This window comes from Sporosarcina sp. NCCP-2222 (assembly GCF_023168145.1).
In the GTDB taxonomy this organism is placed as follows: domain Bacteria; phylum Bacillota; class Bacilli; order Bacillales_A; family Planococcaceae; genus Sporosarcina.
In genome coordinates this window covers 11447-69117 of record NZ_BQYK01000006.1, presented here as the reverse complement: position 1 = coordinate 69117, position 57671 = coordinate 11447, and the positions used below count along the sequence as shown (strand labels likewise).

Below are 57671 nucleotides of genomic sequence, written 5' to 3'. Positions count from 1 at the left end.
TCCTTGTCTTAGGTGCCTGCAGCAAAGATGAGGGTAAGCAGACAAGCCAAGGCTCTGTCGATGATGGAGAGGCGGCAGGAGGATATGGATCGATCGATCATGGCGTCGATGAAAAAGGTGTAGGGTTCAATTTGGCAGGGGGCGCAATCGAAGAAGCACAAAATGTCCCGGCTGAAGAAAAAGCGGCGATTGTGGACACTTTCCAGGCGTACATCGACGCATTTAATCAAAAGGACATCGATACTTATCTATCTGTCCTTTCTCCAAACTCGGAAAGCTTTACTCTAGAGGATGAACGGGCTCTTTTGCAAGAGACGTTCAAAGATTATGATGTCACACGGGAAGCGAACGATGTAACAATCGTCAAGTACGAGGAGAACGAAGCGCAATTATTCGCCAAGTTGAAAACGACATTCAAGCAGATTGAATCAGGTTTGGAAACCAAGCCGTCAGGGCGACAGGTCACAGTTTTCAAAAAAGAAGATGGCCAGTGGAAAGTGGACTCGATCTATTATATAGGGGACGAGGAAAAGAAATAAGATTGTGTATGGCTGCTTGCCGAATCAACAGATTTGTTGATTGGCAGGCGGTCTTTTTTTGATTTGAATCGGACATACTGTCAAGAGAGAGCAAAATTTCCTGTGGATTGCTAGTTGTATTTGCCTGGATATTGGCATATACTAAAGAGTATAGAACGTACGTTCCTTTTGTTGAAAGGAGGAAGTTGTGATGCCTTTAATCCCAGCAAAGGCATTGCCGCATTTTGAGAACATGATATATCTACCGATGCTGCTGACCATTTTAGAACGGGATCGCCAAACGATTGAAAAAGGCCCCTTTAAATTGAAGGGCCCTTATTTAAAAATGATTGAAAATGCGCTGCTAAGCGTCCAAAACGAATTAACAGACACCTCGATGTACTTGCGACGCCATAATATGAAGGTGATCCGCAGTAAAATGGATGACACGTTTACCGAATATATCTTCATGAATGGCGGCTATGAGGATCATCGGCGTTATTTGAATGTCCGTTTACGAAACCGAACGGAAGAGTTGCTGCAATTTTATATTACAATGGCGGGAAACCGGACGAATCAATCGGGTCTGAACAAGTAGGCTGATTTATTCAGGAGATGCTGTTTTTTTAAAAAATCTTTCTCCAAAAATCTGGCGAAACAATATTGCCGCCACATTGTATTGGCTGAGACCGCTAGTTTAATTTTCCGGCCATTTTCTAATGAGACAACGCATCCCAAAGGATCCGGCTCGATGAAGTCAATGGCTAAACAGTTGATCCATACGTTTTGATCGGAAGAAGACGATAGTGTAGGAATGAAGATACATGGTGTGTCGTATGCGTGCGCAAGGAGTATCGGGGTTTTGTGGACATTACCTAAAACAATCTTAGCGGTTTTCGTCAACACTTGAAAAGAGCTGCCATAAAAAGCGGCGGAGCTTTTCATAATATGTATCGGTTTCTTTGGAACGTCCAACTCTCTGTCCCGCTCAATCACATATGTGAGAATCCGATTTCCGAACCGAACGGGTTGCAGAACAAAGGTGCTAAACGATACTACATAATTGCCCATTTGTTTTTCCATTTCCAATTACACCCTTTCCTTATAAAAGTTACTTTCGTAGCCTATTGTAATCCAGTTGAAATATAAAGCAACCAAAAAGATGAATAATTTTGACTAATTTTAAAAATGAATCTTTTTAGCTATGAAGTTTTAGGCTGAGAATGGATTGTATATAGATGTTTATACCTAAACATATCCATTTAAAGGCTATTGAATAAAAGTAAACACTTATAAAATGGATGCTATTAACACTGAGAATAATAGAAATAGAAAGACGTTAATAGGTAATTTATAATGAGATGAACAATTGGCATTCATTCAACAGGAATTAATTATGCAAGTAAACTGTGTAAGACTCCAATTAAAAAGACCTCCCAGTTGGAAGGTCTCCTAGCTTTATTGATTTTGATATTCAATCGCTGCTGCACCAAGTGTTTTCGCAGCGATGAGCATGGAACGCTCGTCGATGTCAAAGCGCGGATGGTGATGCGGGTACGCATCGGTAGGCATGGCACCTGTAAAGAAGAACGTGCCCGGTACTTTCTCAAGATAGTAGGCAAAGTCTTCGCCGCCCATTTGCGGTTTTGTTTCGACAAGCGCCTGAATATCGGGAATTTGCTTGGCAACGTTTTTCAAAAATTCGGTTTCTGCCACATGATTTACGACAGCCGGGTAGCCCCGGAAATAATCGAATTTGATCTCACAATTGTTGGCAATTGCGGTGCCTTCGACGACACGGGCCATTTCTTGTTCCATCAGATCACGTGTATCTGGATTGAATGTGCGCACTGTGCCGCCGAGCTTTGCAGTATCTGCAATAACATTGAAGGCATTATCCGCGACGAATGAACCGACGGAGAGAACAGCTGAATCGATCGGGTCAACCCGGCGGGAGACAAGTTGCTGAAGATTCATGACAAGCTGCGACCCAATGACGACTGCGTCTTTCGTTTGATGCGGCGAAGCGCCATGTCCGCCGGCGCCTTGGATGGTGATTTCAAAACGGTCTGCGGCCGCCATGACAGGACCGGCTAAGTATTCGACAGCACCATACGGGATAAGGGACCAAAGATGGGTTCCGAAAATGACGTCAACACCGTCCAGGCAGCCATCTTCGATCATGGAAATGGCACCGCCTGGAGCAAATTCTTCCGCATGCTGATGAATAAAGACATATTCACCGCTCAAGTTCTCACGGAGTTCATGAATTGCTTTCGCAAGCTGGAGCAGGGTTGCGGTATGTCCATCGTGTCCGCACGCATGCATGACACCTGGGACAGTCGATTTGTAGGGCACGTCCTTTTCATCGTTGATTGGCAAGGCATCGAAATCGGCACGAAGTGCTACCGTTTTTCCTGGGCGCGCACCCTTGACGCGGGCTACCACCCCATTGCCGCCAACACCGCTGCGAACCTCCACTCCAAGATCCGCATAGAAATCATGGATATATTGCGCCGTCTTCACTTCCTTGAAGGAAAGCTCCGGATGCATATGCAAGTGGCGGCGGATGACCACCATATCCTCATACGCCTGGTCCAATTTTTCAAACAGCTGCTCATTCATTTTCAAAACCCCTCTCCCGAAACATTTTCATTTTTCATATTATATCATATGTTTCGAGTCCCGCAATAAGTAGAAAGATAGGGGATTATGCCTCATCTTCCCGTTTTGCTGTGTACGTTGTAATATAGGAAGCACTTGTGAAAATATGTGTCGTATTGTCTACAAATTCACGGGCTGCCTCAGGATCATGCGCTTCTTTGAAAGCGGAGGAGTTTTTCCAACGGTCAAAATCCGCCGGCCCATTCCATTCTGTCATTACAATGTACGTCTCAGAATCGAGCGGGCGTAATAACCGGAAGGCTACGAAACCGGGCTGGGATTCAATGGTGCCGGCCTGCGTGGAAAAGCGGTGTTCGAATACCGGGCGGCCTTCATCTGAAACTGGAATATTATTGCAAACGAAGTAGCCCTCATCTTGCAGATTTCCTGCCGAACTGATCACTTCATAACGACGAGGTGTCTGGAACACGGATTTCCCTTCTGTCTCATGAAGGAGAAGGGAGGCGCCGCTGCCATGCATCAGAATCATCTGCTTGGAAGCATGCTTCTCTTTAATTTTTTCCATAAAATCTCTTGTACCTGTTGTCATATAGATATACATTGACAAACCCTCCTTAACTAAGTGCACTAATCATATTTTCCCCGAAACGGCCGAATCAAACAAGCGATGGCAAAATGATGGCGCCTGTCCCGCACAAATTTATGACAAACGGGTTCATTTGCTATACAATCCGGCCGTAGTCGTCTATATTGGAAGTCGGATAACGATATACATGATAATCATTATAAAAAGAAAGTGGGAATCGATTGATGACGACATTTAACGATACACTGCTTCGCGCCGCGAAAGGCGAAAAAATTGACCATACACCAGTCTGGTATATGCGCCAGGCGGGACGTTCGCAGCCCGAATACAGAAAAATCAAAGAGAAATATTCGCTGGAAGAGATTACGCATCAGCCAGAATTATGTGCATACGTTACGAAATTGCCGGTAGACCAATACAATGTGGATGCGGCAATTCTCTATAAAGATATTGTAACACCGCTTCCGGGCATCGGTGTTGATGTGAAAATTAAGCCGGGTGTGGGACCGGTAATCTCCAATCCGATCCGGACTGTCCAAGATGTACATAATCTCGGGGACTTCTCTGCTGAGGAGCACATCCCATTCGTAACGGATACCATTAAATTGCTGACGCAGGAACAGTTGAATGTTCCTCTTATCGGTTTTGCCGGTGCACCGTTCACTTTAGCAAGCTACATGATTGAAGGCGGGCCGTCACGCAGCTATAATTTAACAAAATCCTTTATGGTGTCTGAACCGGAAACATGGTTCGCTTTAATGGACAAGCTTGCAGAAACGACGATTGCCTATATTGAGGCACAAGTGAATGCCGGCGCGAAGGCAATTCAAATTTTCGATTCTTGGGTAGGGGCGCTAAATGTCTCGGATTACCGGATCTTTATCAAACCGGTCATGACGCGCATCTTCTCGGAACTCCGGAAATTAAATGTGCCGCTCATCACTTTTGGCGTTGGGGCAAGCCACTTGGCGAATGAATGGCATGACCTTCCTGTCGATGTGGTCGGTCTTGACTGGCGTTTGTCGATCAAAGAAGCGGGAGAACGTGGATTGACGAAGCCGCTTCAAGGAAATCTTGATCCGTCTCTGTTGCTTGCGGATTGGTCTGTCATTGAAGAACGGGCAAAAGCAATTATTGAACAAGGTGTTGAGCACGGCAGCCATATTTTCAATCTTGGCCATGGTGTTTTCCCTGAAGTACAGCCGGCCACATTGAAAAAGCTGACCGAATTGATTCATGAATACAGTGCGCAATTGAGAAAATAATTCCATAGATGAGGTGAATGAAATGACGAAAAAGAAGATGGGCCTATTGGTGATGGCTTATGGCACACCGTACAAAGAAGAAGATATCGAGCCGTACTACACGCATATCCGGCACGGCCGTCCACCGGCTCCTGAACAATTGGAGGATTTGCGTTCTCGTTATGAAGCGATCGGCGGCATTTCCCCGCTGGCTAAAATCACTGACGATCAGGCGAGCGCGCTTTGTAATCGTTTGAACGAAATGCAGGATGATGTCGAATTCCAATTGTACATTGGATTAAAGCATATTACACCGTTTGTGGAAGAAGCAGTGGAGCAGATGGCGAAAGATGGCATAAAAGAAGCGGTTTCGATCGTCCTCGCGCCGCATTATTCTTCCTTCTCCGTCAAATCCTATAACACGCGTGCAAAAGAGGAAGCGGAGAAATACGGCATTTCAATCACCTCGGTGGAAAGCTGGTATCAGCAGCCGAAGTTCATCAAATATTGGGCTGACAAAATCCGTGGCACTTTCGATCGGATGGGTGCAGAAGAACGAGAGAAGGCATGCTTGGTCGTTTCTGCACACTCTCTGCCAGAGAAGATCAAACAATTTGGCGATCCTTACCCGGATCAATTGGCGGAAACAGCTGATTTGATTGCAAAAGCGGCTGATGTAACACAATACGCTGTCGGCTGGCAAAGTGAAGGGCAGACAGGAGAGCCATGGCTTGGGCCGGATGTCCAGGATTTGACACGTGATTTACACGAACAACATGGGTATACATCATTTGTCTACACGCCTGTCGGCTTTATTTCCGATCATTTGGAAGTACTCTATGACAATGACCATGAGTGCAAGGTAGTTTGTGATGAAATCGGCGCGGCCTACCACCGTCCTGCAATGCCAAATACGGATCCGTTATTTATTGAAGCAATGGCGGACGCAGTACTTGGTCAGATCAAATCAGCCTGATGACAGGAAGTGATGATGAGATGGAGAAGCAAAACAAAAAGGTCGTCATCGTCGGAGGCGGCATAACAGGTTTAACAGCCGCCTTCTACCTTCAAAAAGAAGCGGAAGAAAAAGAGTTGGATGTGGAAATTCTTCTAATTGAGGCCTCCAATCGTCTTGGCGGCAAAATACAGACGGTCCGCCGGGATGGTTTCATTATAGAACGGGGACCGGATTCGTTTTTGATTCGGAAGAAAAGCATGGACATCTTGGCTAAAGATCTTGGCGTCGATGATCAGCTTGTACGCAATGCGACGGGACAGGCATATGTCCTCGTAAATGATAAATTGCATCCGATTCCACCTGGTTCCGTCATGGGGATTCCGACGCAAATGGGACCGTTTTTCAAATCAGATCTCTTTTCCATCGCTGGCAAGCTGCGGGCAGCAGGGGACATGGTCTTATCCCGTTCGGGCATTGAAGGCGACCAATCGCTCGGTTCTTTTTTCCGGAGACGTTTTGGAGGGGAACTTGTCGAGAACTTAATTGAGCCGCTGTTATCCGGCGTGTATTCCGGCGACATCGACCAGATGAGCCTCGAAGCGACCTATCCTCAATTTTATGCAGTTGAGAAAAAGCATAGAAGTTTGATCCTTGGAATGAAAAAGACGACACCTAAACAAGTTCCACAAAAGAATGGGCATGGCGCTGCGAAAGAAGGAGCGTTCCATTCTCTCCGCAACGGACTCGAGACGATTGTAGAGGCGGCGGAGCGTGCATTGAAGCCAGAGACAGTTCTGAAGGGCGTACGAGTGGAGCGGATTGAGCAAATCGATAACCAATCCGTGCTTCACTTGAATAACGGCAAAAAAGTGAAGGCGGATGCGGTCATTTTGACTACAGACCATGTGACGACCAGTCAATTATTTGCCCCATATGGCCTGCTGCAAGAGCTTGGGGAGATACCGACAACTTCCGTTGCGACGGTCGCCCTGGCGTTTCCGGCGGATGCGGTTGTTCAAGATATGGAAGGCACTGGATTCCTCGTTTCCAGACGAAGTGACTATTCCATCACGGCTTGTACGTGGGTTCATCGAAAATGGCCGACAACTACGCCGGATGGAAAGGTATTGCTGCGTGCGTTCGTAGGGAAGGTCGGGGACGAAACAATTGTCGATTTGCCCGACGAAGAAATCGAAAAGATTGTGCTAGCCGATCTAAGCCGGATTATTACTATCAAAGGGAAACCGGATTTCTCTGTGATTACCCGATTCAAAGAAGATCGCCCGCAATATCGGGTCGGCCATAAAAATAGGGTTCGGACTGCCCGGGAAGAGCTGAAACAAAAGTTTCCGAACATTAAACTAGCAGGGGCTTCATATGATGGCGTCGGCCTGCCAGATTGCATCGATCAAGGCAAAGCGGCTGTCGAGGAAGTATTAACTGATCTGTTTTAAAAGTAGAAGCGTTCCCCTACGGTCCAGAGGGCTGCCCCGTGCAGCCCTTTCTTTTATTCATGCGGAAAGGGGAATTTGATGAAGAGGATAGTACTGATAAGTTTAGTTGTTTTAATGATAGCAGGTTGCTCGATTAGCAAAGAGAAATCAGTATTCTTTCCAGAAGATGAATTTTTTCTCATTGGTCATCGAGGAGCTTCTGCCTATGTCCCTGAAAATACACTGGCTTCCTTTGCATTGGCAGAAGACCTGGGTGCCGATTATATTGAGCTGGACATTCATGAAACAAAGGATGGGAAGCTCGTAGTCATGCATGACAAGGATGTCTCCCGTACAACAGAGGGGGATGGCAAGATTGAAACATATACGCTCGATGAGTTGAAATCCTTATCTATTGTTGAACGGAAGAAAGACAAAAAAACCGTTCTAGGGCCATCCGAAAATATGGCAGTGCCTACGTTACAAGAAGTATTTGACCAATTCGGGGACTCCTTGAATTATGTAATTGAATTAAAAAATCCGAGTCGCTATCCAAATATCGAAAAAAAGCTTGTTCAGAAATTGGAACAGAACGATTTAATTCAAAAGGATAAGAAAGGCAGGCCACGAGCGGTTATCCACTCATTCAGCGAGAAGTCGCTCCAGCGTGTCCATAAAATAAATCCAGATATTCCGCTCTTGCAGTTAATTTCCTTCGATGAAGGGGAAGAAGCTGAGTTGTCGAAGAAAAAAATTGCTAAGTTGCTAACTTATGCAGATGGTATTGGGGTCAGTTATGAAGCGCTAACACCGCCCTTCGTGAATTATATGCACGAAAAAGGGCTGGCTGTTTTCGCTTATACTGTTAACGATCCGGAAGTTGCGTTGAGATTACAAGCAATGGGTCTCAATGGCATCCATACCGATAAACCTGATTTGGTGGAGCGAGAAAAATAGAAGGGGCTGTCCTTATGGGACAACCCCTTCTTTATGCGAATGGCTATAAGCCTGTCCGCAACTTGTCCATTAAAGGACAGGCGTCAATTCTGAATTCAACACACGTTGTGCTGCAATAATGACGCCTGAAGCGGTCCGGCCATATGCTGTATAAATTCCGCCAGCTTGGTTCGGAACGATTTCCGTTTCATATTGATGCGCACCGCCGATCAGATTTAATGTGACAAATCCAGAAGAATTAGCGCCCACATTAAAGTTAGAGGAGTTAATTAGCTGTCTTGTCCCATTCAGCCTGAACACTCGGACGACACCGGTCAAAGGACCACCTGTACGGTTCAAAATTTTCACCCGCACTGTAGTAGCATTAGCCGGTTGGTTCCCCATGTTCTCAATAGGTCCAGTTGTCAATGGCATGTACAATCACCTCCTGTGACTTTATTGAATCTGCAGATTCTGTTCTCATACTATGTAAGGGGGAGAGGCTGTGCTGGGGAGCTTGTACCAGTTTAGGTAGAAAATCCAGAAAAAAACGACCTCCTACAATGATGGGAAGTCGTTTACTACTGCTCATTCGGCAGCATTTTAATAGAAATGGCAATCATGTTGCTCCTCCGTGTTCTTTTTACAAATAAACCGTACAGCTTATTAAAGAGAAAAAAATGTGTAAGCCGGCTTATTGTATTTTGCATCCTCCTGACACATGGTCCAACCCTTCAGGGCATGCAATGTCTAGGGGTAATAAGTTAGCTGACTCTGCTCGCGTTACAAAGCCTTGCATTCCTCGCATGTATTGCTGTAGCATTCGTGCTGCTCCTCCATCTCTTTCCCACAAGTAACACAAGTTTTAGGCGGCAGGTTTTTATAAAATTCCACTACGTTTTCTAGCATTGCTTTCATCTCCTTTGTGTTATAACTATAATTAAGTTATAAATTTGTTTTATAACAGAGTAGGTAAAAAAATACACCACGTTGCCGTTAATAATTCTATCTGCTTTAGTCTATTACAAACATGAACCCTTTCTGTGTTACTACAATGTGCTTATGTCATATAACAGAATGGTTAAAAAAATTATAGCACGTTACACTCATCGCATTTATTGCTATAGCATTCGTGCTGCTCGTCAATTTCCTTGCCGCACTGCTCACATTGCTTAGCTGGCAGGTTCTTAAAAAACTCTACAATGTTTTCAAGCATCGAGTTCATCTCCTCTCAATGTGTTATAACGAAATGGTAAATTGGATGATTGTAATATAACAGATAGGATAAAAAAATATAGCTAGCTCATCTACCAAACTCCTTTTATTTGTTATACAACTAGAATTTATTAAAATGTAGTGTATTATAACAAGAATCTTTTGTCAACACTTTTGGATGCCGTTCGGCTAAAATAAAATTGGATCATAGTCATAGGGAGCGATTAGCATGTATTTCATTGATAATAAAGGAATCACCGATCCGCGGATCAACTTGGCGATAGAAGAGTATGCGTTAAAAACGATGGATGTCGACAAAGACTCCTATTTGCTGTTCTATATTAACGAGCCGTCCATCATAATTGGACGCAATCAAAACACCGTAGAAGAGATTAATACGGAATATGTTGATGCGAATGGTATCCATGTCGTCCGCCGATTGTCAGGGGGCGGAGCAGTTTATCATGATTTGGGGAATTTGAATTACAGCTTTATTACAAAAGACGATGGTGAGTCCTTCCGGAATTTTAAGAAGTTCACAGAACCTGTTATTAAAGCGTTGGCTGAAATGGGCGTGAAGGCAGAGCTGCTGGGCCGGAATGATATTCTAGTGGAAGGACGGAAAGTGTCCGGAAACGCGCAATTTGCGACACAAGGACGTTTGTACACCCACGGAACGCTCATGTTTGATACGGAAATTGAACGGGTCGTGTCCGCCTTGAAGGTAAAGAAGGATAAAATTGAGTCAAAAGGCATCAAGTCCATCCGCAGCCGAGTCGCCAATATATCGGAATTCATCGAAGAGCCGATGACCATTGAGCAATTCCGCCAGCGAATTTTGAATTCCATCTTTAACGGGGAAGAAAATATTCAGTACGTGGAACTGACAAATGACGACTGGGACAAGATCCACCAACTTTCTGCAGAACGTTACGGCAACTGGGATTGGAATTACGGAAAATCCCCGAAATGCAATATGCAGCATTCGCATCGCTTCCCGGTTGGAGGCATTGACGTTCGATTGCAAGTTAATAAAGGCAAAATCGAAGAAGTCCACATCTTCGGAGATTTCTTTGGTGTCGGTGAAGTGGCTGTGATCGAGGAGAGCTTGAAGAATGTCCAATACGATCGCGAATCCATCACCAAAGCATTGGATTCACTCGATATCCCGACCATCCTTGGCGGCATAACGAAAGACGAATTCGTCAATCTAATATACTAAACCCGGCGCATGCCGGGTTTTTTTATGCTCTTCTCCCTTCTATCATACGTAAAAAAGGGAGGGGTGAAGTAGGCGAAAGTCACGGGGAAAGAGGAAAAGCCGCCACAGGCTTTGCTTGCGTGCCTTCATCATGTAAATCAAGTAATCCACATGAAGAAAGACTAGATTGGTAAAGACATTCAGCGCGAAATGGGGTGCTTCGTGACCTTCTGAGTGCCGCGCGGACGCGTAGAGCAGCCGTTTTTTATCTCGTCACCCGTACCCCGCGCATAAGCCAGAGTCACCCGCGCATACCGGGTTCGCAACCGCGCATAAGCCAGAGCTACTCGCGCATACCGGGTTCGCAGCCGCGCATAAGTCGTGCCACCCGCGCATACCGGGTTCGCAACCGCGCAAAAGCCTATGCCACCCGCGCATAAGCCATGTCTACCCGTCTATACATAGGAGCCACTCATCTCCACTCACACCTCCATCAATTCCCACGCATAAAAGTCCAGCGCCTTACAGAGACAACGGGCGGAATTTCCACTTTTGAGGTATAATCAACAGAGAATGAGAGGGGGAGGAGCGATGGAAAATCACCGTATTTTCATCGTGGAAGATGATAAAAAGATTGCGGGGCTGCTCGCGGAGACGCTTCGCAAGTATCAGTACGATGTAGCGATTGTTGAGGATTTTGATAATATTGTCGAGGAGTGCGGCGCCTTTGAACCGCATCTCATTTTATTGGATATTAATTTGCCGTCGTATGATGGATATTATTGGTGCCGCCAGTTGAGGCAGCATACGACATGCCCGATTATTTTCATTTCTGCGAGGTCGGGGGATATGGACCAGGTGTTTGCGCTGGAGAATGGCGGCGATGATTTTATTACGAAGCCGTTCCATTATGAGATTGTGCTGGCTAAAATCAGGAGCCATCTGCGCAGGTCTTTTGGAGAATACGCGCCGAATCAATCGGAGCGGACGGTGAAGACAGGTCTGTTGACGTTGTACGTGGAACGCATGGAGTTGCATGTGCGTGATTTGGTCATTCCTTTGCAGAAGAAAGAGTGTGTCATTCTCGAGTTGCTGCTGGATGCGTCACCGAAGGTTGTGTCACGTGAAACGCTGCTCGAGGAGCTATGGGATGACCAGTCGTTTGTGGATGAGAACACATTGAATGTCAATATGACACGGGTTCGGAAAAAGCTTGGGGATTATGATGTGAAATCCACCATTGAAACGGTGCGGGGCTCGGGATATCGGCTGCTCGTCGCGCCGGAGGAAGCATGAGACAAGTATCGTTATTCCTTCGGGAGCATCTGCCGCTTCTCGTCTTTCAGCTGCTGCTCGTATTGTTCATCTTGCTGCTTTATTACTTAGACGGATTTCGTGGACTCAATACGGCTATTTACTCAATCATTATGAGCTTTTTGCTGACGGCCGGTTATTTAGGCGGGAAGTACGTCATGCGGCGTTCTTTTTACGCATCAATCACTCGGAAGCCGGAAAAGATGGAGGACGCTTTAATGCGCTACGTCCCGTCTCCGGAGCAGCGCCAAACGATACGTTATATGCGCAATCTATACAGCCTGTATCAAAATGAAGTACAGTCGTTGTACGCCTCCCAGCATCGGCAAATCCATTTCATGAATCAATGGGTCCATCAGATGAAGACGCCGATTTCGGTCATCGGACTGTTGCTTCAAGAAGAGGGGGAGTTGGACAAGCGGAGTGTGGCGGAGGAGATTGACAAGATTCGCCTCGGCTTGGATGCCGTGTTGATGAATGCCCGGCTGGAAACATTTGAAGAGGATATGCGCATTGAACAGGTTGGCCTCAAATCGCTCGTTCAAAAAGTTGTGAATGAACATAAGAGGCTCTTTATTACGAACGGGGTGTTCCCGGTCATTCGCATTGACGACCGGTTTACAGTGGCAACCGATGCCAAATGGATGCATACAATCGTTTCGCAATTCATTACCAATGCTGTTAAATATACGTTTGAAGAAGGAAAGAAAATTCATTTCACAGCGGAAGCAGGAGAAGCGGGAATTATGCTAAGCATTCGGGATGAAGGGATCGGCATTCCGGCTTCAGATTTGAAGCGGGTGACGAAAGCCTTTTTCACCGGAGAAAACGGCCGGTTGACGGGTGAGTCGACTGGAATGGGCCTTTATATCGCATCGGAAGTGTGCGGGAAGCTGGGCCATCCGCTGACAATTGAATCGGAACCTGGAGCTGGCACGACGGTCAGCGTCTTATTTAAAAACGGAGAGGCAGGTGAGGTGGATGACAGCACAGAGGATCGTGGAACTGACGGAAGTGACGAAGATCTATGAAGGAAAAGTGATGCATCGCGCATTGAACCGACTGGACTTTGAAGCGGAGGAAGGCGAGTTCGTCGCGATTATGGGACCTTCCGGAAGCGGCAAGACGACACTGCTCAATCTCATCTCGACGATTGACCTGCCGACGTATGGCAAGCTTGTCGTTAACGGCATTGAGCCGGAAGCACTCAGCCAGAATGAACTGGCTTTGTTCCGGCGGCATAATTTTGGATTCGTCTTTCAAGACATCAATTTGCTTCATATGCTGACCGTTGAAGAGAACATTGTTCTGCCCCTCACGTTAGATGGACTGCCTTTGCATGAAATGGAAAGGCGGGTTAAAAAGATTTCCGCCCAGCTGCATTTAAAAGATATTTTGAATCGCAGGCCGGATGAGTTGTCGGGCGGTCAAGCCCAGAGGACTGCGATTGGACGGGCGCTCATCCATCAGCCGAAAATGATTCTGGCGGACGAACCGACGGGAAATCTTGATTCGAAATCGGCGAAGGATGTACTCGAACTGCTCAGCCATGTGAATGAAACCGAGCGGACAACAATTATTATGGTGACGCATGATCCGATAGCGGCCAGTTATTGCGACCGCGTTCTGTTCATAAAAGATGGGGAGTTTTTCAATGAAATCTACAAAGATGAGCGGCGTCAAACGTTCTTCCAGCGCATCTTGAACGTCTTGTCACTGCTCGGAGGGAACGTCCATGATCTGCGGACGCTGTGATTGGAGGGAGCCCGCTTGAATTTCCGCCAGTTTGCGTATCGCAACGTTATCCGGAATCGCCGGATTTACGCCGCTTTTTTCATGGCCAGTGTTTTTTCAGTCATGGTCTTTTTCCTTTATTCGATGCTATTGTTCCATCCATCCATAGAAAATAGGTTCTTGCAGGAAATCGCGCTCGTCGGCATGGGAGCGGCGGAGCTGATTTTATTCATCTTCACGCTCTTTTTCCTGTTCTATTCGATGCGGGCGTTCTTGCAGGCGCGGTCAAAAGAGTTCGGCATCCTGCTGCATCTCGGCATGGAAAAAAGGCAATTGCACCGCCTCATTTTCATTGAAACGCTAATCATTGGAGTCGGGGCGATTTTAGCGGGAACTTTTTTAGGTTATATGTTCTCGAAGTTCTTTTTCATGGTCGTTAAGGAAATTGTCCTGTTGCCGGCCTTGCCGCTTTATTTATCTTGGAAGCCATTTGCACTGACAGTCGGAGCTTTTTTGAGCCTGTTCATTATCATTTCACTGTCCGCTCCTGTTTTTATCCGAACAGGACGGGTGGAGGAATTGATCCGAGGGGAAATGGCTGATCTGGGTTCACACGGCTTTTCAACAAAGAGAGCGATTTTTGGACTCGCATTGCTCGGTGTTTCCTACTGGGCGGCGGCATCTACGTCCAACTCAATTGTCATCGGCTTGATTTTTCTCTTGCCGCCGCTTGCGACGATCGGAACATATTTCTTCTTTACCGATTCGCTGCCTTTTCTGCTGCATCTGTTTAGGCGGCGTAAGAAGTTTTATTGGCGCCATTTTTGGCTGCTCTCGGTCTCGGAAGGGGTCGTAAGGCTGAAGGAAAACGCACGGATGTTCTTCATCGTGACAATCGTATCGACACTCGCGTTCATGTCTGTTGGCATCTTGGCTTCGCTGACCTCCTTCGCGTCCCAATATCGCGAAATGAATCCGCTCGGTCTCGTCTATCACAGTTTGCCGGGGAATCAAATGGAACAGCGCCATGTCGCCGAACTGATCGAGGAGCTGAAAGACAAGCAGCTCGATTATACTCTGGTACGAATCCCGATTATTGAGCAAACATCATCATTTACTGAAAATCGGGTCTCTATATTAAAACTATCCAACGTTAATTTGCTTGCCCAGTCATTCGGCTACAGCAAGATCGACTTATCCAAGGGCTATGCGATGTTCCTGCCGCCATCTCCTTCTTCGTACGATTTTTTGAAGAAGCGGACGGTCGAGACGACGCTGATGGAAACCGATATTACCATAGAAATTGAAGGGGCGTACCCATTTCAAGTGTTCCCCTCTTCAAGTGGAATTGGGACGAACGCCATCATTTTGAATGACAGCGATTTTGAGAAGATCATCATGCAGGATATTGATCCGATTTCGGTCTATTATGCATTTAATATTCCGGATTGGCAAAACACGAAAGAGATTGGATTGCAAATCAATCGATCTTTTTCAGAATCCATTATTACAGGGACCGCTCAGCACCTGCAGTATAAATTTGACAACCCGGGAGCGAATTATGCGATTATCCGCACAACATTCTCGTTGCTGTTATTTGTCGGGCTGCTGCTAGCAGGTGTCTTTTTCCTGGCGGCCGGGAGTTTCATTTATTTCCGGTTGTACACGTCGCTCGAACGGGACCGCAAACAGTTTGACGTGTTGCGGCGCATGGGAATTACGGATAAGGAATTCAAACGGATCGTGAACCGGCAATTGATTCCGCAGTTCTTCTTCCCATGGGGAGTCGCCTTCGTGCATAGTTCATTCGCATTTCTTTCCTTGCAAGTCATCTGGGATGCATTAGCTGAAATTTCGATTGTGAAAGAACTGCTGCTCGTTCTGGCAGGCTTTACACTCATGCAAGTGATCTATTTCTATTTAATTCGCTGGCGATACTTAGCACATATAAAAGCATCGGCCTAAGAAGCTGCTACAATTACAAAAGAAAAGCGAGTATGCGGGCGTTTGACAGCTCACATACTCGCTTATTTTATTGATTGCCTGCATCACAACAGACAAACCGCGATTACCGCAAATTCTTCACGAGAAAACCGCCATTAAACGTGGTCGGTTCATAAGAAATGATAAACGCCTTCGGCTCAATTTCCAAGATCGTGTTACGCAGCTTCTGTTCATCTTTTCGCTTGGCCAGCACTTTCATGACAAGACGTTTTCCATCTTTCCCATCCGCGAACCAAGACGTCACGCCGTAATTCTTCTCCCGCAACATCCGGCAAATGGCCATGTCATTGTCGTTGACGACCACTTCAAAAACGGTATAGCCGAGTGCCAGTTTCTTCTCAATCCTACTTCCGACGTAGACTCCAAGACCCCAGCCAAAACAGTAGGCAGCAATGTTAATCGGCTTATCGAGGTTGTCGAGTACGAGCGTTAGACCCATCAAGTAGACAAACACCTCTGCCATGGAAACAACAGATGCGATGACCCGCAGCCCTTTAAAAGTAAAAAGGACGCGAAGCGTAAATAATGACACATAGACCAAATTAATCACAATGATGGTAACAATCATGGATAACATATGATTTCCCCTACTCTATAAATGGTTAGAACAGCATACTATCAAAATCACGGGGATAGGCGGTAATCGAAAAGCTGCCGTTTTCCGTTATGATCACTGTGTCGGAATGTCTGAAACCGCCAACGCCCGGCACATAGATACCTGGTTCGATGGTATAGACCATCCCTTCTTGCAGAATCAATTCATTATCGAATCGCAAATATGGTTCTTCGTGTTCGGATAAACCGAGGCCGTGGCCAGTTCTGTGCTGAACGTACTCCCCATAGCCCGCTTTTTCGAAAACTTGGAAGGTTGCAATGTCCACATCCTTTGCAGAAATCCCAGGACGGATCATCTCTATGCCAACCTGTTGCGCTTCAATCATCAGCTTCATGAGGTCTTTTTGTTTGTTGGTCCCGTTACCAATCATAAATGTCCGCTCATTCTCCGCGCGATAATTATTGAACCACACTTGGCGGCTATGGACAACAACATCCCCGTCTGTGAATTTCCGCGTGCTGGAATACAAGTGGGGCATTTCACTCCGCTGGATGCCGGAGCAGGTCCAGTCTGCATAGCCGATCAACTCGTCCGGATAGTCCCGGGAGGCTATTTCGAGAAGGAGCCGGTCTCCATGCGAATCAAATTCGAGCTCGCTGACGCCGACGCGCGCATGATGCAGCGATTCGCCGATTGCCAGGTCAGACAAGGAGCCGGCAATTTTCAAAAGCTCGATTTCCTCAAAGGTTTTAATGGACCGCATTTTCGTCAGCTGGCCGCCAATATCAGCCTGCTGAAAGCCCATATCCAGCAATCGTTGATAAACAGAAGCTGGCAAGACGTCCGCTTCAATGCCAATTGTGCATGGAGCAGGGTATGACTTCAGGATGTCAGTCAAATGTTCTTCGTATGTCAACGGCTTCTCGCGGTAAGCGTATTGCTCATAATAGACATAGGTCCGGTCAGCCGCCGCTTTTTCTACTGCATGTGCTTCTTCCAGTGCCGGAATAATAAGCTGGATCTCTTTTTCATCAATCAGCGTCACAATGGGCCGGGAATAGGAAATGGCCCTGAACCCAGTCAGATAAAATTGATTATCCGGCTCCCAAATCAATGCCACATCGATATGCCGGGCATTCAAATAACTTCTGAATTGATGAATTCTTCTTGTTAACACGATATGACACCTCGACTCAACTTATTGCCTGTTTAGACAAACTCCCTAGGAACTTCTTTCTTCCACGTGCGATTAAACACTTCTGTATCTCCTTCAAAGGCGATCACTTGATTGAACAGATAAAAATTCTTTTCATCCGCTGTCATGACACTTTTCGTTTCAAGGCTCGTCTGCCATTCATCTCTTCCAACTGTCAATGTCCAATCACATTCGACCTTCGCAGAAAGCGGATTTCCTTCTTCGATTGTATAGACGTTGTGATTCGTACTGCCGTATTCAATACCATTGATATGCAGCTTTCTTGCGCCTTCATCGGAGAAATCATCAAGTGTCCAGACGTTTGAAACAACGTCATGTGAAATAATACGGGTCCGTTTCGCTTCACGTAAAATATCCTTTTCCAAGACAACTGCTGTTTCCGGTTGCTGGAACGGTTTTAATTCCAGATCGATTGCCTTTGGCTCACGGACCGGAAGCGAAAGGAAGGTGTTCTCTGATGGATAAATCGTGAGTGTCGCTTCTTCCGGTGAAGGCCAGGCGTGCGGCCAATAGGTTGGAGAAACGGCCAATTGCCAGCGATGGCCTTTTTCGAGCTTATGGCCGATGGCGTTCATTTCAACGCTAATCGTGTACTTTTTGCCTGGTTCCAGCGCTTCCGGGAATTCGTGGCTGTTGCGATGGGTTAGATTCAATAAACCCCATGTGACCCGTGTGGAGGAGCCATCGGGAGCAACATCATTTAACCGCACAGATAACAACGCATTTGGTTTGTCGGAAGACAGTTCTGCGGTAAACACTGGATGCCCTAGGATTTCAACCGGATTTTCGACCGGCTCGGAATCAAATACGACCGCATAGCCATTTTCGTTCCGCTGATCGCCCGGCAAGTCACCTGGCTGGCCGAATGGACAGAAAACACCTGCATGGAGGCCGTGCTGCTGTACACTTTCGATGAGCATCGGTGCCGTTTCCACCGGTTCAGTAAGAAGGTCAGACCCTTTGACGTAATAACGTGTATCACATAACTCCGCTGGCGGCCATTGCTCTTCCGCTGCCCAGTGGCCAGGACGAGTGAAATAATCGGTTTGCGGAGGGACGCTGTCCTGGATCCACGCTCTCACCATCGGCTCGTCCATAATGCCGGTATCAATGCCTTTCAGCCAGTGGTCCCACCAACGGAGACATTCTTGAAGGAAGCCGATTTGCGGACCGGGAACGGCCATCTCAGGATATTCATGTGCCCATGGGCCAATCAACCCTTTGCGAGGGCCTTTCAATCCTTCCAATAAACGTGGAATGGCGTTCGTATAGCCATCTGCCCAGCCTCCGACTGCATAGACTGGAATGTCGATATCCTCAAAGTTTTCACAGACAGATCCATGCTTCCAGTAAGCATCACGGCGCTGATGCTTCACCCATTCTTCCACGTAAGGCGGTGTCTTCTCAAGACGGTCCAGCCAATTATTGCGCCATGCCTCACCGACCACTACGGGATCAGCAGGGCGGGCATTGTAGGCAAGCATCGTGGAAGCCCACCACAGCATATCTGAAGCAAGCATCGCGCCGCCTTTATAATGAACGTCGTCCGTATAGCGATCATCCGTCGAGCAAAGCGTAATGACCGCTTTTAATGCCGGATGGCGCCGGGCTGCGACTTGAAGACCGTTGAAGCCGCCCCAAGACTTGCCGATCATGCCGATGCCGCCAGTGAACCAAGGTTGCTCTGAAATCCAAGTGAGCACTTCCAGCGCATCGTCCTGTTCCTGTTTCAAATATTCATCGTACAAGATCCCTTCAGAATTGCCTGCGCCACGCAAGTCGACGCGAATGCTGGCATAGCCGTGGCCGGCAAAATATGGATGGCGCAAGGAATCACGGAGTGCCGTGAAATCATCCTTCCGGTACGGAATATATTCCAAAATCGCAGGCACAGGATGTTGCTCGGCATCCTCCGGAAGCCAAATACTGGCGGAAAGACGTGTTCCGTCTGTCATTGGAATCCAAATGTTTTTAATTTCTTTCACTTGTCTCGGAAACTCGGTACGATTGACGCGATTTGATTCACGTACGTTAAAAACCATTCTGAATAACCTCCTAGGTGTTTTGCTACCTTATTGTTTTGGAAAATCTTCTTTCAGCCATCTGAGTAGGGAGACGATCAACAACAGATAAAAGATGTAGATCGGCACGGACACGACAACTGCGGAAGTTTGAATGACCCGAAGCCCGCCAACGAGGAGTAGTGAAATCGAGAGTGCAGCCAGAATTGTTCCCCATACCATCCGGTGCCACCTAGCAGGCTCTTGTCCCTCTTGCAATTCTTTTGTAGCGATTGCAGATAAGATGTATGTGGCCGAGTCCATCGATGTGGATAGGAAGATGACGGCCAAGATGACGAAGAAAGGTAAGACGATCGCACTCAGTGGCAGTGACTTTAAGATGGCAACAACTGCGGCAGGTCCTCCGCTATCTGCCAATATATCTTTCACAGAGAGAATATCTTGCAACTGAAGGTTCATCGTATATCCACCAAATACCATAAAGAAGATCCAGCCACCGATAGAACCCCAGAGAAGCATATGGGTAATCAATTGACGGATCGTACGTCCTTTAGAAATTCTGGCAACGAATAGGCCCATGAACGGAGCGGTTGCAGCGAACCATGCCCAGTAGAAGACGGTCCATCCTTGCGGGAATCCGCTTTGATTGATCGGATCGGTATAAAAGCTCATCATGAAAAAGTTTTGAACCATCATTCCGAAGCTATTGGTGAAGTACGTCAGAATGAACAGCGTAGGGCCGGCAATAAAGACAAATGCGGCGATCGCCAAGGCAAGGTACACATTGATGTCGCTTAAGCGTCGGATTCCTTTTTGAAGTCCTAAATAGGCGCTTGCAGAATAAATGATTGTAATACAGATGACGATAATCGTGTCTAACATAATCGTTTGCTCTAAACCGAAGATGCTGCCGACTACGGCGGAAACCATCGGAACCCCGAGGCCAAGCGATGTGCCAAGCCCGCCGACAAGACTCCAAATGACGAGGATGTCGATCAGCTTACCAACCCAGCCATCGGAATATTTTCCGAGAGCTCCGCTAAGCGCCACACTCATTTTTAGAGAAGGCCGTTTTTTAATGAAATACGAGTACGCGATGACGACGGTCGGGAAAGCATAAAGGGACCAAGCGGATATCCCCCAGTGGAAGAGACCGTATGTCAGCGCCCACTCAGCCGCTTCATTGCTTTCCGGCTCGATGCCAAATGGGGGTCCGGTAAAATACGAGATTGGTTCGATCATGGACCAATACATAATACTTGTTCCCATGCCCGCGGTGAAAAGCATCGTTCCCCAGCTGAATGTGGAGAATTCCGGCTTGCCTTCACCTAATTTGATTTTCCCGTACCGGCTGAAAGCCAGCCAAATAAGCAAGATGAACAGGCCAATCGTTAAAAATTGAAAAGCCCAGTCCATTTTATAGGTGATGGCTGACATTAATCCATCCAAGTAAGGTTCTGCTGTCGACCTGTTCATGACAAGTAAAATGGTTGCCGCTAAAATGACGACGATAGATGCCCAAAAGATAAATGGGTCGATTCGAACTTTTTTCATGCTTCCACCCCTGTTGTTTATGGATTTTCCACTATCTTGGTAGCGTTTTCAAAAAGCGCACTACAACTACCATGCCCATCTATGAAAACAAATACCGTGAAATGAAATGACTGTAGTTATTGATTGCCAAACGTCTAACAATCAAACATAATAAAATAATCATGATTATTTATTAATATCGATTATTCTATCACAGCGAATTTCGAAGAACAATGACAAAACTTAATTTTTCGGCAAGCAAATATTGTATACTGTGTAATATTGAAAGATTGCAGATTAACGATTAGTGTGGGGTGTTGAAAGTTGAGCAATAAAAAAATCCAAATGAGCAGGATGTGGAAGTATTTCATTGAAGCAACCGTCGAAGTGATTGAAGAAGAAGGAATCAACCAAGTGACCATCCGGAAAGTGGCGGACCGTGCAGGATACAACAGTGCAACCATTTATAATTATTTCGATGAAATCTCGCATCTCGTCTTTTTCGCTTCCATGAAATTGCTGAAGGGCTATGTAGAGGATGTCGCGCTGTACATTAATAGAGGCAAGACGCCGCTTGAAAAGTATATATTGGCGTGGGAGTGTTTCTGCAAACACTCTTTCCAGCAGCCGGAAATCTTTCATGCCGTGTTTATTATGGATCTTGGAGATCAACCGGAGAAAATGCTGGAATACTATTATGAGATGTACCCGGCTGATTTGATTAATATTCCCGAGGAGCTGAAGCCAATTCTCTTTGAACGGAGCATGACAAAAAGGGGCAAATCGCTTCTTAGCCTGGCGACAAAGGAAGGACAGCTGGAAGAGAACCGGGTCGATGATATTAATGAAATCACCAATTTGGTTTGGCAAGGGATGCTGACGAATATTTTGAACAACCGGTTGGATTACAGTTTGGAAGACGCCGAGCGCAAAACAATGGAATATATTCGGCATATTGTGAACGTGTAACGGCTTCCGGAAGCCGTGTACTTCGTCAAAAGCACGCATGCGAAATAGTAATACCTGCAAGCAGTTTGACTATAGTGGAAAAGCATAGTCGGGGAATGGGCTATGCTTTTTTGGCATGCAATTCGCTTGCCAGAAGGTTAATTGAAAGATAGTTAAAATCTATTGTTATATTTAAATTTTTCTTATATAATAATAGAAGGTGGAAATGAATGAGTATTCATTCAAAACAAACAAAGGGGGAGTAACGTTGAATTTAGTTTCACGTGTTTACGAGACGGCAAAAGAACAGCCGGACAAAACGGCGTATCACTTCTTGGGGAAAGACACTTCGTATGCCGAGTTTGATCAGTCTGTGTCAATGTTTGCATCTGCTCTTCAGGATTTGGGGATTCAAAAGGGGGACCATGTCGCATTTTTATTAGGAAATACACCGCATTTCCTCATCTCTTTGTATGCGACGATGCGAATTGGGGCGACCGCTATTCCGGTGAATCCAATTTATTCACCAGATGAAATTTCGTATATATTACATAACAGCGATGCGAAAGCAGTCATAGCGCTCGATGCCTTGATTCCGCTTGTCGAAAAAGCTGCTGGTGCTTTCCCGTCCATCAGCCACTACATCATTTGTGAGGCGAGCCCGGATGCGGAAGAAAAGCTGAAGGCGTTGCCAGATGAAGTTAAAGCAAAGGTGTTGCCGTTTTCACGATTGATCATGGCTGGCAAGGCGGATGTTATACCTGTTGACGTGGATGAAAATGAAACCGCTATCATCCTCTACACGTCGGGTACAACAGGGCATCCAAAAGGGGCTATGCTGACGCATAAAAACTTGTATTCCAACGCCCGTGACGTAGGCGATTATCTCGGCTTCTCAGAACATGACCGGGTTGTGGCCACTTTGCCGGTATTTCATGTGTTTGCCCTGACCGTCGTCGTTAACGCACCGTTGCTGAAAGGGGCGACTGTGCTGTTAATTCCGCGTTTCAGCCCGCAAGACGTATTTGCAACGATCCGGAAAGAGAAGGGAACTGTTTTCGCAGGCGTTCCGACGATGTTCAACTTTCTCTACCAATATCCGGAAGGCAACCCGGACGATTTTCAGACAATCCGGTTAGCCATTTCGGGAGGCTCGTCGCTGCCGGTCGCATTGCTTCATAACTTCGAGGACAAGTTTAATGTACGTGTTTCAGAGGGCTATGGGCTTTCGGAGGCGTCGCCGGTCACTTGCTTCAACCCGCTCGATCGCGACCGCGTGCCGGGCTCCATTGGAACAAATATTGTCAACGTGGAAAATAAAGTCGTCGATGAATTTGGCGATGAAGTGCCGCGGGGCGAGGTTGGCGAATTAATTGTCCGCGGACCGAACGTCATGAAAGGCTATTACAAAATGCCGGAGGAAACAGCGGCGGCTATCCGAAATGGTTGGCTATACACAGGTGATTTGGCAAAACAGGACGAGGACGGTTATTTTTATATCGTCGACCGTAAAAAGGATATGATCATCGTCGGTGGCTACAATGTATACCCGCGCGAAGTCGAGGAAGTGCTATTTGCCCATCCTGCAGTCGTGGAAGCAGCCGTCATCGGTGTGCCGGACCAGGATTTCGGCGAAGCAGTCCATGCATTCGTCGTTTTGAAGCCGGGAGCCTCGTTGAATGAAGAACAGGTGAAAGCGTATTGCGAGGAAAAGCTCGCCAAATACAAAGTGCCGGAGCATGTTGAGTTTCTGGATGAGTTGCCGAAAAATACGACAGGGAAAATTCTCCGGCGTACCTTGAAAACACATGTTGGCGTGAAAAGCCCTAGATAACAAATGAAAGTAAACCTCTCGCTGCTGGATCACCAGCAGGAGAGGTTTTTTAGTCCAAGGCCTTATCGTTTGAAGGAACGAATTACCCAATATTACTATTTAATGCTTGTCAATTTTTGACGATACATATAGTAAAGAAAGCTATGACTTTATTGGCAGGGGGAGCGCTTATGCGTTGGACAGTTCGGAGGAAATTAAGTGCCATTTTCACTTTGATGATCATGCTGATTATCGGGATGAGTGTGGCGGGCATTGTGAGTACATATAAATTGAGTGAGAACACAGACACGATCAATAAAAAAGAGATACCGAAAATTGACCGGATCAACAGGCTTGAAAAAGGAACGCAGAATATACTTGGGTTAACACAGCGTCATATTTTATCAAAGGATAGCGAATTTGAAGAGAAGTATGAACAGCAAATCTCAGATGAAAAAGACAATGTGGAAGGTGCATTTGATTCGTATGACCTTCTGCTTGATACGAAACACGAACAAGAATTATTGAACGAAGTAGTGACAGAGTGGAAGTCGTACACGTCTAAAATTGAAGAAATATTAGTAACGAGTGCAGGCGGCCAAGATCAAGAAGCGACGACCAAGTCTTATGACGCAATCATCTCGGCTAATACGATGCAAGAGAAACTTCAGGAACTAAGCCAATTGCATTATAAGGAATTGGAAACGATCGAGAAAGAGGGAGACATGCTCTACCGATCTGTTTTGATTATCTTATCTGTCAGCACTATCATCGCGACGTTGATTGCCATTCTCGGCATCCGCTATTTGATTCGAACGATCCAGCGTCCGATCGTTCAGCTGTCTTCTTCGTTCAAACAAATGGCGACAGGCGATTTAACAGTCCAGCCGATTGAAGTGAAGACGAAGGATGAAATTAGCGAACTCGCAAGTGACTTTAACTATATGGCGAATCACTTGCGTGAGATCATGACAGATTTAAATGAACATGTCGATACGCTCGCGTCGACATCCACTCAATTTGCGACGAGTGCTGACGAATCGTCCAGAGCGTCTGAACAAATTACAAATGCGATTATCGAAGTATCCGAAGGGGCATCCGTCCAATTGGACAGCGCAAGATCCAGCAGCACGATAGTGGAGGAGATGGCAGAGCAGATCCACCAAACTGTCGGATCGATCGAGCATGTTTCTACATTGGCTCAAAATACATCCGAGCTCACGAAAGAAGGCGTGGCTGTGATGAAGTCCACAGTGCAGAAAATGGACGATATCAGGCAATCTACAGATAAGACATCCACTGTCGTCAATTCATTGCATACGAAGTCTTCCGAAATCGGCAACATTGTTTCTATCATTACGGGCATCGCAGAACAAACCAACTTGCTGGCTCTCAATGCGTCTATCGAAGCGGCACGGGCAGGTGAGCACGGCAAAGGCTTTGCGGTCGTGGCAGGAGAAGTCGGTAAATTGGCGGCCCAATCCGGTAACGCTGCTGCGGATATACGCAAACTCATTGAAGAAATACAGCAAGAGGTGGGCGGTGCCATCACTGCTATGGAAACGTCTAAAACGTTCGTCGGGGAAGGCTTATCAATGGTCAATCAAACCGGCAGTTATTTCCGCGATATCGAAACCCATGTACGGGAAGTAACGGAACAAGCTGTAGAAATTGCGGCCATCAGTCAAGAGGTCAACCAAAGCACAGAACGCATGAAGCAGCTCGTTGAAGAGGTAGCGAACATGTCAGAGCGAACAGATCTTAGTGCGCAGGACATCGTTGCAGCTTCCGAGGAACAAAGTGCCACGATGCAAGAAATCTCTGCTTCTTCCACCGTTCTCAGTTCAATGGCGGATCAGCTGAAAGAGATGACATCCCAATTCAAATTACAATAATGCACATGCGCCGGTCTGCAAAGTTGGACCGGCGCATCTTTTCTTGCCCGCTATCCAATCCAAGATCACCCGAAATAATATTGCGATATATGCTGAATAAATTCTTCTTCCAACTCGCCTTTTCGTTTCCATACTGCGTAGGTCGAGACTTTTGGCAATTCAAAGTGCGGAAAGTGAGGTTGCATGAGACGCCCCTCGATCAATTCCCTTCGAACGATGGAAAGAGGCAAAAATGACACGCCAAGTCCTTCTTGTATAAAGCGCTTTGCAATATGGGCCTGAGTCACTTTCATTGTCCGGATGCCGGGAATGTTTTCTTTCAGCTGGTGCAAAAGTTCATTCCAAAACACAGGATGATGCCCGACAAGAAGATAGTTCATTTTCAAAACCTCCGCTACGTCAATAGGTGGACCACTTTCCTCGTCATAGCTATCGACAGGCATGACAAAGACAACAGGGTCCTCGTAAATTCGTTTAGTTTCCACGTTTCTCCCTACAGCATGCAACGCTGAAATTCCGAGATGTACGTCACCACTATCTACAAGCCCTTCAATTGCCTCCGATTCCTCTACCTGTATCGATAATTCGACGTCTGGATGCTTCCTTTGAAAGGTTCGCAGAAAGTAAGGGAGCATAGTTTCGGCCATTAACGGAGAAATAGCGATTTTCCATGTCCTTCGATATCCTTGAGCAAAGGAGTGCATGCTTTCAATTGTCGACTCCATATCCTGAATCAACTGCACAGCGTGGACGTAGAACAATTTTCCAGCGTCCGTCAAGGTGACACGATTTTTCATCCGATCGAACAACTGGAGATTAAGATAATCCTCCAGCAACCGTATATGTACAGTGACACTAGGCTGTGAAAGCGAAAGCCGTTCCGAAGCCTTCCTGAAGTTCAGCTCTTCTGCCGCCGCAATGAATGTAGTGAGCCATTGGTAATCCATCCTGTCACCTCTTTACTTATTTTAATCAACTTAATAGAAAACATTTAATTTATATAAATGTATCTCGAAATTATACTAAATGAAAGGAGGAATGATCATGTTTCAAAAAGGATTAAAAGATATCGTAGCGGTGCAAACGAAAATCGCTTCGGTCGATGGAGATAAAGGGGAATTAAGGTACCGGGGGAAACTCGTAGGGGAATTGGTGGGACAGTATTCTTTTGAACAATTAGCTTACTATATCTGGCATGGCACCATACCTGATGCAAGTAAATTCGGAAAGCTGAACGAAAAATTACTTGAGGGCAGACGTTTGCCCCCGCATGTAAATGCGATTCTTGATGCTTTTCCGGCTCAAACACCTTTGATGGATGTCATGCGAACTGCCATTTCGGCATACGTTCATCCACAATTTAAACAACTATCGATTGAGCATCAATCGATACTACTGACAGCGGCATTGCCTGTTATCATTGCACGCCATTACAGAAAAATGCATGCTCTATCAATTATCGAACCGAACGAGGATCTTTCGCATACTGCAAACTATTTATGGATGCTGACTGGAGAAGAACCAAAGCAAGTTCATGTCCAAGCGCTTGAAACCTATTTACTGCTAACAATGGAACATGGGATGAACGCTTCCACATTCGCCGGCCGGGTAACGATCTCAACGGAATCCGATGTAACGGCGGCCGTTACTTCTGCGTTAGGTGCCATGAAAGGTCCATTGCATGGCGGTGCTCCGTCGGCAGTCATTGAATTGTTGGAAGAGATCGGTTCGGAAAATAATATTCGTGCAGTTGTGGAAGGGAAATTGCAAAAGGGCGAGAGACTCATGGGCTTTGGTCATCGCATATATAAAACAGAAGATCCACGATCGATTCTATTACGTAACACTTGTTTACAGCTGGAAGGAAAAGATGCATGGCTCGATCTTGCCACAAAGGCGGAAAAAGAAATCATCGGCTTGCTTGAGACATACAAACCGGGCCGTAAGCTGTATACGAATGTAGAGTACTATGCAGCCGCCATCATGCGGGCCATCAACTTCCCGCCTGAATTGTTCACACCGACGTTCAGCACTGCGCGCATAGTCGGCTGGACAGCCCACGCAATGGAACAACTAAGCGATAATACCATTTTCCGACCACAATCCGTCTATGTAGGAGAATACGAATAAAAGAAACAGCCAGGCATTCCATACCAATGCCTGGCTATCTTTTTTCTATAAATAAAAACCAAGTGCTACATAAATAATCAATCCGATGAGTCCCACTAAGAGACAATAGGGGATTTGCGTTCGGACATGGTCGATATGGTCGACCGCTGCTCCTGTCGATGCCAAAATGGTCGTATCGGAGAGTGGAGAACAATGATCTCCAAAAACGCCCCCGCCAGCAACGGCCGCAATCGTTGCGAGAACAAGCGTCGTAATATCCCCGTCTGCGAAACCGAATGCAACAGGTACTGCAATCGGTATCATGATGCCATAGGTTCCCCAAGAAGAACCAGTGGAAAATGAAATGAGGGCTGCCAAAATAAACGTCAAAGCCGGCAACAAGCTAGGACTGAGCCAGGCCTCCGTCGCACCGATCAAATATTCAGCGGTCCCCATCTGTTCGCTCAAAGTGTTAATCGTATAAGCAAAAATCAAGATCATCACCGCAGGCATAATGCCTTTGATGCCATTAATTGCTGTATCCATAATATCGCTGGTTGGAATTCCCTGCAGCCGCATGGCAATCCCAAGAACGACAATGGCCGCAAGAAACGCCTCCATTGTTTTGGTTGTCCCCATAAAGAAATATGAGCCCATCGCAATGGAAATAATGACGATGACAGGCAATAGAAAATTCACCCAAACGCTCAATATCCGGTCTTCATAGTACGGTTGAATATTCGTCAATTCTTTTGAGACGAGAGGGGATGAACCGTCACGGATTACTTTCCCTTCTTTTTCTGCCCGTTCCTCGGCTTTGCGCATCGGTCCAAAATCTTTAATCCATCCCATAGCAATAAGTCCGACGAGAAGAATAGAGAAGATGGCATAAAAATTGAAGGGGATCGACTTCGTGAAAACAGCCATTGCCTCCACTTCGCCATGAATCGGTCCCATGCCCATCAACAGGCCTGCAATAAATACGGCCCATCCGGTAAATGGCACAATGACAGCCATCGGGGCGGACGTTGAATCACATATGTAAGCGAGTTTTTCACGTGAAATCCGGACCCGGTCTGTAATCTTTCGCATCGTGGTCCCAACAAACACGGGACTGAACGAATCACTGAAGAACACGAACATGCCCATGAACCAGGCACTGATTTCCACTTTCCGTTTCGATAATTGCCTCCTCTCTGCAATGGATGCAACACTCTCGATTGCACCGGTACGCTGGAAGAAGGCGATTAAGATCCCGATGAACAATTCAAGCAGGAAGATCCACGCAAAGTCTTCATTTCCTAACGCCTCCTTCAATAAATCTGGAAAACCCAGGAGACCTCCACCATTTAAAAAGACGCCTATTATACAGGCGACCGCAAGTGACAGGATAGTATTCCTAGTTAGAAAAGCAAGCGCTACCGCAATGAACGGCGGAAGGATAGATAAAAATCCCAAATTCGTTTCCACTTCCTTTATGAATTAATCTAGCAAGCTACTTGTTAAATACCCTAGGTGAGCGAAATGAAACGATAGCCAAAAAAATATTTTAGGAAGAAGGAATATTGTTACGAGTGTCGAAATATGTAATAGAGAAAAAGAAGGGGGAATTAGTATGGTAAAGCAAACAGTGAAAGTACAAGATTTATATACACTCGAATCCGTTACAAACCCGCATATCGCACCGAATGGCAAAGAAGCGGTATTTGTCAAAACGTATATTGATGAAGAGGAAAATAAATACGTCGCCAACTTGTATCATGTTAATTTAGAAACGAATGAAGTAACGCAATGGACGTATGGAAAACAGCGCGTGTCCTCTCCTGAGTGGTCCGCAGACGGCACACAGCTTGCCTTTTTATCTAACCGGGACGACAAAAACCAACTTTATGTCCTTGCTGCTAAAGGCGGGGAAGCCCGAAAGGTGACTTCATTCGATAAAGGGGTATCCAGCTTTGTCTGGTCGCCTTGTGGGGAAAAAATCTGGATCAATGCCTCTGTAAAAGAGGGCAAGACCTTCACGGATAAAGAAGAGAAGGATGACAAGAAAAAACCTGAACCGGTTCGCGTGACGAAAATGAAATATAAAGCGGACGGCGTTGGTTTGTTGCCGCAGGATACGTATCGACAAATCGGAGTCGTCGATCTGGCGACAGAAGAAGTAACACAATTCACAGAAGGCAATCACCAATATGCCTTGCAAGCTGTCTCGCATGACGGCAAAAAGCTTGTCATGAGCGTGAATCGAGAAGAAAATCAGGATTTCGAATTCCGCCAGCCGTTGATTTTGGTCGACATCGAGACGAAAGAAGAAACAATTATCGTAGACGAAGAGGGCTATTATGGTGGGGCGACATTCTCATTCGACGACCGCTATATCGCATTTGCTGGATCGGATCGTTCCTTCCAAAACGCCACTCATACGCATTTGTACGTATACGACACGAAGCGGGGCAACCGTTTGAATGTAACAGAAAGCATTGATGCGCCAGTAGGGGATGTGACAGTCTCCGATCACCAGCAAGGGGCAAGTGCACCGACTGCTGTATGGACGAAGGACGATCATCTGTATTTCCAATTGGCGACAATGGGTGACGTGCGCCTTTATTTCGCGACGCTGGAAGGCGAATTGTATCCCGCTTCTCCTGAAAATGAGCATGTCTATGGATATGATGTGGACAAAGAAGGCACATTTGCTCTCGTTGCGGCGACGGATCCGACAAATCCTGGTGAGCTGTATAAACTGACGATTGCGACCGGCGAACGGCAAGCACTTACTTCGTTCAATGAAAAGTATGTGAATGGAACGGAGCTTGTTAAACCAGAAGCGATCCAATTCAAAGGAAAAAAAGACTGGGACGTGCACGGCTGGCTCATGAAACCAGCTGGCTGGCAGGAAGGGGAGAAATACCCGCTTGTCGTCAATATCCATGGTGGCCCGCACGCTATGTACGCCAACACATTCTTCCACGAAATGCAATTGCTTGCAGCGCAAGGATGGGGCGTCCTGTACGTCAACCCGCGTGGCAGCCATGGCTATAGCCAGGAATTCGTCGATGCGGTGCGCGGCGATTATGGCGGCGGTGACTATGAAGATATCATGGCAGCGGTCGACTATGCACTCGAAGAAAATGAGTGGATTGACAAGGCACGTCTTGGCGTGACTGGGGGCAGCTACGGCGGCTTCATGACGAATTGGATCGTCGGCCATACCGACCGTTTCAAAGCAGCTGTGACACAGCGCTCGATCTGCAACTGGATCAGCTTCTTCGGCGTATCTGATATCGGCTATTATTTCAGCGACTGGCAAATTCTCGCTGACATGAAAGACGTGGATACGTTGTGGAAACACTCGCCGTTGAAATATGCGGAAGATGTGAAGACACCATTGTTAATCTTGCACTCGGAAAAAGACTTCCGTTGCCCGATTGAACAGGCAGAACAATTATTTATTACACTAAAAAGCATGGGGAAAGAAACGGAATTTGTCCGTTTTCCGGACGCGGACCACAACTTATCGCGGACCGGAACACCGAATTTACGCATTGAGCGGTTAAATGAAATTACGGGATGGTTCGCGAAATACTTATAAGAACCGAGGGAACGTATTGAACTATACAACTGACACAATCACGATCAGACCGATCAAAGAAGACGACTTGCACCGCCTTTGGGAGCTGAGCTTCAAAGATAAAGACCCGGAGTGGAAGCAATGGGATGCGCCCTATTATCCGCATGAACCGATGCCGTATGAAAAGTTCTTGGAACGCAAAGATAAAATCGTTGAGCAAGAAGACTTTTGGGGCATTGAAGCGGAAGGCAAGCTGATCGGAATGGTGAGCTATTACTGGGAGCACAAGCCGTCCTTGTGGCTCGAAATCGGCGTCGTCATTTATGAATCGGCTTACTGGAGCGGCGGATATGGAACGAAAGCACTTACGATGTGGATTGAACATCTGTTTACGACCATGCCGCTCGTCCGTGTTGGCCTCACGACTTGGTCGGGCAACGAGCGGATGGTACGCGTAGCCGAAAAGCTGGGCATGACAATGGAAGCGCGAATCCGCAAAGTCCGCTATTGGAACGGTGTCTATTACGACTCCATCCGGATGGGCATGCTCCGGGAAGAATGGGAGGCCCATCGCTCGAAATGAGATGGACCAAGCTGAAACAGCTGGCGGAAGACCTGCTGTGTGAAAAGCTACAAGGTCGACTGCACTATCACCTTGTCATTCATCGGAAAAGCCATGATCAGACAGCGACGTTTCGAGTGACGCTCGATGGACAGGAGGTTTGTCGGGCTTCCGACATTCCCTACGCCCGACAAACGAATGAACGCGGTCGGGAGCTGCAAGAGGAACGGAAAATTGTGCCCTTCAAATGGGAAGGGGATTGGCAATCCATTTGGGAGTCCGATGAATTGAAGCAGCTTCATGCGGCATATGATGACGCGGAACTTGAAGTGAAAGCATCCGGGCAGTACCCGGCATGGGAAGTGGTGCCGCTATTGTTTGACTATGTGCAGATGTCAGAGGAAAAAGCCATAGTCCATGAACATCCTTTCATCCGGGCTGTTGCCGTATTGGACCGGCGTGTTGGGAAGCGGACGCTGGAGCAACTAGACGTAAAAAATGAAGCAGACGTAGTAAAGCTCTTTTATTCTATTCGCACAGAAAGCTAGAAACAGGGGACCATTCAGACCGTATTTACGGCTGGATGGTTCTTTTTATTCGATTAAATAAAATTAGTGAGTGATTACTCACTTTACATTGGATGCCGATTAATATATTATAGTGAGTAATCACTCACTAATAAAGAGGTGCTAGAAATGAAAAAGGTGAACATATGTGTTTCGGTTCAAAATGTGTCAAAGTCCTATGGAATTCACTCTGTATTGCAGGACATCCATTTGGATATTTTGGAAGGGGAAATTTTCGGTTTGCTAGGCCCTTCTGGTGCTGGAAAAACAACATTGGTGAAAGAATTGGCAGGGCTTGATACACCAACAGAGGGGGCCAACTATTTATTTGGACAAAAAATGCCGAATTTAAATCTCGTCCAGCGTATTGGCTACATGGCACAATCGGATGCACTCTATACGGAGTTATCTGCAAAGGAGAACTTGCGTTTTTTCTCTGAGCTGTATGGATTAAAAGGGAGGAAACAAGTAGAGCGCATTGAAGAAGTAGCTGAAATTGTCCAGCTATCCAATCATCTGTCGAAAGTAGTATCCAATTATTCGGGTGGGATGAAAAGACGGCTTTCCTTAGCAATTGCGTTGCTGCATGAACCAGAACTGCTCATCCTTGATGAACCGACTGTCGGCATTGATCCCCTGCTCCGAAAAAACATTTGGAGAGCCTTTCAGTCATTAAAAGAGCGAGGTAAAACGCTGATAGTCACAACACATGTCATGGATGAGGCGGATAAATGTGATCGGCTCGGGCTCCTCCGTAATGGAAAGCTGATTGCCGTCGGGACGCCAGGTGAACTGAAAAGGCAAACAGGGACCAAGACAATTGAAGAGGCCTTTTTATATTTCGGAGGTGAGCAGTCATGAGAGTAACGGCAATGGTGAAACGTATTTTAAAACAATTGATACGGGATAAAAGGACAATTGGCTTGCTCATATTTGCCCCCATCCTTGTATTGACTATGTTATATTTCGTTTTCAATGGCGAAGATTATGTTCCAAGAATTGGATTGGTGGATGCGCCAGAATCTTTCGTTGAACAATTGGATGACAGGAAAGCTACTCTCTCGTTATTCGAGGAGGAAGGGGACGCTGAAGCAAAAATAGCTGAAAAAGAACTGGATGCATACATCAAGTTCGTTGGCGGTCAGCCCGAATTGATTCTGGAGGGAAGTGACCCTACCGTTACGGGGGCAACAATGGAATGGGTGCAAGAAGCTTTCCAACCACGTCAGCCGGAGAATGCTCCCCAGCTTAAGGTTGATACAATGTTTGGATCGGATGACATGGGACAGTTCGATTACTTCGGCCCGGTGCTGTTAGGATTCTTTGTCTTCTTTTTCGTGTTTCTTATCGCAGGTGTATCATTCTTGCGCGAGAGGACGACGGGAACATTAGAAAGACTGCTGGCAACGCCATTGCGGAAATGGGAGATCGTCGTGGGATACGTGATCGGTTTTGGGATATTCACCATGATTCAATCGACTATAATTGCTTCCTATGCGGTTTACGTGCTTGGCATGGTGATGGAAGGAGCGTTTTTCCATGTGCTGCTCGTTATTCTTCTTCTCGCTTTTACTGCATTGTCGCTAGGAATTTTATTATCAACATTTGCACATAACGAACTGCAAATGATGCAATTCATACCAATCATTGTTGTACCACAAATCTTCTTTTCAGGGCTGTTCAACTTGGATACGATTGCGGAATGGCTAAGTTGGATCAGTTACGTCACACCTCTTTATTACGCAGCAGACGCATTACGCGATATAATGGTGAGAGGATATGGATTTACCGAAATTTATATAAATCTTCTCGTGTTGCTGGGGTTCACTCTGTTCTTCATGATGATGAATATCTTGGTATTGCGGAAGTTTCGTACGATGTAAGGAGGTACTATGGAAAAGCTTGATAAGCGAATGGAAGAATTATTGCAAAGCGAAGGGGACTTGACGGAGAAACAGCGGAACATTTTGGCGGCGGCGACGGAAATGTTTGCGCAAAAAGGCTTTGCCGCCACATCGACAAGTGAAATCGCCAAAAGAGCGGGCGTCGCAGAAGGAACCATCTTCCGGCACTATAAAACTAAAAAAGACTTGTTATTATCCATTGTATCGCCAATGATGTTGAAAATGATTTCTCCCTTTATTTTGAAGGATATTAACAAAGTGCTGGATCAAAAATACGAACGGTTCGAGGATTTCGTCCGCGCTATGATCAAAAACCGGCAAGAATTCTTGGAGAATAACTTACAGGTTATCAAAGTGGTTATACAAGAAATTCCTTTCCACCCTGAACTGCGCGACGAGTTTATTAAGCACGTCGGCCAAAAGGTGTATCAGCGTTTTTTGGAGACCGTTCAGTTTTACCAGGCAAAAGGGCAGATCGCCGATATCCCGCCGGCCATGGTACTCCGTTACGTTAGTTCGGTGATCATCGGTTATTTCGGCACCAAATATGTTCTCACTCCAGAAGGATGGGATGACGAAAAAGAGATCGATGAAATGATTGCATTCCTTGCGAAAGGGCTGGCACCTGTATAACAAGAAAAAGCACTCCATTATCTGCCAAGGAAATGATATACTTGAAAGCAACAAAGTAGTCTTGGAGGGAATATAATGGGTATCTACAATGTCATGGAAGATGTCGTCCGTGATGTACTAAGTAAAAACAAACGGGACCTTCATCTAACATGTGATTGTGAGCGATGCTTAAATGACATCATGGCCATCGCCCTAAATGAACTGCCACCCCACTACATTGCAAATGAAAAGCATAGTCCCTATATACGCGCGGCTCACGAAGCGGACCGGCAAGGTGCCACTAACATATTGTCCATCGTTGCCCGAGCCGCCCGCAAAGTCTCCAGCTCGCCGCGCTGCGAGAACATGGCAGCAAACAACGAAGAAACACCTTGAGGTTGAGGTGTTTTTTTGTTTTGGGGAGATGTTGCCAAGCGCATTTGTGCTACAGTCTCCAGTTTGCGGAGATAGGGGAGTACTTAGTTATTCTGAGTACTGTTGTGAATATTAACATTCAATTTGGTATTCTGGCGTTCGTTTTAGTATTCTGGCGTTCGTGTTGGTATTCTGGCGTTCGTTTTAGTATTCTGGCGTTCGTTTTAGTATTCTGGCGTTCGTTTTAGTATTCTGGCGTTCGTTTTGTTATTCTGGCGTTCGTGTTGGTATTCTGGCGTTCGTTTTAGTATTCTGGCGTTCGTTTTGTTATTCTGGCGTTCGTTTTGTTATTCTGGCGTTCGTTTTGTTATTCTGGCGTTCGTTTTAGTATTCTAGCGTTCGTTTTGATATTCTGGCGTTCGTGTTGGTATTCTTGCGTCGTTTTAGTATTCTGGCGTTCGTTTTAGTATTCTGGCGTTCGTTTTAGTATTCTGGCATTCCTGTTGGTATTCTGTGGTTCGTTTCGGTATTCTGGCGTTCGTTTTGATATTCTGGCGTTCGTACAGGTTTTGTGGAATTCATTCCAGTTGTCTAGCGTTTCTCGCGCCAATGTTATGCTCCTTTCATCTCACAATAAATCTCCCCACAAAAAAAGAACACCGCATAACGCCAGGTGTCCTCACTTTGTTAATAAATTCAACACATTTTGCACATTTTGATTCACTGAATTAACGAGCAGGTGGTCACCCTTCTGACGGATGTCCAAGTTGATGAAATTCATCATTTCTTTTGCCATGTCTGTATCTTCTAGCAGCGAAAGTGATTTCGTCATATTGTTTTCAAAGACGAGCGCATTTTTCAGATGGTGTTCGACCGCTTCCATTTGGGAACCGACTTTTGTCAAATGACCAGAAATCGTTTTGATTGCGCCATCAATTGTAGTAATCAATTCAGCGGAGTCAGACTGCGTTAAAATGGATGCATCCTTGATACCAAGAGCCGTTGTACTGACATCCACCAAGTCGATCTTCATATTCTGGCCAGGATTTGCGCCAACGTGTAAGTTTAACTGTGTGGTCTCGCCTAAAATTTTCTTCGTATTGAACTCCAGCTTCGTCGCCGTATCATTGATTGCACCGAGCAACTGGTCCAATTCCTGCTGTCCAGCTTTCCGATCAGAATCAGTTAATGTGCCGTTCGCACTCTGAACCGCCAATTCCCGTGCGCGCTGCAGCAAACCATTGACATTGTTCAGCCCTTCGTTGGAAGCCTCTAACACGGACAACCCGTCTTGCATATTAGCCTGCGCCCGTGAAATTCCCCGGATTTGAGCTCGCATCGTTTCGGAAATCGACAGCCCGGAAGCATTGTCGCTTCCTTTTGCAATCTTTAAACCGGAACCTAGTTTCAGCAAACTTTTTTCGATTTGCGTCGTATTGCGCTGCGCCCGGTTCATCGAAAAGGCGATCTGTTCTTGGCTATGTATCCGCATTTCTTCACCTCAATCACCAGTATAATAAACATTTCCATTTTTATATCGGCAACTTTTCTTTGAAATGAATCTATTTTGGCCGATAGAAAAGAAAAAGGGATTTGGAGGGATACAAGTGAACCTCAATCGCGCCATGAAAATCTATAGGGAGACGCACGCCTCCACCATTCCGACGATGGAATACATTCTTTTATTATTAAAGGGAACGATTAAAAACATCCGGTTTTGCCAGCAGTCAAACGAATGGGAGGAAATCCAGGCGACCCTTTCCAATACGCAGGACCTTCTCTTTGAATTGATGGCATCCGCCGATCGGAACACCGAGGAAGGGGAGCGGCTTTTCACGTTCTATGTTTATTTGAATCAATTACTAGTTGATGTCCAAATTCAAAAATCAACCGAGAGGCTGACAATAGTGGAAGTGTTTGCAGAGCAACTCGTCGAAGCGTGGGAAGAAGCCCAACAGAGAACAAGAAAGAGAAATTTTACTTCTGATATGGTTTGAGTCGCAGAGGAGGAGTGCTTTAGATTGTGTAAGCAATTGCGTAAATCAGCTGACCGCGAACAGCACGCTTGAGTGACTAAGTCTAATTAATTTTGAAAATAAGAAAAGCCACTTCCATCCCTTTCATAAATGTTTTCCACGGCGATAAACATTTGGGGGAATGGAGAGTGACTCTATTAATTTTATAATATTGTTTTCGAACATGAATGCTGTTGTCAAACGCTCGTAACAATAGGCTGACTGCTACATAACTTGTGAACTGTCCAATTCCTTGGATCACTAATTAATTTACTGACCGCTCGTATATCAAAGTCAACCGCTCGATTATTTGCCCTAACCACTCGTATATCCAGCTCACCCCTCGATTATTTTGCTGACTGCTCGTATATCACGGCCAACCACTCGATTAGCCGCTCGAACCACACGTATATCCAGTTAACCGCTCATATAAGTCGGGCCTGTCCTATTTCCATCTAGCCAACCTCCGTATAAGTCTGACCCAATCGGCTACCATCCTGCCAACCAATTGATAAAGTCAAACCAGCTCCACTACCATCAAGCAAACCACTCCCCAAAAACAACTACCGCCCCTTAAACTCCGGCTTCCGTTTCGCCGCAAAAGCATTCAACGCCTCGATGCGATCCTCAGTCGGTATTGTTATTTCATAAGCCTTCCGTTCAATCGCAAGTCCTGTCTGCAAATCGACATTCATTCCATGCTTAATTGCGAACTTCGCCTGCTGCAAGGCAATTGGTCCGTTTGCCAGCATGGAATTGGCGAATGCCCTGGTTTCTTCATTCAACCGTTCTGCCGGTACGACTTTTGTGAGGACACCATACTCATATGCTTCGTCCGCTTTCATTCTTTTGGCTGTCAAAATTAGCTCCATCGCTTTTGCTTCGCCTATCAATCGCGGTAGCCGCTGCGTTCCGCCGGCTCCTGGAATGATGGCTAGTCCTGTTTCCGTCAGCCCCATGACGGAGTTATCAGCGGCAATCCGGAAGTCGCATGCGAGTGCGAGTTCCATGCCTCCTCCAAATGCATAGCCTTTCATCTTGGCAATTGTCGGCTGCGGTAAGTTTTCGATGGCGGTGAACACCTCACCGATTTTGAATAAATTCCGTTTTACCTGCTCGTCCGACAATGTTTTCCGTTCTTTCAGATCCGCGCCTACACTGAAAGCACGATCGCCTGTCCCTGAGAACACAACCACTCGAATTTCAGGATTTACCCGAATCATTTCAACTGTCTCCCCAAGTTCCGAGAGCATGTCATAATTAAATGCGTTCATCGCATCCGGGCGATTCAGCGCCACGAAGGCGAGATGCCCCTCTTGTACGTATAAAATAGTTTTCATCCAACCATTCCCCTTTCGTTTGGTTTACTCATAAACATACCACTTTAGTCAGATCGTTTCTAATATTTGAAAAGGAGATTCATAGAAAAGATATGGTGAAAAAAGTCGTATTTTGGTATACTACTAAAAATGGGAGGTGAAGGGAATTGAGCCAAAATATCTTTGTTGGCAGACAGCCGATTCTCGATCGTCATGGACGAATCTATGGATATGAACTGTTATATCGTAATAGTGAAAAGAACCGGTTCCCTCAAGTAGACCCCGAGAAGGCTACAGTCCAGCTGCTTGTAAACACGTTCTTGACAATCGGCGTCGATAAAATCGCCGGCAATGCGCTGTCCTTCATCAACTTCACCGGGGAACTGCTGACGAAAGACATTTTCACCAGCTTGCGTCCCGATCGGATTGTCGTTGAAATTTTGGAAGATGTAGAGATTACCCCAGCTTTATTGACAAGAATCCGTGAATTGAAATTAAAAGGATTCATCTTCGCACTCGATGATTTCGTCCTCCAAGAGCAATACCTCGTCCATGAATCTCTCTTTGAAATGATTGATTTCGTTAAGGTCGATTTCATGAAAGCAGATGCAGCTGAACGGAATCGAATCGAAACGTTCCTAAAACGATACCCGCATATTTGGAAGCTCGCGGAAAAGCTTGAAACCGTGGAACAATACAATGAGGCACTCGGAAGGGGCTACGATTTGTTCCAAGGCTATTTCTTTGCGGCGCCGGAAGTCATTAGTGGAGTCGATATTCCATTTAATTTTGATTTGCAAGTCCAGCTTCTTGAAAAAATGAATGAGGACAATGTGAATATTAATGACATCGCCAGCCTGATCAGACGTGATATTTCCTTATCATTCAAGCTGCTGCGTTTCATTAATACAATGGCGTTTGAAGTTCCCATGCGCATTGTTTCCATCAAACAGGCCATCGTTCTCATCGGATTAAAGGAAACGAGGAAATGGCTTCATATTCTTACGTTAGTGGATATGGCTGAGCAGTCGGGTGGGCATATTAAAGCGTTAATCTCATGTTCTCTTACCCGGGCAAAATTATGTGAATTGCTTGCGGGCTATAAAGGCCAGGCAAACACCGACGAATGTTTCCTCGTCGGCATGTTTTCATTACTTGACGTCATTATGAATAAATCCTGGGATGAAATCATCCAATTGATGCCGCTCTCAGAAAAGACCGCGATGACGTTACGCAGGGAATGGACGGATTTGACGCCGTTTCTTGAACTGGCGATTGCCGTTGAACGGTTTGACTGGGACCGGATAGAGCTATATGCGAAGATATTAGGCATACCACCCGAAACGTTAGGGGGATTTTCCCAAGAAGCAAATCTGTGGGCACAGCTGCTCGATTAAATAAAATCAGTTTCTGCTTCCCTATTAGCGCTCAGTTTAGTTAGAATGGGAGACAGGAGTTGATTAATATGAAAACAGCCATCGTGACAGATAGTACTGCCTATTTGCCGCATGATCAAATAAGTGAATTCAATATCCATGTCATCCCTCTCACCGTGACAATTGACGGGCAGGCGTATGACGAGGAAGTCGAGCTTTCCGCCGGGGATTTCTATGAAAAAGTCCGCGGGAATGGTCCGCTTCCGAAAACATCCCAGCCGCCGGTCGGCCGGTTTGTAGAATTGTTTGAAAAGCTCAGCAAAGAGTACGACGCCGTCATTTCCCTTCATCTATCGAGCGGCATCAGTGGTACATACGCGGGAGCCGTCCAAGCAGGCGAAATGGTGAACGACATTGATGTTTTTGCATTTGACTCAGAGATTTCTTGTTATGTGCAAGGGTTCTATGTACGTAGAGCAGCTGAAATGGCTAAGGAAGGTGCTGGTCCCAAAGCTATTCTGGACGAGCTTGCAGAAATGAAAAAGACTGTCCGCGCGTACTTCATGGTAGATGACCTGGCCCATCTCCAGAGAGGCGGCAGGTTGTCCGGCGCACAGGCGTTGATTGGCGGTTTATTGCAAGTAAAGCCAATCCTCCATTTTGAAAATAAAGTGATCGTTCCATTCGAAAAGATCCGGACGCGGAAAAAAGCGATGAAACGAATTGCGGACTTGCTGGCGGAAGACGCAGCGAAGATGCCGCTTGAAGCGGTCATTATCCATGCGAATCAGCAGGAAGAAGCAGAGGCTTGGCACAATGAACTCGCTGACAGGCTTCCTGACGTGAAATTCAGCATCAGCCATTTCGGCCCTGTCATCGGCACCCATTTAGGGGAGGGCTCGATGGGGCTCGGCTGGGTAAAAAGAAGATTATAATCCAAGAGAGGTGAGCTATTCATGGGTCAACCTTTCCATGCGGCTGTCAGGGACTTCCTTGATGGCCGTATTTGGTTACGCAGGCATACCCCATTTAAACAAGACATCATCGATCGCCACATCAAGGAGGGATTCATTCAAACAATCCCTGGTATTCAAACGACGAATGCTTTTTTGAATCAAAAACGACATATATGCAATCGGTGTGAAAATAATGATTCAACCCAATTCACCACATTCCAATGTGCAAAATGCGAAGGGCTGTGTACTTACTGCCGAAAGTGCCTGAAGATGGGCCGCGTCTCTTCCTGCACAGATCTAATTATTTGGAGCGGAGAACCGATTTTGTTTCCAACAAAACACACGCTCGCCTGGAATGGGACATTGACACCACACCAACAAAAGGCAGCCGACGAATTGACGGACAGTACGGAAAATGGAAGGCCACATCTCATTCATGCGGTGTGCGGTTCCGGTAAAACTGAAATTTTGTTTCCACCAATCCATCAGCTATTGCTTGCAGGGAAACGGGTTTGTCTCGCAGCTCCCCGAGTCGACGTTATCCTGGAACTCGAGCCGCGGTTAAAGGCGGCGTTTCCGGAAACAACGATTGTAGCACTTTACGGCGGCGCAGAGCAGAAAACCGAGGCATCCCAGCTCGTCCTGGCGACCACACACCAGCTCTACCGATTCCGCCATGCGTTCGACGCCGTATTCGTCGATGAGGCGGATGCATTCCCCTATACCGCAGATCTTACATTGCGCCAAGCCGTGCAAAAAGCGGCCAAACCGAAAGCACCTGTCCACTACGTTACCGCCACCCCATCTGACGAACTGCTTACCACTATAAAGAAGACAGGTTCCATCTCAACAATCAACAGGCGCTATCATGGCTATCCATTGCCCGTTCCACGCTATGAATCCCTATGGAATTATGAGAAACAGTTGAAAAAAGGAAAGCTCCCCCAAAAGCTAAACGAATGGGTGGCGGCAAGACTGAAAAAACGGGAACCATTCCTCGTGTTTTTCCATCATATTGGACTCATGGAACAAGCTGAACCTTTATTCCAAGCACTCGACAGCCGAATTCGCTCTGTTCACGCGGCGCATCCCGACCGGAAAGAGCATGTCCAAGCGCTTCGCAATAAACAGCTGCCGGGTCTATTGACGACAACCATTCTGGAACGTGGAATTACGATACCGAATATTCAAGTGGCGGTCGTGGGGGCGGAACAGAAGATTTTCGATAAAGGGGCTCTTATCCAAATCGGCGGACGAGTCGGCCGGTCCGTGAACTTCCCATCAGGTGATTTCGTCCTGTTCCATAACGGCATCACCTATGCAATGGATGACGCGAAAAGGGAAATCGGCATGCTAAATAAAGGAAGCATGGGCATATGAACAGATGCCTTCTTTGTGAGCAGCAAATTGACAGGCGGCCGACTTGGCAAGGATTGCTCGGCGTTGAAAAAAAACAACATCTATGTGTAGCCTGTTCAAAATCATTCCAACGTGCCGACATAATAGAAGAGGGAGAAATCTTCGACCGCGTCCATTCCCTTTATGACTACAACGAAGCGATGCGAGAGTTCTTTCATCAATATAAGTTTTTGCAGGATATAGCATTAGCTGCTGTTTTTGCCGATGACCTGCGCACTATTTTAAAGGGCAGGAAGGTCGTAGTACCAATCCCGATGCACCCCCTAAAAAGAGTGGAGCGGACATTTGCGCATGTGGATGAACTGCTGACACGCGCTTCCATATCATTTCATCAGTTGCTTGACAAGAGCAGCACGGATGTCATGGGAGAGAAGACAAGGGAAGAGCGCTTAGCGATGGAACCTTTATTTAAACTAAAAGAAGAAGCAGTCATCGAACCGATCACCTATACAATCGTCGATGACATTTACACAACTGGCACGACACTGAAGCAGGCGGCAGCTGTTTTGAAAGAGTCTGGCGCTGCCCGAGTGGAAGCAGTGACATTAATACGAGCTTGACGACTGGAGTGAACGACATGGCAGAATTACGGAACTGCCCGACATGCGGTGAATTTTTCAACTATACAGGTGTCCGGGATGTTTGTGCCAAATGTGCGATGAACGAAGAAAAAATGTACGAAGAGGTATATCGCTTTTTACGCAAGCGGGAGAATCGCGCAGCGAATATTGAACGGATAGTCGAAGTTACCGGCGTTACCGAGTCGCTACTGTATAAATGGGTGCGAAAAGGACGGCTGCAGCCCGCACTTTTCCCTAATTTAGGCTATCCGTGTGACAACTGCGGCAAGCTGACAACAAAAGGAAAGCTTTGCGAGGACTGTACCGACGAATTGAAAAGTGATCTACGCACATTTGAGGCAGCACAGGAATTCCGCGAGGCTGTCCAAAACTCGGACCGTGCAACATACTTATCGGATAAACGCAAAAACCGGTAGTCCCATGCGGACACCGGTTTTCCAAACATTAGGGCAATTGATGGCACTCCTCCTATAACTACCGGACCGTTCTCCTTTTTCGTTCCAAAGACCCTAAACGTTTCCCATTTGCAACCGAAATAAAGTACAAGAGACATAGTACGACCACCTCGAAGCAAAATAAGATGCCAATAGTCGATTGGTACAAAATTTTTGAAAGGAGCGAGGTCCATGAAAATCAATAAATTCAACATCCCGCCTGTCAATCCGTATAGGGCAAATCAGGTGAAAACCGACCAGGCAAAAGAGAAGGCAACAGCGAAAATGGATAAAATCGAAATTTCATCAAAGGCAAAGCAACTGTCTGAAACCACTCCGTTTGAAGCCAAACGCAATGAACGTGTACAGCAGCTGAAAGCCCAAATCGAATCAGGGGAATACCAAGTGGAGCCAGAAAAGCTCGCTGCAGATTTGATCAAGTACTTTAAAAAATAGGCGAAACGAAAGCGGTGAAGCAGCATGTCCATCGAAACGATCTTGGCGATTCTCGACAACTTGGAAAAACTTCATAAAAGCTTGCTCCGAATTGCGAACGACAAAACCGCACTTATTAAAAGCGGCGATATCATGGGCATTGATCAGCTGCTGAAAGACGAACAGGCGCACATCGCCGCCATCGTCCAAGTCGACCGCGACAGACAAAAAGCAGTGGCTGCCTACATGGCCGGACAAGGACGTCCCGAGCCACAAGACCCGAGCATTGCAGAGCTAATCGAAGTGGCACCCGAATCGGATAAAACCCGTCTATTGGAGGCGAAGGACCGTCTCCTGCACGCGATTCATGAATTGAAATGGCAAAATGACCTAAACCAGAAACTCACCTACCAATCCCTTCAATTCGTGAATCTGTCGCTGGACATGGTCCGCCCACGTCCCGAATCAGCCACCTACTCAAAAACAGAAATTAACGGCAAAAAAGAGGCAAAGGATATTCCATCCTTCGACTCCCAAGCCTAAGGAGGACACACAACCATGCGCTCCACATTCATGGGACTCGAAACAAACAAACGCGGACTTTACACCCAGCAGTCCGCTCTCTATACAACCGGGCACAATATCAGCAATGCTAACACTCTTGGCTACTCCCGCCAGCGTGTTAATATGCAGGCGACTGCGGGATATCCGGGTGTCGGATTAAATGCTGGGACAATGCCTGGATTCCTTGGAACGGGTGTTGAAGCAGGTTCAATACAGCGGATCAGGGATTCGTTTGTGGATCAACAGTACCGTCAGGAATCAAATAAGCTCGGGTACTGGGAATCACGTTCGAAGGCGATCGGTCAAATGGAGGATGTACTTGCAGAGCCGTCTGAATATGGATTGCAAAAGTCATTAAGTGAGTTTTGGCAATCGCTGCAGACGCTTGCAACCAATCCGGAAAACGGTGGGGCGCGTGCTGTTGTAGTGGAACGTGGAGAAGCTGTTGCAGATTCATTTAACTACATGCATAAATCACTAAGCGAAATCCAGACCAATCTTGGGAAGGAAATAGGATTTGCTACAACCGACATTAACTCCATCATGGAACAAATCGTTAACCTGAATAAACAGATTGCTCAAGTTGAACCGAATGGCTATATGCCCAATGATTTATATGATGCAAGAGACATGCTTTTAGACGAATTGGCAACGTATGTACCGATCGAGGTCAGTTATGAGAAATCTGGCGGACGGGCATTGCCGATTGCGGAAGGTACTGTCACAGTCAGCATCAAAACGAACGGTACGTCCATTAAAGTAATTGAAGGAAAAGAATTCTCTAAAATGTCCGTGGATGGAGCGGACAGTGAAGGCAATCCATCGGGACCGATGACAGGATTTAAGTTCACCGGAGGCCCTGCTGATAATACAACCTTAACGGTCGATAATATGCAAAAAACGGGTTCACTTCGTTCAACTATTGATTCCTTCGGTTATATGGAGGGAACAGAGACAAAAGGTCTCTATCCAGATATGTTAGCCGAATTAAATAAGATGGCAGAGGCTTTCGCGAATGAAATGAACAGCATTCATTCACAAGGAACGGATTTAAAAGGAAATCCGGGAGGCAATTTCTTTGATGCTAGTACACCTGGTCAACCATTCACTGCTGAGAACATCAAAGTGTCTGATGAATTGAAGAAGAATCCAGATCGACTGGCCGCTTCCGATTCAACCGAAGCAGAAGTAGGTAACGGCAAAATTGCAAAGAAATTAGCCGATCTTCAATTTAAAGGCTTAACTGGACTCGGAGGAGCCAACATCCAATCCTACTATTCAGGAGTCATAGGAAAATTAGGGGTAGATGGAAAACAGGCGGTCAACATGACAACAACTTCAGTGAATTTATTAGGTGCAGTGTCCAATCGCCGGGATTCCATCAGTTCGGTCTCTTTAGATGAAGAAATGACCGATATGATCAGGTTCCAACAGGCATACAATGCATCTGCCCGCATGATTACTGTTATTGACGAAACGCTAGACAAAATCATCAATGGCATGGGCGTCGTTGGCAGATAAGAAAGGGGAAACAACTAAATGCGTGTAACTCAATCTATGCTTTCCAGTAATATGCTTCGTAATTTGACCAATAGCTATACGAAAATGGGAAAGCTTCAAGAGCAAATTAATACAGGTAAATTAGTGAACAGACCATCTGATAACCCGATTGTTGTCATGAAAGGTATGGGCTATCGCATGCAGGTTGATCGGGTAGATCAATACCAAACCAATTTAGGTGAGGTAAATAACTGGCTTGATAGCTCAGATGATGCACTTGATGGTGTAGGAGCAGTACTTCAGAGAGCAAAATATCTTGTCACAAATGGGGCGAATACTGGAACTATGACGCCCGATGACCGGGATAAGCTTAAAATAGAATTGGAACAGCTTCGTTCGCAAGTGCAAGACTTAGCAAATACAAAAGTCGGAGATAAACATCTTTTTAGCGGAACAAAAACGGACACTCCATTGTATGGTGAAAATGGATACCCAGCACTGAGCACAGATACGGATCCAGCAGGCGCAATTACATCATTTGAAAAGGACATTGAAATTGAAGTATTTGATGGCGTCAGCTTGCGGGTGAATACGACTGCCGGAAAAACGTTCAAAGAAATCGATCAGCTCTTTGATGGATTGACGAAGAAAATTGATGAAGCATTCGAAGATAATGTTGATTTTGGCAAGGCCATTACAGACATTGACAACCTAATGGATAGTGTCCTTACACACCGTGCTGATATTGGAGCGCGTACCAACCGTGCTGAATTAATGCATAACCGTCTTGAGATGCAAGAAGGTGCAGCAAAGAAACAGAAGTCTGAAAATGAAGATGTCGACTACGAAAAGGCGATCACAGAAATGATCACCCAGGAATCCATTCACCGGGCAGCGCTTTCTGTGGGGGCCAGAATCATTCAACCATCCTTAGTGGATTTCCTTCGATAATACATGTTTGGTGCCGGTCACTTCATTCATACTAAATAATGAAGCTTGTCCGGCACTCTTATTTATAACTAGGAACCAGGTGATTTTATGAACATTCCACAGCTTCAATTTCAAACAACCCGTGGTATTCTCGGTCTTCAAATCGATAAGCCTGTTCAGGAAATAGAACAACCGAAAGCGACTCAGCAGATTGAGCAACCCGCTGCGATATTGGAAATGTCGACATCCGCATCTCAGCTTTTCGTAGATACAACAGAGAACCGAGCAGATATTGACTTGAAAAGCCCGTTGCGCCGAGGGGATGAAAATGCCCAATACGGGATGCAACAAGCGATGGAAGGCGTAGGACGCCGAGCAGAGGAAGGCCAGCAGTTAATGCGAATTGAAGATGGGGGAAACGCCCTTGTCAATCTGATTAAACAAGAAACGCTTCGGGAAATAGCTCCTCTTGGCATACGTTTTGTTGGAGACCGTCTAAAAGTGCAGATGAGTATTACACCTGGAACACTAGACATCAACGCTACTCCACAAAAGCCTATTCATAACGTGCAAGTCAATAAACCAATTCATAACTATACGCAAGGAAAAGTGACAGGTGTAATGGAGCAGTATCCATCTATTGAGATAGATTGGAAAGTATAAGTTTTACTACTTCGAGCTAGGCAATTTTCGTATTGAGGGAACGTGTTATACGTTCTTTTTTTATGCATGAAATTCGTTTGAATGCTATTCTGTTTGAAAGAGTTCGAAAATGTAATGTTTTTTAAAGGCTAAACGAATAGTCCATCATTGCAATTACCAGTTAAAGGAGCGATCTTACATGTTGATCAACACAAAATTCCATGGAGAAATTAACATAACACCTGATCAAATCTGGTCTTTTCCAAAAGGGCTTCCCGGTTTTGAGGAAGAGAGAGAATTTGTTCTGTTGCCAATAGAAGGGAATCAAGTATTTCAAGTATTGCAATCAACTAAAACAACTGAAATAGCTTTCATTGTAGCCAATCCATATACATGGGCAGACGATTACACATTCGATATCGATGAACCTACTATGGAATTGCTTGAAATTAATAAGGAAGAGGATATTTTTGTTCTAGGCGTTTTGTCAGTAAGACAACCTTTTTCTGCCTCAACGATCAATCTGCAAGCACCTCTTATTTTTCAAATCCATAATCGTAAAGCAAAACAAATGATCCTCAATGATAACCGTTTCATTCTCCGCTATCCAATCGGCAATTATCCAGAGAAAGGAGCAAACTGACATGTTAGTCCTCTCTCGTAAAGCAAATGAAACAATCAAAATCGGTGATGAAATTGAAATTAGAATTATTGAAGTTAAAGGGGATACGATACGAATAGGAATTGAAGCACCAAAGAATATCGACATACTAAGAGGAGAACTTGTCCAATCTATTTCAGAAACAAATACTGAGGCGATTACATTGGACAAAGATTTGTTCACGAAACTAATTAATAACAAGTAATGCTAATTAACATCCTTTAATAATATTAATCTCTAAAAAACAAAATTTCTTTGGAATAACACTAAACTACTAGCACACTCATCCGATAATAGAATTGTAAGCGGCAGTAACGAGTTCGGCCGGCTCTTACTCCGCGAGCATATAAAAAATTATGGTTCACAGGGACGTGAACCTAACACACTCAAGGAGGAAATTCAAATGAGAATTAACCACAATATCGCGGCTCTTAACACACACCGCCAACTTGGTGCTAACAACACACAAGCATCTAAAAACCTAGAAAAACTATCTTCTGGTCTTAAAATCAACCGTGCAGGAGACGACGCTGCAGGTCTAGCAATCTCCGAAAAAATGCGTGGTCAAATCCGCGGTTTGGATATGGCTTCTAAAAACGCTCAAGACGGTATCTCTTTGATCCAAACTGCTGAAGGTGCTCTGAATGAAACTCATTCAATCCTTCAACGTATGCGTGAACTTGCAGTTCAATCATCCAACGATACTAACACACCAACAGACCGTAATGAATTACAAAAAGAAGTTGACCAGCTTTCACAAGAACTCTCAAGAATTAGTAATAATACTGAATTCAACACTCAAAAACTTCTTAATGGGGAATTTTCAGGCACATTCCATATTGGTGCAAACGAAAGCCAAAACTTAAAACTTGATATTGGAGATATGCGTGGTTTTAGCCTCAATGTTGCTGGTAAAGTAGCTGTTAATCAAACAGATGCTTCTGTAACTTCATTGGCAGAAGGAGATTATAAAATTACGGGTAACACTACTGATGGTTTAAAACTATTGGACAGCAATGGCGTTCAAGTTGGACAAAGTGCTGATGGGTTGACTTGGAATGACATGCAAGGAACTCCAGTAGAAGAATTTGTTTTTGAAGAAGCTGTTACTTCTGGAAGTATTAAAATTGACGCAGATGGCGCGCATGGAAAAGCGTTTGTTGATAATGACGGCCTACAAGCAGGTAAATACACAATTGACGGCACAGATGTAAAAGATGCTAGCGGAAATAAAATTGGAACGTATGACGCAACTGCATTTACAGTTTCAAATTTATCTGGAGATGTATTAGCAACCTTTACTACTGCTAAGACTGAATTTGAAGTTGGTGGCGTAGATATTTCTACACAATCAAGTGCAAACTCAGCAGTAACAACTATTCAATCTGCAATCGATAAAGTATCTGCTGAACGTTCTAAACTAGGTGCTGTTCAAAACCGTCTAGAGCACACAATCAACAATCTAGGAACTTCTTCCGAAAACTTGACTGCTGCTGAATCCCGTATCCGTGACGTTGATATGGCGAAAGAAATGATGGAATTTACTAAGAACAACATTTTGACTCAAGCAGCTCAAGCAATGCTTGCACAAGCAAACCAACAACCACAAGGCGTACTTCAACTACTACGTTAATTTGGTTAAGAAACGCGACCTTTCAAAGGTCGCGTTTTCATTTTAACTGAGAGTTTTTTTGTTTGTATCCCAATTATGCGCTCATCGCTATAGTACAAATTAGTAATAGAGCACCTGTTGAATTGACTAAAGAGTTTGTTTGAAAACTACTTCATACAGACGAGCTTTAATATCTGCCGATCCTTCTTTGGAATTAATTCCTCTAAAGAGGTGACTTGCCTAAACGTGTTTCGCCCAAGCAAGGATGTTTGTTCCATCTTTAGTGCCCCGTGAGTCAAGACATATGAACATAAATTCGCTCAAAGGATATCACGTATAGGAAAATAGGACAGTCAGCTGTCATATGTATGATGAACAACATAGCCATAATTTTAGTTAATGTAACACCAGTTGAAAACTGTTGAAATCGGGCAAGCTATACCGATATAAATAAGGAAAGCATTCGACTGGAGGAACAACATTGAAATTACAAATTGGCGAACAGCAGATTGATTATAAGAAGAAACCATCCGTGGAAGACGTGATTGGGCGGATTAACGAAGAACTGACAGATGGATATTATTTCAGTCATTTCGTTGCGGATGGAATGGAAGTATATGATGAACACGAAGAGTTTTTAGAATCCCGCCTTGGCCAAATAAAAGTGCTAGAGGTTGTAATAAAGAACGAAAAGCAATTCATGAATGATGTCTTATTGTCTGCGGAAGAGTATGTGCGCCGTGCCATGCCGGAGATTGAGGTACTTGTGGAGGAATTCCAAGCAGGCCCGACTGCGGACACGTGGGGTAACTTTGAGTTGTTGCTGGGTGGAGCTTCCTGGCTGATAGATATGCTGGAATTGATGGAGAAAAGCAACGAGCGCCCATCTAATTGGCAGCAATTCGAACAGCAAGCTACTAGTATGCAATTAGAAGTGAAGAATTTGCATGCTGCTGTAGACCAAAACAATCATAAGCAAATTGCGGAAGTGATTCAGCAAGGTTTACTTCCTGTGTGTAAAGAGTTGGAAGTATTGATTGGACAGGCGATTGATGTGGATGGAGAACGGGAGAATTTACATTGAAAGAATAACACTTTACGAAGCAATGGGGATACCGCCAATTTGCATCGTAAGGTGCTTTTTTCTTTATTGAGTGGATATCTTACATGGAACTAGCTTTTTCACATTAAGCAAATTTTTAATGATGCGACTACTTCAAAATCTTAAATAGCAAACCGATAAAAAATATACATACAGTTTAAGTATATAGGAGTAAACACCATGATAATTCAACATAATATCTCATCATTAAACACACATCGGCGGTTGACGATGGCCTCAACCTCTCAAGGAAAGTCGCTTGAAAAACTTTCGTCTGGGCTTAGCATTAACCGTGCTAGTGATGATGCAGCAGGGCTTGCAATTTCAGAGAAAATGCGTGGGCAGATTCGCGGGCTGCAGATGGCGGAAAAGAACATCCAAGATGGAATTTCGCTTATTCAGACAGCAGAGGGAGCAATGACAGAAGTCCATGCGTTGTTGCAAAGAGGAAGGGAACTATCCGTCCAAGCAAGCAATGATACGAATACAGAATCAGATCGTCGTGCCATGAATGATGAGCTAACACAGATTAAAGAAGAAATCACTTTAATTGCTGGACGTACTGAATTTAATGGAATGAAGTTATTGGGCGGCAACGTACGCTCGGACGCTGCTTCAATTGCTGGGGATGCAGCCATCAAGTCAAAGCAGGCGCTTACTTCTGCGTTGATCGGCTATATGCTGGAAACAACGGAACAAATGGTAAAAACAGCATATGGCATAGGTCCAGCGCCTGTTCGCAATATGACTGTTGAATATATTGAAGAAGCCGCTGGGGGTGCTGTTGCTTCTGTTAACACCTCTGGATATGTAGGTGATCCTTCTAGTTATACATTTACAATGAAAATAGATCTCGCTGATTTCTTTGACGATAATTTATGGATTTCGAAAGATCGCATCATCGCTCATGAGATGACCCATGCCATGATGGCAGCGTCCGGAATGGAATGGATCGGCGGGGATATTCCGACCTGGTTTAAAGAAGGATCAGCTGAATATTTGGCCGGTGCGAATGAACGACTGAGTGGAGATGTGGCGGGGAATGGAACTGCCGGTGTAGTTACCGCCTTGACTGGCCCAATTAGCACAAGCGAATTTTACTCTGCCAGTTATGCGGCAACTGTCTATCTGGACCAAGTCTTATTAAAAAATGCCAATACTGACATGAAAAATTTTATGGCGAAATTGGCGGAAGGTAAATCATTTGATAGTGTTCTAAGTGAGCTGTTGGGAAGCAGTGGCATTGCAGATAATAATGCTTTTCTCACAAAGTTCCAAGCGGATGGTGCGGCATTTATTTCTTCTACATCCCATTTTAAAACTGGTTCTGGCAGCATACTTAATCCAACAGCGAGTGATAAGGACACGGTCCCAGATACAGACAATCCGCTTAATGAGTCAAATTTTTTTAAATATATTTGGGATTCATCAACTGAGTATGCCGAAAAGGTACAGGGAATCAATTCACTAGTATTTCAAATTGGCGCTAACAGTGGACAGGCTATTGAGATGGATTTACCTAGCATTAGTACTGCAACGCTAGGGATCAGCATGGCCTATCTAATGACAAATCCGTCAGCTTCTATTTCGTTTTTTGATCAAGCAATTGAGAAGGTATCTTCCCAACGTGCCTATTTAGGCTCGATTGGAAATCGCCTGGAGCACGCGCAAACAGCTACCTCTCAATACCACGAACAAATCTCGGCAGCTGAATCACGTATACGGGATGTTGACATGGCAAAAGAAGTTATGGAAATGACCAAACAAAACATTTTGATTCAAGCATCCCAAGCAATGCTTGCCCAAACAAACCACCAACCAGAAGGCGTATTGCAGTTGTTGAGGTAAACTAGTTCGTAAGAGATGAGTGGCCGATATTTAAAAGGATAATAAGACAATGAGATGGCGACGGTACTGTACCGTGGTCATCTTTTTTTTACCGGCTGAATAAGATAAATTATTATATATGGTTTATTGTTTGAATAAAAATGTAGATTGACAAATACAACTTGTCGCTCTATTATTAGAAAAAATGTGATGAGCTGTCCGAAGTAACCGTGCATTCCTTGAAATCAGAGACTTGGTGGGTGGTGCGAACCAAGCGGGACGTATGGGTGAATTACAGGCAGGGAGCAGACTGTGTGTCCGGCAGCCAGCCGTTATCTGGATTGAGTGAGCAGGTGAATTTTGCTAATTTGGGTGGTACCACGGAGCTTCCGTCCCTTTCTTATGAGAGGGATGGGGGCTTTTTTATTTATTTCAACTAGATTAGAGGAGATGAGGATATGAAGAAGGAGATGCCTGTGTGGCTTGCGGCATTGCCAGTTGTCGTTCTGGTGGGTGCAGCGTCACTGTCTGTGTGTGTTTGGAAAGCTGGAATGCTCATGCCTCTCGTGATCGGTGTGCTGGCGGCGGCACTTGTAGCAGCCATGGCCGGGTTTAAATGGACAGATGTGCAGGAGATGATGGTGCGCGGAGTGGGGCGGACGCTGCCTGCGGTGTTTATTCTCCTATTGATCGGGCTGATTGTCGGTTCATGGATGGCGAGCGGGGTCATTCCTGCCATTATTTATTATGGCTTGTCACTGATTCATCCGTCCGTGTTTGTGCCAATTGTTGCGCTCGTGACAGGAATTGTGTCGATTACACTTGGGAGTTCGTTCACATCAATCGCAACGGTCGGCCTTGCGTTTATGGCGATCGGCGACGGACTCGGATTTCCGGCTGGACTTGTCGGCGGCGCAGTAATTTCCGGTGCGTATTTCGGAGATAAGCTGTCACCGCTATCTGATACAACGAATATTGCGCCAGCAATAGCAGAGACGGATCTATTCTCGCATATCCGTCACATGCTTTGGGATACGTTGCCGGCGTTCGCGCTGTCCATCGTGTTGTATGCCATTGTTGGACGGTCGTTCGCAAGTGCAGGAACGGCAGATGCCGAGTCGATTCGCTCAATTCAGGCGGGACTCGCAGATCAATTTGTCATTCATCCGCTGCTTCTACTGTTGCCGGTGCTGACGATCGTTCTGATGGTGAAACGAATACCTGCAGTTCCCGCGCTCGCCGGAGTTGGTCTGCTCGCAGCTGTTGTAGCGGTTTTTGTCCAGGGCATGCCGGTGAGTGAAGTGATTCAGGCAATGACGAGCGGTTTCACTGCTGATACAGGAATTCCGGCGGTCGATTCGCTTTTGAACCGCGGCGGTATGACGTCGATGCTGAACACAGTCGCACTGCTTGTAATCGCGACAGCACTCGGCGGGATCCTCGAGGAATCTGGTTCATTCGAAGTGCTTACCCGCAAGATGATGGCAAGTGTCAAGTCGTCAGGCAGTTTAATCGCCTCGACTATCTTTTCGACATTTGTCGTTGCGTTTGCGAGTGGAGCACAGTTCCTCGCGATTGTCCTGCCATCGCGGACGTTCGTTCCGAAGTATAAAGAGATGGGTGTCGATACAGTCAATCTGTCACGCTGCGTGGAAGCGGCCGGTACGGTTGGCATCAACCTAGTGCCGTGGAGTGTGCCCGCTGTATTTGCGGCCGGCATGTTCGGCATCAGTCCAGGGCAATTCATTCCGTATGCGTTTTTTGTATTTCTTGTGCCACTACTGAACCTCGTATTTGGCTTTACCGGGTTCACGATTAAGAAGAAGATGTACAATGCGGAACCGGCAATGATTCAAACAGAAGAGAAAGAGGAGGTACCGGGATGGGCCAAGTGATACTTCAAGTGCTCGGCACGGCGCAAGATGCTGGTGTGCCGCAGCCGAATTGTTATTGCAAGAACTGTACGCGGGCGATGGAGGATCCGGCGTGGAAGCGGAGAGCGGCATCGCTTGCGGTCATTCTTCCCGAGACCCGGCAATGGCATTTGATCGACGCTTCGCCCGATTTCAAGGAGCAGCTCATCCTATTGCAGCGCAAGTTTAGGCTAGAGGGTCACGTGATGGACAGCATCCTGCTGACACATGCACATATTGGCCACTATCCGGGACTGATGTATCTCGGCAAGGAGGCGATGAGCACGTCGGGCGTTTCGGTTTATACCGGCCGTATGATGAAACGAATGCTTGAAACGCATGCCCCTTGGCGGCAGCTGAAGGATCTCGGCAACATCCTGCTACAAGAGTTGGAAGACGGAAAACCGGTCCGTCTGGCGGAACATTTCACCGTGACACCTGTTGACGTTCCACACCGCAATGAATTCTCCGAGACGTTCGGTTTCTGGATACAGGGACCGAAGAAAAGGGTTTTATACATACCAGATATCGACAGCTGGGACGAATGGGGACTAGATGTAATAGATGCTTGTCGAAAAGCGGATATCTGCCTGCTGGATGCGACATTTTTTAGCTCCGATGATCTCGCGGACAGCGGAAGAAGCGACCGGGATCTGCGCGATATTCCACACCCGTTCATTACCGATTCAATTGCGCGGCTGAAGGAGATTGCCAGGGAGACGGATATTTACTTCACGCATTTCAACCATAGCAATCCTGTCCTCGATCCAGGTAGTGAGGCAAGACGTTTCGTGGAAACGAACGGGTTCCATGTGGCAGAAGAGGGGATGGAACTGGAGATATGAAGAGGCTGTTAGTTGGATGAGTGAGCTTGGAAAATATGTGTGGGAAGAGATGTCCTTCCGTCAAGTTAGCAATGAAGGACTGACAACTAATTATTTCTTTATCCTACAAACTGTCTGCTTTCCCTGCCAATCTAGAAGACTAACCAAGCCCAACTATTTATTTTGTATTCTAATTAAAAGATGACTCCGCTGCTAAAACGGAGTCATCTTTTAATTTTAAATACCTATCGGGATGTTTCGAGTGCTCAACCGGATATATGAGTGGTTGGTGGGATGAATCGAGCTGTTCCCGGGATATACGAGTGGTTCACGAACATAATCGAGCGGTTCTCCCGAAATTCTCTGGCTATCAGACAACGAAAAACTGCCTATTCCACCCACCTTTCACAAGCATACCCATCCTTATCCCGATCCATCTTCGCCTGATATGCTGGATGTCCTTGAGGCACACCACTCGGGTATTTCTTGCGAAGCTCTGTACAATTTTGGAACCATTCGCTTCCGCCTGTGCTTGGTATGGCGGCTGGTTTGCTCGTTGCGGCTGGTGCCGATGGTTTCTTGGATGGTGTATTGCTTGGTTTGATTGTGGCGACTGCGTCGCTGTTGAATCCTGAGTCGGTCGCGTAGTTTTCAACGGACCAGATGCCGAGGCCTTTTTTCTTGGCCGCTGCTTGTGCATCTTCGTACGGCGTGAGGTGACGGGTGTTTGGCGGGTAGACGTACGCTACACGTGCTAAGCCTTCTGCGAGCAATGTTTTCTGTACGCTTTTTCCGTCAACGTAGACGTAGGCCAGCAGGCGGTCGTATTTGTCGTATCGCTCCCCGATATCGAATTCGATTGTAAGCTTACCGCTATTGACTAATTGCCGGTTGCGTTCTTTCGCTTCTTCGCCGAATGGCTGTTTGCCTAGACGCGGATGATTTGTTTCCGGCGTGTCGATCAATAGATAGCGGATATTGATTTCCTCTCCGTTATAGCGCACCTTGATCGTGTCTCCATCCACTGTCTTTACGAGTGTGACGGGGATTTTTTCTGTTGTCCCTGAAGTATCCGTTTTTTTTACAGGGGCTAGTTTGCTGGTGGCAGCCGGTTTCTTTTCTGTGGAGCTTCCTCCAGTAACCGGAACTTTCTTGTCGCTTTCCGGCTTTGTTTCCTCCGTCGGTTTTTCGGAAGTAACCTGATCTGGAGCTGTCTCCTTCGGTGATGCCTTTTCGTCTTGCTGCGTCTCGGATTTTTCTGCCGATTCATCCTCGAAAGAACCGACACATCCTGTTAAAGTAACCACTACACCTACAATTACTATAGCAGGCGCTGCTTTTGTTTTCCGTCCGGCTACTTTTTGCTTCTTTATGAGCGCGAATCCCCCAATGACAATTGCTGTACCAAGAAAAAATGCGGGGAATTTAATTAACAAGCCAATGAACAAGAGTACTGCTAAAACTGTTAAACAACCTTTCAAGAATCCATCCTCCAGTAAAGAAATTAATAGATTTGCAAAGTCTTTTCATAAATCCGCCTATCATTATAGCAAGAAAATATATTAGTATGACCGAAGAGATAGAAAATTTCTCTCTGGTATTTTCAGGGGAGCTCCTTTATTTCTGCGCTCGCTAAAATAATTCGCAAGTCGAAAATAAACTATATCAACCTGCTATATTTTCCTTTATAATTAAAATAATCAAACATTTCATTTGTCACTGGGGGATTTCAAATGGATTACTTGTACAACCCGTACTCGACGATTCGCCATGCGGCTTTCGCCCGAAAAGGGATGGTCGCGACATCGCAACCGCTTGCTGCGCAAGCAGGAATCGAGATCATGCAAAAAGGCGGGAATGCGATTGATGCCGCCATTGCGACTGCGGCAGCACTGACTGTGGTGGAACCGACTTCGAACGGAATTGGGGGAGACGCCTTTGCGCTTGTTTGGGTGAAAGATGAATTGCATGGCCTCAATGCATCCGGTCCTGCGCCTGAAAGGCTAACACTGGAAACAATAAAAGAAGCGGGCTATGAAAAGATTCCTACGTACGGATTCACACCTATTACGGTTCCAGGCGTACCGAAAGCATGGGCTGAGCTGGCAAAAC

The 57671-nt window shown here is 45.9% G+C and carries 56 protein-coding genes and 1 other annotated feature (1 of these 57 cut by a window edge); of the genes, 41 read left to right on the top strand and 15 right to left on the bottom strand.

Annotation, left to right across the window (positions count from 1 at the left end):
* Together NCCP2222_RS13735 and NCCP2222_RS13730 are read left to right on the top strand one after the other, a co-directional pair.
* Positions 1-539: the 3' portion of a YybH family protein gene (locus NCCP2222_RS13735; protein WP_248512926.1), read on the top strand. The gene continues 40 nt to the left of window position 1, outside the view; 539 of the gene's 579 nt are visible here — the last part of the coding sequence; its start codon lies beyond the left edge, outside the window; it ends in the stop codon at positions 537-539.
* Positions 540-729: 190 nt separating this feature from the next.
* Positions 730-1116 (top strand): YhjD family protein, encoded by a 387-nt coding sequence (locus tag NCCP2222_RS13730; protein ID WP_248512925.1) that lies wholly within the window; start codon positions 730-732, stop codon positions 1114-1116.
* Here NCCP2222_RS13730 and NCCP2222_RS13725 read toward each other — a convergent pair.
* From NCCP2222_RS13725 to NCCP2222_RS13715, 3 genes are all read right to left on the bottom strand, one after another.
* Entirely contained in the window at positions 1095-1601 is a 507-nt protein-coding gene (locus NCCP2222_RS13725) for a competence protein ComK (protein WP_248512924.1), read from the bottom strand. The genes NCCP2222_RS13730 and NCCP2222_RS13725 overlap by 22 nt on opposite strands.
* 375 nt (positions 1602-1976) lie before the next feature.
* Positions 1977-3143, bottom strand: coding sequence for a M20 family metallopeptidase (locus NCCP2222_RS13720; protein WP_248512923.1), 1167 nt, complete (start codon positions 3141-3143; stop codon positions 1977-1979).
* A gap of 85 nt (positions 3144-3228) precedes the next feature.
* The gene (locus NCCP2222_RS13715; RefSeq protein ID WP_248512922.1) at positions 3229-3744 is read right to left on the bottom strand and encodes an antibiotic biosynthesis monooxygenase family protein; all 516 of its coding nucleotides are present in this window, start codon (positions 3742-3744) and stop codon (positions 3229-3231) included.
* 209 nt (positions 3745-3953) lie between these two features.
* Between NCCP2222_RS13715 and hemE the strand changes: the two genes are divergently transcribed.
* The 4 genes from hemE to NCCP2222_RS13695 all read left to right on the top strand — a co-directional run bounded on the left by hemE (position 3954) and on the right by NCCP2222_RS13695 (position 8321).
* Positions 3954-4994, top strand: a complete 1041-nt coding sequence (gene hemE, locus NCCP2222_RS13710) for a uroporphyrinogen decarboxylase (RefSeq protein ID WP_248513069.1) — start codon at positions 3954-3956, stop codon at positions 4992-4994.
* Positions 4995-5016: 22 nt separating this feature from the next.
* Positions 5017-5949 carry a ferrochelatase gene (gene hemH / locus NCCP2222_RS13705; protein ID WP_248512921.1) on the top strand — a complete coding sequence of 311 codons (933 nt, stop codon included), beginning with the start codon at positions 5017-5019 and terminating at the stop codon, positions 5947-5949.
* Positions 5950-5969: 20 nt separating this feature from the next.
* Positions 5970-7385, top strand: a complete 1416-nt coding sequence (gene hemY, locus NCCP2222_RS13700) for a protoporphyrinogen oxidase (protein ID WP_248512920.1) — start codon at positions 5970-5972, stop codon at positions 7383-7385.
* A 78-nt stretch (positions 7386-7463) separates the two neighbouring features.
* The gene (locus tag NCCP2222_RS13695; RefSeq protein ID WP_248512919.1) at positions 7464-8321 is read left to right on the top strand and encodes a glycerophosphodiester phosphodiesterase; all 858 of its coding nucleotides are present in this window, start codon (positions 7464-7466) and stop codon (positions 8319-8321) included.
* Positions 8322-8390: 69 nt separating this feature from the next.
* Here NCCP2222_RS13695 and NCCP2222_RS13690 read toward each other — a convergent pair whose 3' ends face one another.
* The 3 genes from NCCP2222_RS13690 to yhfH (NCCP2222_RS13680) form a co-directional block, all read right to left on the bottom strand.
* Positions 8391-8735: an ATPase gene (locus NCCP2222_RS13690; RefSeq protein ID WP_248512918.1), complete on the bottom strand. Its 345-nt coding sequence runs from the start codon at positions 8733-8735 to the stop codon at positions 8391-8393.
* A gap of 348 nt (positions 8736-9083) precedes the next feature.
* Positions 9084-9209 carry a protein YhfH gene (gene yhfH / locus NCCP2222_RS13685; RefSeq protein ID WP_248512917.1) on the bottom strand — a complete coding sequence of 42 codons (126 nt, stop codon included), beginning with the start codon at positions 9207-9209 and terminating at the stop codon, positions 9084-9086.
* Between the two features lie 181 nt (positions 9210-9390).
* Positions 9391-9516 (bottom strand): protein YhfH, encoded by a 126-nt coding sequence (gene yhfH, locus NCCP2222_RS13680; RefSeq protein WP_238082989.1) that lies wholly within the window; start codon positions 9514-9516, stop codon positions 9391-9393.
* A gap of 228 nt (positions 9517-9744) precedes the next feature.
* Between yhfH (NCCP2222_RS13680) and lplA the strand changes: the two genes are divergently transcribed.
* From lplA to NCCP2222_RS13655, 5 genes are all read left to right on the top strand, one after another.
* A complete protein-coding gene (lplA, locus tag NCCP2222_RS13675; protein WP_248512916.1) occupies positions 9745-10737 on the top strand; it encodes a lipoate--protein ligase in 993 nt (330 codons plus the stop codon).
* Between the two features lie 570 nt (positions 10738-11307).
* On the top strand, positions 11308-12012 hold the full coding sequence (locus NCCP2222_RS13670; RefSeq protein WP_248512915.1) for a response regulator transcription factor: 705 nt from the start codon (positions 11308-11310) through the stop codon (positions 12010-12012).
* Positions 12009-13061: a sensor histidine kinase gene (locus tag NCCP2222_RS13665; RefSeq protein WP_248512914.1), complete on the top strand. Its 1053-nt coding sequence runs from the start codon at positions 12009-12011 to the stop codon at positions 13059-13061. Before NCCP2222_RS13670 ends, NCCP2222_RS13665 begins: the two co-directional genes overlap by 4 nt.
* Complete coding sequence (locus NCCP2222_RS13660; RefSeq protein ID WP_248512913.1) at positions 13012-13785, top strand: ABC transporter ATP-binding protein; 774 nt, start codon at positions 13012-13014, stop codon at positions 13783-13785. Before NCCP2222_RS13665 ends, NCCP2222_RS13660 begins: the two co-directional genes overlap by 50 nt.
* A 15-nt stretch (positions 13786-13800) precedes the next feature.
* On the top strand, positions 13801-15729 hold the full coding sequence (locus NCCP2222_RS13655; protein WP_248512912.1) for an FtsX-like permease family protein: 1929 nt from the start codon (positions 13801-13803) through the stop codon (positions 15727-15729).
* Positions 15730-15832: 103 nt separating this feature from the next.
* Here the strand turns inward: NCCP2222_RS13655 and NCCP2222_RS13650 are convergent, their stop codons facing one another.
* From NCCP2222_RS13650 to NCCP2222_RS13635, 4 genes are read right to left on the bottom strand one after another with little or no spacing between them, the layout of a single operon-like run.
* Positions 15833-16345, bottom strand: coding sequence for a DUF2179 domain-containing protein (locus NCCP2222_RS13650; RefSeq protein ID WP_248512911.1), 513 nt, complete (start codon positions 16343-16345; stop codon positions 15833-15835).
* Positions 16346-16370: 25 nt separating this feature from the next.
* On the bottom strand, positions 16371-17501 hold the full coding sequence (locus tag NCCP2222_RS13645; protein ID WP_248512910.1) for a M24 family metallopeptidase: 1131 nt from the start codon (positions 17499-17501) through the stop codon (positions 16371-16373).
* A 32-nt stretch (positions 17502-17533) separates the two neighbouring features.
* Entirely contained in the window at positions 17534-19582 is a 2049-nt protein-coding gene (locus tag NCCP2222_RS13640; protein WP_248512909.1) for a CocE/NonD family hydrolase, read from the bottom strand.
* A 30-nt stretch (positions 19583-19612) separates the two neighbouring features.
* Positions 19613-21115 (bottom strand): BCCT family transporter, encoded by a 1503-nt coding sequence (locus tag NCCP2222_RS13635; protein ID WP_248512908.1) that lies wholly within the window; start codon positions 21113-21115, stop codon positions 19613-19615.
* 303 nt (positions 21116-21418) lie between these two features.
* On the opposite strand from NCCP2222_RS13635, the gene NCCP2222_RS13630 reads away from it, so the two are divergent.
* The 3 genes from NCCP2222_RS13630 to NCCP2222_RS13620 all read left to right on the top strand — a co-directional run bounded on the left by NCCP2222_RS13630 (position 21419) and on the right by NCCP2222_RS13620 (position 25750).
* Positions 21419-22063 carry a TetR family transcriptional regulator gene (locus tag NCCP2222_RS13630; RefSeq protein WP_248512907.1) on the top strand — a complete coding sequence of 215 codons (645 nt, stop codon included), beginning with the start codon at positions 21419-21421 and terminating at the stop codon, positions 22061-22063.
* Between the two features lie 247 nt (positions 22064-22310).
* The gene (locus NCCP2222_RS13625; protein ID WP_248512906.1) at positions 22311-23876 is read left to right on the top strand and encodes a fatty acid--CoA ligase family protein; all 1566 of its coding nucleotides are present in this window, start codon (positions 22311-22313) and stop codon (positions 23874-23876) included.
* A gap of 170 nt (positions 23877-24046) precedes the next feature.
* A complete protein-coding gene (locus NCCP2222_RS13620; protein ID WP_248512905.1) occupies positions 24047-25750 on the top strand; it encodes a methyl-accepting chemotaxis protein in 1704 nt (567 codons plus the stop codon).
* A 65-nt stretch (positions 25751-25815) separates the two neighbouring features.
* On the opposite strand, the gene NCCP2222_RS13615 is transcribed toward NCCP2222_RS13620, so the two are convergent.
* The gene (locus NCCP2222_RS13615) at positions 25816-26697 is read right to left on the bottom strand and encodes a LysR family transcriptional regulator (RefSeq protein WP_248512904.1); all 882 of its coding nucleotides are present in this window, start codon (positions 26695-26697) and stop codon (positions 25816-25818) included.
* 97 nt (positions 26698-26794) lie between these two features.
* Here NCCP2222_RS13615 and NCCP2222_RS13610 point away from each other — a divergent pair, with 97 nt between their 5' ends.
* Complete coding sequence (locus NCCP2222_RS13610; RefSeq protein ID WP_248512903.1) at positions 26795-27880, top strand: citrate synthase/methylcitrate synthase; 1086 nt, start codon at positions 26795-26797, stop codon at positions 27878-27880.
* A gap of 45 nt (positions 27881-27925) precedes the next feature.
* Here NCCP2222_RS13610 and NCCP2222_RS13605 read toward each other — a convergent pair whose 3' ends face one another.
* The gene (locus tag NCCP2222_RS13605; RefSeq protein ID WP_248512902.1) at positions 27926-29317 is read right to left on the bottom strand and encodes a Na+/H+ antiporter NhaC family protein; all 1392 of its coding nucleotides are present in this window, start codon (positions 29315-29317) and stop codon (positions 27926-27928) included.
* Positions 29318-29474: 157 nt separating this feature from the next.
* Here NCCP2222_RS13605 and NCCP2222_RS13600 point away from each other — a divergent pair, with 157 nt between their 5' ends.
* The 7 genes from NCCP2222_RS13600 to NCCP2222_RS13570 all read left to right on the top strand — a co-directional run bounded on the left by NCCP2222_RS13600 (position 29475) and on the right by NCCP2222_RS13570 (position 35470).
* Complete coding sequence (locus NCCP2222_RS13600; protein WP_248512901.1) at positions 29475-31451, top strand: S9 family peptidase; 1977 nt, start codon at positions 29475-29477, stop codon at positions 31449-31451.
* A 16-nt stretch (positions 31452-31467) separates the two neighbouring features.
* On the top strand, positions 31468-32013 hold the full coding sequence (locus NCCP2222_RS13595) for a GNAT family N-acetyltransferase (RefSeq protein WP_248512900.1): 546 nt from the start codon (positions 31468-31470) through the stop codon (positions 32011-32013).
* Entirely contained in the window at positions 32010-32540 is a 531-nt protein-coding gene (locus tag NCCP2222_RS13590; protein ID WP_248512899.1) for an SF0329 family protein, read from the top strand. Before NCCP2222_RS13595 ends, NCCP2222_RS13590 begins: the two co-directional genes overlap by 4 nt.
* Positions 32541-32687: 147 nt before the next feature.
* Complete coding sequence (locus NCCP2222_RS13585) at positions 32688-33419, top strand: ABC transporter ATP-binding protein (RefSeq protein WP_248512898.1); 732 nt, start codon at positions 32688-32690, stop codon at positions 33417-33419.
* Positions 33416-34441 (top strand): ABC transporter permease, encoded by a 1026-nt coding sequence (locus tag NCCP2222_RS13580; RefSeq protein ID WP_248512897.1) that lies wholly within the window; start codon positions 33416-33418, stop codon positions 34439-34441. The genes NCCP2222_RS13585 and NCCP2222_RS13580 overlap by 4 nt, the downstream gene beginning before the upstream one ends.
* A gap of 9 nt (positions 34442-34450) precedes the next feature.
* Positions 34451-35095 carry a TetR/AcrR family transcriptional regulator gene (locus tag NCCP2222_RS13575; RefSeq protein ID WP_248512896.1) on the top strand — a complete coding sequence of 215 codons (645 nt, stop codon included), beginning with the start codon at positions 34451-34453 and terminating at the stop codon, positions 35093-35095.
* Between the two features lie 75 nt (positions 35096-35170).
* Positions 35171-35470 (top strand): late competence development ComFB family protein, encoded by a 300-nt coding sequence (locus NCCP2222_RS13570; protein ID WP_248512895.1) that lies wholly within the window; start codon positions 35171-35173, stop codon positions 35468-35470.
* A gap of 658 nt (positions 35471-36128) precedes the next feature.
* On the opposite strand, the gene NCCP2222_RS13565 is transcribed toward NCCP2222_RS13570, so the two are convergent.
* On the bottom strand, positions 36129-36941 hold the full coding sequence (locus tag NCCP2222_RS13565; protein ID WP_248512894.1) for a flagellin N-terminal helical domain-containing protein: 813 nt from the start codon (positions 36939-36941) through the stop codon (positions 36129-36131).
* A gap of 115 nt (positions 36942-37056) precedes the next feature.
* Between NCCP2222_RS13565 and NCCP2222_RS13560 the strand changes: the two genes are divergently transcribed.
* Complete coding sequence (locus NCCP2222_RS13560; protein ID WP_248512893.1) at positions 37057-37446, top strand: flagellar export chaperone FliS; 390 nt, start codon at positions 37057-37059, stop codon at positions 37444-37446.
* Positions 37447-38027: 581 nt separating this feature from the next.
* Here the strand turns inward: NCCP2222_RS13560 and NCCP2222_RS13555 are convergent.
* The gene (locus NCCP2222_RS13555; RefSeq protein ID WP_248512892.1) at positions 38028-38804 is read right to left on the bottom strand and encodes an enoyl-CoA hydratase-related protein; all 777 of its coding nucleotides are present in this window, start codon (positions 38802-38804) and stop codon (positions 38028-38030) included.
* 146 nt (positions 38805-38950) lie between these two features.
* Between NCCP2222_RS13555 and NCCP2222_RS13550 the strand changes: the two genes are divergently transcribed.
* The 17 genes from NCCP2222_RS13550 (at position 38951) to NCCP2222_RS13465 (ending at position 55580) form a co-directional block, all read left to right on the top strand.
* Positions 38951-40180 (top strand): EAL and HDOD domain-containing protein, encoded by a 1230-nt coding sequence (locus NCCP2222_RS13550; protein ID WP_248512891.1) that lies wholly within the window; start codon positions 38951-38953, stop codon positions 40178-40180.
* 68 nt (positions 40181-40248) lie between these two features.
* Entirely contained in the window at positions 40249-41094 is an 846-nt protein-coding gene (locus NCCP2222_RS13545; RefSeq protein ID WP_248512890.1) for a DegV family protein, read from the top strand.
* Positions 41095-41439: 345 nt separating this feature from the next.
* The gene (locus tag NCCP2222_RS13540) at positions 41440-42495 is read left to right on the top strand and encodes an ATP-dependent helicase ComFA (protein ID WP_309295969.1); all 1056 of its coding nucleotides are present in this window, start codon (positions 41440-41442) and stop codon (positions 42493-42495) included.
* Complete coding sequence (locus NCCP2222_RS13535) at positions 42492-43094, top strand: ComF family protein (RefSeq protein WP_248512888.1); 603 nt, start codon at positions 42492-42494, stop codon at positions 43092-43094. The genes NCCP2222_RS13540 and NCCP2222_RS13535 overlap by 4 nt, the downstream gene beginning before the upstream one ends.
* Positions 43095-43111: 17 nt before the next feature.
* Positions 43112-43531 (top strand): TIGR03826 family flagellar region protein, encoded by a 420-nt coding sequence (locus tag NCCP2222_RS13530; protein ID WP_248512887.1) that lies wholly within the window; start codon positions 43112-43114, stop codon positions 43529-43531.
* A gap of 210 nt (positions 43532-43741) precedes the next feature.
* Positions 43742-44005 (top strand): flagellar biosynthesis anti-sigma factor FlgM, encoded by a 264-nt coding sequence (gene flgM, locus NCCP2222_RS13525; protein WP_248512886.1) that lies wholly within the window; start codon positions 43742-43744, stop codon positions 44003-44005.
* A gap of 24 nt (positions 44006-44029) precedes the next feature.
* Positions 44030-44527, top strand: coding sequence for a flagellar protein FlgN (locus NCCP2222_RS13520; RefSeq protein WP_248512885.1), 498 nt, complete (start codon positions 44030-44032; stop codon positions 44525-44527).
* Between the two features lie 15 nt (positions 44528-44542).
* On the top strand, positions 44543-46069 hold the full coding sequence (gene flgK / locus NCCP2222_RS13515) for a flagellar hook-associated protein FlgK (RefSeq protein ID WP_248512884.1): 1527 nt from the start codon (positions 44543-44545) through the stop codon (positions 46067-46069).
* Positions 46070-46087: 18 nt separating this feature from the next.
* Positions 46088-46999 (top strand): flagellar hook-associated protein FlgL, encoded by a 912-nt coding sequence (gene flgL / locus NCCP2222_RS13510; RefSeq protein WP_248512883.1) that lies wholly within the window; start codon positions 46088-46090, stop codon positions 46997-46999.
* An 87-nt stretch (positions 47000-47086) separates the two neighbouring features.
* Complete coding sequence (locus tag NCCP2222_RS13505; RefSeq protein WP_248512882.1) at positions 47087-47641, top strand: DUF6470 family protein; 555 nt, start codon at positions 47087-47089, stop codon at positions 47639-47641.
* Positions 47642-47819: 178 nt separating this feature from the next.
* Positions 47820-48263, top strand: coding sequence for a flagellar assembly protein FliW (fliW, locus tag NCCP2222_RS13500; protein WP_248512881.1), 444 nt, complete (start codon positions 47820-47822; stop codon positions 48261-48263).
* A 1-nt stretch (position 48264) separates the two neighbouring features.
* On the top strand, positions 48265-48486 hold the full coding sequence (gene csrA, locus NCCP2222_RS13495; protein WP_248512880.1) for a carbon storage regulator CsrA: 222 nt from the start codon (positions 48265-48267) through the stop codon (positions 48484-48486).
* 198 nt (positions 48487-48684) lie between these two features.
* Positions 48685-49914 (top strand): flagellin N-terminal helical domain-containing protein, encoded by a 1230-nt coding sequence (locus NCCP2222_RS13490; protein WP_248512879.1) that lies wholly within the window; start codon positions 48685-48687, stop codon positions 49912-49914.
* 460 nt (positions 49915-50374) lie between these two features.
* On the top strand, positions 50375-50977 hold the full coding sequence (locus NCCP2222_RS13485) for a hypothetical protein (protein ID WP_248512878.1): 603 nt from the start codon (positions 50375-50377) through the stop codon (positions 50975-50977).
* A gap of 198 nt (positions 50978-51175) precedes the next feature.
* Positions 51176-52843: a flagellinolysin gene (locus tag NCCP2222_RS13480; RefSeq protein WP_282570705.1), complete on the top strand. Its 1668-nt coding sequence runs from the start codon at positions 51176-51178 to the stop codon at positions 52841-52843.
* Between the two features lie 180 nt (positions 52844-53023).
* Positions 53024-53222, top strand: a binding site (T-box leader).
* Between the two features lie 58 nt (positions 53223-53280).
* On the top strand, positions 53281-54717 hold the full coding sequence (gene nhaC, locus NCCP2222_RS13470) for a Na+/H+ antiporter NhaC (RefSeq protein WP_248512877.1): 1437 nt from the start codon (positions 53281-53283) through the stop codon (positions 54715-54717).
* Entirely contained in the window at positions 54705-55580 is an 876-nt protein-coding gene (locus NCCP2222_RS13465) for an MBL fold metallo-hydrolase (RefSeq protein WP_248512876.1), read from the top strand. The genes nhaC and NCCP2222_RS13465 overlap by 13 nt, the downstream gene beginning before the upstream one ends.
* 368 nt (positions 55581-55948) lie before the next feature.
* Here the strand turns inward: NCCP2222_RS13465 and NCCP2222_RS13460 are convergent, their stop codons facing one another.
* Positions 55949-57040, bottom strand: coding sequence for a thermonuclease family protein (locus NCCP2222_RS13460; RefSeq protein ID WP_248512875.1), 1092 nt, complete (start codon positions 57038-57040; stop codon positions 55949-55951).
* A 252-nt stretch (positions 57041-57292) separates the two neighbouring features.
* On the opposite strand from NCCP2222_RS13460, the gene NCCP2222_RS13455 reads away from it, so the two are divergent.
* Positions 57293-57671: gamma-glutamyltransferase (locus NCCP2222_RS13455; RefSeq protein ID WP_248512874.1), on the top strand; the 379-nt coding region annotated here is incomplete at its 3' end.

Coding starts and splice junctions, on each gene's coding strand:
- NCCP2222_RS13730 (WP_248512925.1), top strand. CDS start 730: ATGCCTTTAATCCCAGCAAAGGCATTGCCGCATTTTGAGAACATGATA.
- NCCP2222_RS13725 (WP_248512924.1), bottom strand. CDS start 1,601: ATGGAAAAACAAATGGGCAATTATGTAGTATCGTTTAGCACCTTTGTT.
- NCCP2222_RS13720 (WP_248512923.1), bottom strand. CDS start 3,143: ATGAATGAGCAGCTGTTTGAAAAATTGGACCAGGCGTATGAGGATATG.
- NCCP2222_RS13715 (WP_248512922.1), bottom strand. CDS start 3,744: ATGTATATCTATATGACAACAGGTACAAGAGATTTTATGGAAAAAATT.
- hemE (WP_248513069.1), top strand. CDS start 3,954: ATGACGACATTTAACGATACACTGCTTCGCGCCGCGAAAGGCGAAAAA.
- hemH (WP_248512921.1), top strand. CDS start 5,017: ATGACGAAAAAGAAGATGGGCCTATTGGTGATGGCTTATGGCACACCG.
- hemY (WP_248512920.1), top strand. CDS start 5,970: ATGGAGAAGCAAAACAAAAAGGTCGTCATCGTCGGAGGCGGCATAACA.
- NCCP2222_RS13695 (WP_248512919.1), top strand. CDS start 7,464: ATGAAGAGGATAGTACTGATAAGTTTAGTTGTTTTAATGATAGCAGGT.
- NCCP2222_RS13690 (WP_248512918.1), bottom strand. CDS start 8,735: ATGCCATTGACAACTGGACCTATTGAGAACATGGGGAACCAACCGGCT.
- yhfH (WP_248512917.1), bottom strand. CDS start 9,209: ATGCTAGAAAACGTAGTGGAATTTTATAAAAACCTGCCGCCTAAAACT.
- yhfH (WP_238082989.1), bottom strand. CDS start 9,516: ATGCTTGAAAACATTGTAGAGTTTTTTAAGAACCTGCCAGCTAAGCAA.
- lplA (WP_248512916.1), top strand. CDS start 9,745: ATGTATTTCATTGATAATAAAGGAATCACCGATCCGCGGATCAACTTG.
- NCCP2222_RS13670 (WP_248512915.1), top strand. CDS start 11,308: ATGGAAAATCACCGTATTTTCATCGTGGAAGATGATAAAAAGATTGCG.
- NCCP2222_RS13665 (WP_248512914.1), top strand. CDS start 12,009: ATGAGACAAGTATCGTTATTCCTTCGGGAGCATCTGCCGCTTCTCGTC.
- NCCP2222_RS13660 (WP_248512913.1), top strand. CDS start 13,012: ATGACAGCACAGAGGATCGTGGAACTGACGGAAGTGACGAAGATCTAT.
- NCCP2222_RS13650 (WP_248512911.1), bottom strand. CDS start 16,345: ATGTTATCCATGATTGTTACCATCATTGTGATTAATTTGGTCTATGTG.
- NCCP2222_RS13640 (WP_248512909.1), bottom strand. CDS start 19,582: ATGGTTTTTAACGTACGTGAATCAAATCGCGTCAATCGTACCGAGTTT.
- NCCP2222_RS13635 (WP_248512908.1), bottom strand. CDS start 21,115: ATGAAAAAAGTTCGAATCGACCCATTTATCTTTTGGGCATCTATCGTC.
- NCCP2222_RS13620 (WP_248512905.1), top strand. CDS start 24,047: ATGCGTTGGACAGTTCGGAGGAAATTAAGTGCCATTTTCACTTTGATG.
- NCCP2222_RS13615 (WP_248512904.1), bottom strand. CDS start 26,697: ATGGATTACCAATGGCTCACTACATTCATTGCGGCGGCAGAAGAGCTG.
- NCCP2222_RS13610 (WP_248512903.1), top strand. CDS start 26,795: ATGTTTCAAAAAGGATTAAAAGATATCGTAGCGGTGCAAACGAAAATC.
- NCCP2222_RS13600 (WP_248512901.1), top strand. CDS start 29,475: ATGGTAAAGCAAACAGTGAAAGTACAAGATTTATATACACTCGAATCC.
- NCCP2222_RS13590 (WP_248512899.1), top strand. CDS start 32,010: ATGAGATGGACCAAGCTGAAACAGCTGGCGGAAGACCTGCTGTGTGAA.
- NCCP2222_RS13585 (WP_248512898.1), top strand. CDS start 32,688: ATGAAAAAGGTGAACATATGTGTTTCGGTTCAAAATGTGTCAAAGTCC.
- NCCP2222_RS13580 (WP_248512897.1), top strand. CDS start 33,416: ATGAGAGTAACGGCAATGGTGAAACGTATTTTAAAACAATTGATACGG.
- NCCP2222_RS13575 (WP_248512896.1), top strand. CDS start 34,451: ATGGAAAAGCTTGATAAGCGAATGGAAGAATTATTGCAAAGCGAAGGG.
- NCCP2222_RS13570 (WP_248512895.1), top strand. CDS start 35,171: ATGGGTATCTACAATGTCATGGAAGATGTCGTCCGTGATGTACTAAGT.
- NCCP2222_RS13565 (WP_248512894.1), bottom strand. CDS start 36,941: ATGCGGATACATAGCCAAGAACAGATCGCCTTTTCGATGAACCGGGCG.
- NCCP2222_RS13555 (WP_248512892.1), bottom strand. CDS start 38,804: ATGAAAACTATTTTATACGTACAAGAGGGGCATCTCGCCTTCGTGGCG.
- NCCP2222_RS13545 (WP_248512890.1), top strand. CDS start 40,249: ATGAAAACAGCCATCGTGACAGATAGTACTGCCTATTTGCCGCATGAT.
- NCCP2222_RS13535 (WP_248512888.1), top strand. CDS start 42,492: ATGAACAGATGCCTTCTTTGTGAGCAGCAAATTGACAGGCGGCCGACT.
- NCCP2222_RS13530 (WP_248512887.1), top strand. CDS start 43,112: ATGGCAGAATTACGGAACTGCCCGACATGCGGTGAATTTTTCAACTAT.
- flgM (WP_248512886.1), top strand. CDS start 43,742: ATGAAAATCAATAAATTCAACATCCCGCCTGTCAATCCGTATAGGGCA.
- NCCP2222_RS13520 (WP_248512885.1), top strand. CDS start 44,030: ATGTCCATCGAAACGATCTTGGCGATTCTCGACAACTTGGAAAAACTT.
- flgK (WP_248512884.1), top strand. CDS start 44,543: ATGCGCTCCACATTCATGGGACTCGAAACAAACAAACGCGGACTTTAC.
- flgL (WP_248512883.1), top strand. CDS start 46,088: ATGCGTGTAACTCAATCTATGCTTTCCAGTAATATGCTTCGTAATTTG.
- NCCP2222_RS13505 (WP_248512882.1), top strand. CDS start 47,087: ATGAACATTCCACAGCTTCAATTTCAAACAACCCGTGGTATTCTCGGT.
- fliW (WP_248512881.1), top strand. CDS start 47,820: ATGTTGATCAACACAAAATTCCATGGAGAAATTAACATAACACCTGAT.
- csrA (WP_248512880.1), top strand. CDS start 48,265: ATGTTAGTCCTCTCTCGTAAAGCAAATGAAACAATCAAAATCGGTGAT.
- NCCP2222_RS13490 (WP_248512879.1), top strand. CDS start 48,685: ATGAGAATTAACCACAATATCGCGGCTCTTAACACACACCGCCAACTT.
- NCCP2222_RS13480 (WP_282570705.1), top strand. CDS start 51,176: ATGATAATTCAACATAATATCTCATCATTAAACACACATCGGCGGTTG.
- nhaC (WP_248512877.1), top strand. CDS start 53,281: ATGAAGAAGGAGATGCCTGTGTGGCTTGCGGCATTGCCAGTTGTCGTT.
- NCCP2222_RS13465 (WP_248512876.1), top strand. CDS start 54,705: ATGGGCCAAGTGATACTTCAAGTGCTCGGCACGGCGCAAGATGCTGGT.